The sequence below is a fragment of the Rothia santali genome, assembly GCF_024199905.1.
Classification (GTDB): domain Bacteria; phylum Actinomycetota; class Actinomycetes; order Actinomycetales; family Micrococcaceae; genus Rothia; species Rothia santali.
In genome coordinates this window covers 1-56,863 of sequence record NZ_JANAFB010000020.1, presented here as the reverse complement: position 1 = coordinate 56,863, position 56,863 = coordinate 1, and the positions used below count along the sequence as shown (strand labels likewise).

The following is a 56,863-nucleotide window of genomic DNA, read 5'->3' as shown; positions in this document are numbered from 1 at the left end:
CTGGTGCTCGGCGTCGAGGGCAAGAAGTGCGGGTGGATCAGCATGCTGGAGGCCTCCCGCGGCGACGACCGGCTGGACCGCGGGAAGCTCGAGTCGCTGATCGAGAGTGCCAACGACCAGCTGGAGCGACTCGAGTCGATGCGCCGCGCGACGGCCGCGCGGCTCTTCCGCGGCACCGGCGGCCCAGCCGCCTGACCGCGGGCCCGGCCACCCGACCGCAGATCCGGCCGCCCGGCCGCGGGGGTCGCCACGCTCAGAGCGCAACATTCTCCTTCCCCGAGCCCCCTCCCACGTCCTGAGATCTGGACCACACTGGAAGGAGGGGCGCAGCGCATCCATTCGCCCCGGCACCACACACACCACGCGAAAGGGCGCGCCATGTCACCCTCGGACCAGAACAGCTCACCGGACCGCACCGCCGACCAGAAGCTCACCCCTCCGCCGGGCCGGCCCGCCCCGGAGCCGCCGTCCACCGAGGAGCCGACGACGCCGCGCGAGCCCCTCCCCGCCCCGCCCGACCAGCACGAGGAGCCGCCGCGGACCCCCACCGGCGTCGTCGCCGACCCCGACCCGGACTCCGTGGGCCAGCAGGGCTCCTACCTGACCACCAAGCAGGGCGCCAGGCTCCGGGAGACCGACCACTCGCTCAAGGCCGGCCGACGCGGCCCGGTCCTGCTCCAGGACCACCACCTGCGGGAGAAGATCAGCCACTTCGACCACGAGCGCATCCCCGAGCGCGTGGTCCACGCCCGGGGTGCGGCCGCGCACGGGGTCTTCGTCGGCTACGGCACGGCCGACTCGGCGACCTCCGCCGGATTCCTCGCCGAGGGCAAGGAGACCCCGGTCTTCGTCCGGTTCTCCACCGTGCTCGGCTCCCGCGGCTCGGCCGACACCGTCCGGGACACCCGCGGATTCGCGACCAAGTTCTATACCGACGAGGGCACCTTCGACCTGGTCGGCAACAACATCCCCGTGTTCTTCATCCAGGACGCCATCAAGTTCCCGGACATCATCCACGCGGGCAAGCCGCACCCGGACCGGGAGATCCCCCAGGCCCAGAGCGCGCACGACACGTTCTGGGACTTCGTCTCCCTCCACACCGAGGCGCAGCACCACACGATCTGGAACATGTCCGACCGGGGCATCCCGCGCTCCTACCGGATGATGGAGGGCTTCGGCATCCACACCTTCCGGCTGGTCAACGCCGCGGGCGAGACCTCGCTGGCCAAGTTCCACTGGAAGCCCAAGCTGGGAGTCCACTCCCTGACGTGGGAGGAGGCGCAGCTGATCAACGGCAACGACCCTGACTTCCACCGCCGGGACCTCGCCGACGCGATCGAGAGCGGCGCCTATCCCGAGTGGGATCTGGGCATCCAGGTCTTCCCGGACAACGAGGAGCAGACCTTCGAGGGGATCGACCTGCTGGACCCCACCAAGATCGTCCCGGAGGAGCTCGCGCCGGTGCAGCCGATCGGGCGGCTCACGCTGAACCGCAACCCGCGGAACTACTTCGCGGAGACCGAGCAGGTGGCCTACAACCCCGCGCACCTGGTCCCCGGCATCGACGTCACGGACGACCCGCTGCTGCAGGGCCGCCTGTTCTCCTACGTGGACACCCAGATCACCCGGCTCGGCGGGCCCAACGACGGCCAGATCCCCATCAACCGGCCGCACGCCCCGGTCAACGACATGCTGCGGGACGGCTACGGCCAGCAGGCCGACCACCCCGGCGTCGCGCCCTACCACCCGAACTCCCTGGACGGCGGCAACCCGTTCCCCGCGGGCGAGGACGTCCGCGCCTTCACCGACCTGCCCGTGAAGGTCAGCGAGGGCACCAAGGAGCGGAAGGCCCCGGTCAGCTACGAGGACCACTACAGCCAGGTGCGCCTGTTCTGGGCGAGCATGACGCCGGTCGAGAAGGAGCACATCATCGGCGCCTACGCCTTCGAGCTGGCCAAGTGCTACGAGCCGACCATCCGGCGCCGGCAGCTGCAGAGCCTCGCGGAGATCGACGAGACGCTGTGCCGCGAGGTCGCGACCGCGCTCGGCGAGGAGGCGCCGGCACCTCGGGGGACCGTGGAGGGCGCCGTCGAGCTGGAGGCGAGCCCCGCGCTGTCCCAGATCGGCGGGACCTGGCCGCTGGACGGCCGGAAGATCGCGATCGTGGTCGACCCGGAGACTGCCGGGCCGGAGCTGGCGGAGCTGCACGAGGCCATCGCCTCGGCCTCCATGGTGCCGGTGATCGTCGCGCCCACCGGGGGCGAGGTCGCGGGGGTCCCGGTCAGCCACACCTTCGCCGCGGCCCGCTCGGTGGAGTTCGACGCCGTTCTCCTCGCGGGCGCCCCGGCCCCGGCGGCCGACGCGATCCCGGCCCGCGAGGCCAAGGCCGGCGCGCGCGGCGCGGGGACGCTGGACCCCCGCGTGCGCCTGCTCCTCGACGAGGCCTGGCGCCACGCCAAGGCCCTCGGCGCCTGGGGCCCGGGCCGCGAGGCCCTGGAGGCCGAGGGCTACGCCGCGGACGACGCCGGCGTGGTGGCGGCCGAGGGCTGGAGCGACGCGCTCGGCCAGCTGAAGGAGGCGATGGCCGCCCACCGCGTCTGGGAGCGCTTCCCGACCCGCGTGTGACGGGCGGCCCGGGCGACCCGAGCGAGGGGAGGCCGCGGGTCGGCGGCCCGGGCCCGGGCGGCCCGGCCTCGGCTCGGCCTCAGCCCCGGGGTGCTCCCGGCGCGGTGCGTTCCCCCGCGGGCAGGAGGCTGCCGTAGACCTCCTCGACGGCGTCCACGGCGGCCTCCATCGAGAAGTGCCGCACCGCGCGGTACCGGGCGCGGCGGCGCAGCCGCTCCCGCTCCTCGCCCTGGCGGTGCAGGGCCAGGGTCTTGCGGGTCTCCTTGACCAGGCGCGCGACCTGCAGCGCCTCGAAGCGGGAGGGCTCCACCAATCGGACGTCGTCCTCGTTGCCGAAGACCTGGCCCATGCCGCCGCGGCGGATCCCCACCACCGGGGTGCCGCAGGCCAGCGACTCCACCACGACCTGTCCAAACGGCTCATCCCAGACGGGCGTGACCAGCGTGCACAGGGAGGACCCCACGAGCTCAGAGAGCTCCTTCTGGCACAGCGGCCCGAGGTACTCCACCGCGGGCGCGCGGTGCTGGGCGCCTGCCGCGGGCGCGAAGACCCGCCGCTCGGCGTAGGCGGGGTCCCCCACGGGCCCGGCGAGCGTGAGCGGAACCCCCAGGTGCCGCGCGACCTCGATGGCCAGGTGCGGCGCCTTCTCCGGCACGATCCGCCCGAACCAGCAGAGGGAGGGCCCGCCCTCGGAGGGGGGCCACAGGGCGGTGTCGACCCCGTTCTCGACGACGTCGGCCAGCACCCCCTCCCGCGCCCACGAGTCCGCGGTGTACCGGGAGACCACGAGGAACCGGTGGCGGCGGGGAGAGGAGGAGTCCATGACCCGGCACAGCTCGGGAAGCGGCGGGGTGTGGAGGGTCGTGACCATGGGGATCGGCAGCCGGTCCACCCACAGGTGGGGTTCGGGGCTCAGGCTGTGGTTGTGGACGACGTCGAACGCCCCGGGGTGTTCCACGACGTAGCGCATGACCGATCGCAGCGCGTCGCTCTCCTGCAGGCGGACCTCGGGGGGCAACTCGGTGTCGGTGCGCTCGACGTCGGGGGGCCAGGAGAAGGCCGGGTACACCAGGGCCGGGGGCGTGTGCTCCAGGAAGTCGGAGCCCTCCGGGGCGGCGAGGACCACGTGGTGGCCCCGCTGCCGCAGCGACCGGACGAGCGTCCACACGTGGGACTCGAGCCCGCCCGCGTGCGGCTGGGTCAGGGGGTTGCGGAAGGCCGCGACCACCAGCACGCGCAGACGGCGCGGCCAGGGGGCGGCGTCGAGGCCGGCGGGGTCGGCCGCGGAGGGGGCCGGCCACCGGGTCTCGGGGGCAAAGAGAGGAGAGGAGTACGTTCTCGGAGGAACAGCTGACACGGATCACCCGATTTTCGGCACGACGAATCGAACCGACGCGCCCCGCTACGGCCCCACCAGAGGAAGTGAGTCGGTGGGGTGTGTTTCATCCCCCGCCCGACTCTATCATGGCCCTGCTATGCAACCGCGGGATTCCGGGGCGGAGAGGGGCCGGCCGAGGGGCCCGGGGGAATCTCCGGGCCCCTCGCACGCCCGGCGGTCAGCCGGCCTGCGGCTCCAGCACCACCTTGATGCAGCCGTCGGTCTTCTTCTGGAACATCTCGTACCCCCGCGGGGCCTCGGAGAGGGGCAGGCGGTGGGTCACCAGGTCGTCGATGCCCAGCGGGTCGCTCGCGTCCTCCACGATGGGCATCAGCTCGTCGATCCACCGCTTGACGTTGCACTGGCCCATGCGCAGCTGGATCTGCTTGTCGAAGAGGGTCAGCATCGGCATCGGGTCGGCCTGCCCGCCGTAGACGCCGCTCAGGCTGATGGTCCCGCCGCGGCGGACCAGGTCGATCGCCGAGTGCAGCGCCGAGAGCCGGTCCAGCCCGCCGACCTCCATGAGCTTCTGGCCCGCGGCGTCCGGCAGCAGCCCCACGGCCTGGTGGGCGAGCTTGCCCAGCGGGGACTGGTGCCCCTCCATGCCGACGGCGTCCACCACGGCGTCGGGCCCGCGCCCCTCGGTGGCGTCGCGGATGGCCTCGTGGCTCTCGTCCGAGATGTCGAAGACCTCGACGCCGTGGCGCTTGGCCATCTCCCGGCGCTCCTCCACCGGGTCCAGCGCGAAGACCCGGGCGCCCAGGTGCACGCCGATCCGGGCGGCGAACTGGCCCACCGGGCCCAGGCCGTAGACGGCCAGCGTGTCTCCCTCCCCGACGTCGGCGTACTTCACGCCCTGCCACGCGGTCGGCAGGATGTCGCTCAGAAAGAGGTAGCGGTGGTCGGGCCGCTCCTCGCCGACCTTGATGGGACCGAAGTCGGCGTGCGGGACCCGCAGGTACTCCGCCTGCCCGCCGGGCACCGAGCCGTAGAGCTTCGAGAAGCCGAACAGGGCCGCGCCCGAGCCGTACTCGGTGATCTGCGTCCGCTCGCACTGCGAGTACAGCCCGCGGGAGCACATCCAGCAGGAGCCGCAGGAGATGTTGAAGGGGACGACGACGCGGTCGCCCACCGAGAGGGTGGACTGGGACCCGGCCTCCACGACCCGGCCCATGGGCTCGTGCCCCAGGATGTCCCCCTGGTCCATGAACGGGCCGAGGACCTCATAGAGGTGCAGGTCGGAGCCGCAGATCGCGCTGGAGGTCACCTCGATGATCGCGTCGTTGGGCATGACCAGCCCCGGGTCCGGGACGGTCTCCACGCTGACGTTCCTCTTGCCCTGCCAGGTCAGTGCTTTCACGGCGTGTCCTCCTCGTGCGGTGGGGCGCCCAGACGGCGGCACGTTCCATCCTTCCCGGGCATGACGCGGCGCACAAGACGGCTCGGCATGGAAATCTTCTTCGGCTGACCTGCTGTTTCGGGTCGCAATCCTGCGGTAGGGGGCGGCGCGGTGCCAGAATGGACCGGAGACCGGGGTCACCTTCGGCCGGAGGGACGCGCCGCCGCACCGGCGGCGAGGGAACGGACGAAGGACGAAGGGGGAGGGGATCGCATGGCCGGGACGGGGAGGCGAGCGCGCGGCGTCGTGCGCCGGCTGCTCTCGGGCCGCGCCCCGTGGACGCCGGTGGCCTGCGCCGTCTACCTCGCCAACGTCCTGGTGGGCACGGCGAGCCTCCGGCGGCACCGGCTGCCCCGCCGTCCACGCCCGCCTGTTCATCCTGACGTGCGCGACGACGGCGCTCGCCGCCGCCTGCTCCTCCCGCGCCACCGCGCCCGCGGCGTCGCCCTGCTCGGGGCGCTGGCCCCGCTGGCGCTGTTGCCCCGCTTCGGCACCCACGCCCGACGCCGCCCCCGCCGGCACGTCCTGATCGCCTCCAGCGCCGCCCCGTTCTACCTCGCGGCGCTGGCCCTCTGGGTCCGCTCCGTCCGGTCCGACCCCACCCCCAGGAGATGAGCCGTGGAATTCCTCGACGCGCTGTTCAACCGCCGCACCACCAACGGGCCGTTCCTGCCGGACCCGGTCTCGGAGGAGCACCAGCGGCTGCTGATCAAGGCGGCGGCCTCGGCGCCCTCGCAGTTCAACAGCCAGCCGTGGCGGTTCCTGGTGATCGAGGAGCGGGAGACCATCGAGTCGATCGCCCGGATCAGCGGTGAGTCGATGACCGCGGTGCTCTCCGAGGGGTCCTTCTTCCAGCGGTACAAGCGCCACTTCCGCTTCAGCGCCCAGGAGATGGCCGAGCACCGCTCCGGCATGTACTTCGACAAGCTGCCCAAGCTGCTGCGCCCCTTCACCCGCACGGTGTTCACCTCCGCCGGGCAGCGGACCATGAACACGCTGCGGGTGCCGCAGACGCTGGGGGAGGAGAACCGGAAGCTGGTCGCGGGCTCGCCGCTGATCCTCGGCGTCATGCTGGACCGGCGGGAGCGCTACGCCCACCCGCTCGCCGACTTCTACTGCCAGTTCAGCATGGGCGCGAGCATGGAGAACGTCTGGCTGACCACGGTGGAGCTGGGGATGGGCATCCAGTTCATCTCCTTCCCCATGGAGGTGCCCGGGCAGTGGGAGCGCATCACGGGGATGCTGGAGATCCCCGAGGACCTGGAGCTCATGGCACTGTACCGGCTGGGCTACGTGCCGGAGCAGCCCGGGCGGCCGGTCATCGACTGGTCGAGCCGTGAGCGGCGCCCGCCCTCCCGCTTCGTCTTCCGGGAGACGTGCCGGACGCCGCAGGAGGGGTGGGACGAGGGGTGAGGCGTCGGACGACGTCCTTCCGGAACGGCGTCGTCCGCCCCGGCGCGCAACCGGGCGGCCCCGGCGGGGCCCGGCCGGGGCTCCGCCTCAGCGCGTCAGCGAGCGCATCATCCCGTTGACGGGCAGGTCGAACATCTCGGGCCACAGCCGGGTGACGATCTCGTCGCTCACGGCCCCGACCCGCCGCAGCGGCTCCTCGATGCCGAGCATGGCCGTGAGCGTGTGCCGGCTGTTGATCAGCACGTGCGTCTCGTGGGCGATCGAGCTCTCGCTGACCACCGGCACCATCCAGTACCCCACGCGGTGCTCCCAGTAGAAGAGGTCCAGCGGGTCCATCGCGTCGACGGCGCCGAACCCGGTCTCCTCGATGTACTCCTCGAAGGCGGCCACGGCGTCCCGGTCCGTGCTCTTGCGCTTGCTCACCATGGTGAGCAGGCCGGCGCCCGTGAGGGGAGTGTCCTCGAAGCCGCCGCGGCGGTACGAGGAGCGGGCGATCTCGTAGACGTGCGAGCGGATGTGCAGGCCGTCCTGGAGCTGCTCGTAGTAGGAGCTCGCCAGGGCCCGGGAGTGGCTCTTGGCCGAGATCCCGGCCAGGGCCTTCTTGACCGCCGGGTCGACGTCGGGGGAGTCGATGTCCAACACGCGGTGGTTCAGGCCGAACCGCTCCGCGAGTTCCTTCGAGGCCGTCAGGTCGTACCGGTCGGCGTTGGTGCGGGGGCGGTAGGACAGCTCGTAGGTGAAGAACTCGATGTCGTCGAGCAGGGGGCGCAGCAGGACCGCGGTCACGCGGCTGTCGAGCCCCGCCGAGAGGGAGAGCCGGAGGGGCGCCATCCGGCGCAGCGCCTCGTGCTGGGCGTGGGAGTCGTCGATGACGACGCCGGCGGCGTCGTACGGGCTGAGCGGCCGGATGCCGCCGCCGTCGAAGATGCGCGTGGTCGCGCGGCTCTGGAGGTTCAGCGAGGTGTTGGGGGTGAGGACCTTGACGCCGGCGTACCGCGTGGCCCGGCCCGGCATGACCGGCAGGTTGTTCTCGCGCAGGTAGCGGGGCGCGCCGAAGACGCTCGGGCCCGCGTCGATCTGCCGGGCCACCAGGGCCTCGTGGGAGGCGAGGTACGGCGGGTGCTCGGCGGTGGTGAAGAAGGTGCTGCGCAGCCCGACGGCGTCGGACTGCAGGTGGGTCCCCGCGGCGTCGGAGGACAGGATGACGAACCGCCCGCACAGGACGTCCGCGGCGGCCTGGAAGTCGCTCGCGCTCGCCCGCAGGCCGCGGGACAGGCCCTCCACGATCTCCCGGAGGTCCCGGCCGCCGTGCGTGACGTCGATGGCGTGGCCCAGCAGCGCCACGGTCCCGTCGGACGACGCCGTCCACTCGACGCGGGGGTCGGAGGCGACCACGACGTCGTCGAAGGCCTCCTCCCGCCACCAGGAGGGGAAGCTCGCGGTGCGCCCGGCGGGGCTGATCAGGAAGCCGCGGGCGAAGTCGATCTGATCGGTGCGGGGGAGCTCGACCGTGGCCGACCCCTCGGACGCCTGCGACATGGATGCATCAACCTTTCCCGGTTCTGGAACGGCTCCGTCGCGTGCGACGACGCCGCGATGAGCGTCCTACCAGGCTAATCGCAGTCCCCGGCGACTCCGAACATGACGGGCGGGCCGCTCCGGGCCGCGTGAGCCGACGCCGGCTTCCGCGCGGGCGCCCCTATTGGATGATGATCGGCGGCAGCACCAGCAGCATGCCGAGCGTCCAGACGAGGTGGAGGGTGATCGAGGAGGCCAGCGCCCCGCTGCGCTTCGCCTCGTACTGCGCGACGGCGCCGATGACCAGGGCCGCGAAGATCAGCAGCGGCACCCCCATGCTCGCGGTGACCAGCATGTACAGCCCCACCGACGCGATCCGGGAGACGTTCTCCGACCACGGCAGCCGGTGGACCGCGACGTTGCGGAAGAACAGCTCCTCGCCGACGCCGTTGACCGTCGTGGTCAGCACCGTCAGCCAGATGATGCCGAGGCGTGCGTTGTCCAGCAGGCCGTCCACGGGGCCCGAGAGCACCTCGACGTCGCGGACCATGAGCGCGCCCACCACGAAGACGGCGATGAGCGCCAGGCCGATCAGGGCGCCGCGCAGGATGTCCGTGATCGGCTCGGCGCGCTCGAAGCTCGTTCGCCGATCGCCGAAAAAGATCCAGGTCACGATGTACACGACGGCGGTGAAGAACGTGCCGGCGTAGAAGACCGTGCCGCCCCGCTCGCCGATCGAGGAGACGAAGAGCCCCGCCGCGCCCAGCACGGCGGGCAGGACGACGCCCAGCAGCACCGTCGATGAGGTGGTGAGGGTCGTCCGCGACGCATTCATGCCTCCCAGTGTGGCACGTAACCGGCCCGCCGGTCTGCGAGCGGGGTCTCCTTCCCGGGGCGTCCCGGACCATAGACTGGCATCACAGACCACGAGGAGGTTCGCCATGGCCCAGAACGCCACCGACACCCGGCGCGCAGCACCGGCCGAGAGCACGAACGAGGCGATCGCGGAGACCCGCAAAGCCATGGTCACCGGCGCCACCGGCTACGTGGGCAGCCAGGTCACCGCCGAGCTGCTCAAGCGCGGCTGGGCCGTGCGGACCCTGTCCCGGAGCCGGGACAAGGCCCTGGGGATGGCCTGGGGGGACAAGATCGTCCAGGAGGGCCGCGAGGCGGGCCCCGGCCAGGTCGAGGTCTTCGAGGGCGACGCGACCTCCGCCGACGACGTCGAGGCGGCCCTCGAGGGCGTCGACGTCACCTGGTACCTCATGCACTCGATGTCCGGCGGCAGCGACTTCGTCGAGGAGGAGGCCGCGATGGCCCGCACCTTCGGCGCCGCCGCGAAGCGCCAGGGCGTGGGCCGCATCGTCTACCTCGGCGGCCTGCACCCGCAGGACGAGGAGCTCTCCGAGCACCTGCGGTCGCGGGTGAAGGTGGGGGAGGAGCTCATGGACTCCGGGGTCCCGACCGCGGCGCTGCAGGCCGGCGTCGTGATCGGCGAGGGATCGTCCTCGTTCCACATGCTCCGCCACCTCTCCGAGCGGCTGCCCGGGGCGATCGGGCCGTTCTGGATCGTCAACCGCATCACGCCCATCGGGGTGCGGGACGCCATTCACTACCTCGTGGGCGCCGCGGACCTGCCCGGCAGCGTGAACCGGACCTTCGACGTCGGCGGGCCCGAGGCCATCCCGTACGCGGACATGATGAAGCGCTACGCGAAGGCGCTGGGGCTGATCCCGCGCGTCGTGCTGACGGCGCCGGTGACCACCAACTCGCTGGCCTCGCACTGGATCTCCCTGGTCACCCCGGTCAAGCGGAGCCTCGCGAAGCCGCTGATCGGCAGCCTGCTGCACGACACGGTGGTCCACGAGCGGGACATCGAGTCCTACGTGGGCAAGCCCGGTGGCGGCAACCAGACCTTCGAGCAGGCGGTCCGCGCGGCCGTGGAGAACGTCGACACGCGCCGCTGGACCCGGGTGTTCGCGGTCACGGCGGGGTCGGTGCTGGCGTGCGCCGCCGTCGGCTCCCTGCTGACAGACCCGAAGAACCGCTGGTACCGCTCGCTGCGCCTGCCCGCCTGGCAGCCGCCCACGGCCGTGTTCCCGGTGGTGTGGAGCGCGCTCTACGCCGACGTCGCGGCGATCTCCTCGCTGATGATCGCCGACGAGCTGGAGGCCGGGAACGTGCGCAAGGCGCGCAGCCACATGGTCGCGCTGGGCACCAACCTGGTGCTCAACGCCGGGTGGTGCGGGATGTTCTTCCGCAGCCGGCGGCCGGTGCTGTCCACGGTGTGGGCGGGCGCGCTCGCGGTGAGCTCGGCGGACCTGGTGCGCCGGGCCGCGGAGTCGGCGCCGCAGCGCGGGGCGCTGCTGGCGCCCTACGCGGTCTGGAACGGGTTCGCGACCGTGCTCAACGGGACGATCGCCGGGATGAACCGGAAGGGGCGGCTCCGGCGGGCGGTGGGGCGCCTGCGGTGACCTGAGGGGCGACGCCGCCCCCGAGACGTCACAAATGCCCTTCGTTCCGCGGCTTCGGTAGGCTCGGGAGGTCCCTCGGCAGGCCCTGCGGCCGGTCGGGGGACGTGACCGCGCACCGTCGAGCGGCCGCCGTGACGGTACGGCCGGTCCAACCGCCGTGCCCGGGGCAAGCGAACGTCGTCGAAAGGCCCGGCATGGCCGTCTACGAGCAGCACCACGTCAAGCGGTTCATCGAGGAGAAGGTCCTCGGCCGGCTGGCCTTCAACGCGCACCGGCGCTCCGGCGCGCACAACAAGCTGGTGGTGGGCGAGGCGGAGCGGGCCGGACTGACCGTCCGCGAGATCGAGAGCGGATACTACTTCTACGACGACGCCGGCGTCGTGGGCTCGATGCGCTCGATGGTCTCCTCCCTGGCGAGCCACGAGGCGGTCAGGGTCTGCGGCTCCAAGAGCCTCACCAAGCAGCTGCTGGCGGCGGCCGGGGTGCCCGTGCCGCGCGGGGTCTCGCTGCCGCAGGACGCTCCGGGCAAGGCGCTCTCCTTCTTCCGGTCGCTCGGCTCTCCCGCCGTCGTGAAGCCCGCCGACGGCCGGGGCGGCGAGGGTGTGACCTGCGGGATCCGCACGGAGGAGCACTTCCGGGCGGCGTGGCGGAAGGCCGTCGCGTCGGCGAGGAGAAACTCGCCCGTCGTCGTGGAGGAGCACGTGGCCGGGTTGGACGTCCGGGTCTACGTCGTCGGGACCTCGGTCGTGGCGGCCGGGACGCGGCTCCCGCCGTTCGTCGTGGGGGACGGGGAGCTGACGGTCGAGCAGCTGGTGGAGGCCAAGCAGGCCCTGCGGGAGACGAACCGGTACCTCGGGCGCATGCCGATCGTCGTCGACCGGGAGTGGCTCGAGAACGTCGGCCGGCCCCCGTCCGCCGTCCCCGGGCGGGATGAGATTGTGGTGCTGAACCCCACCGTCAACCTCCACCAGGGCGGCGAGAACGTCGACGTCACCGACCTCCTCGACCCGGAGCTGAAGAAGATCGCGGTCGACGCCGTGGGGGCGATCCCGGGCCTCGGGGCCGCCGGGGTCGACTTCCTGATCACCTCGCCGGACAGCGCCGAGAACGCCGTGGTCCTGGAGATGAACGTGGGCGGGAACATCTCGGTGCACCATCTGCCGGCCTACGGGGAGCCCGTCAACGTCGCGCGCGCGATGGTCGAGGAGATGGTGGCCCGTGCCTCGCGGGAGCGGGCCGGCGCCCGCGCCTAGGCCGGCGGGCGGGCCGGGTGGGTGGCCAGGCCGGACCGGGCGTGGCCGGCCGAGCTGAATCGGATGGCCCGTGCCACCGCCGCTTCTCCGGTGCGAGGTGCCCCCAGGCCCTCTTCCCATGCCCCCGCGGGCCTCAGCCGCGGGACCAGGCGTCGTACCCTCCCGCCAGGCTCAGCAGGCGCGCCTGCGGGTACCGCTCCCGCAGCACGTCCTGAGCGCGGCGGGAGCGGACCCCGGCCTTGCAGTAGACCACGACGACGTCGGCGTCCTCCCCCAGGCCCAGCGGCTCCAGCGCGGGCAGGTCCCCGCCCGACTCGACGATCCCGCCGAGCGGGACGTGCAGGGCGTCCGGGATCGCGCCCAGGCGGTGCTCCCAGCCCTCGCGCACGTCGAGGAGGCGCACCGCGGTGCCGCCGGGTGCGCCGGACAGGAGCTCGCGCAGGCGCGCGGGGGAGATCTCGGCGCCAGCGTCGGCGTCGGTGCCCGCGGTGGTGGTGCCGGTGCCCGCGTCGACGCCGGTGCCCGCCTCGGCGCCGTTACCGGCATCGCCGCCGGCTTCCCCATCACCGCCGGCCGCCGCGGACGAGCCGGCCGCCCCGGATTCGCCGCCGCCCACGGCGCACGCGGACGCGGTCTCCAGCAGCGGCCCCAGGTCCGCGCCGACCTCCTCCACCCGGGCCCGCCCGGGGTCCGGCGCCAGGGCCAGCTCCCGGAAGCTCGCCGCGAGGGCGTCGAAGAACAGGATCCGCCCGAGCAGCGGCTCGCCGATCCCGGTGAGCACCTTGATCGCCTCGGTCGCCATGAGGGTACCGACGACGCCCGGCAGCACGCCCAGCACCCCCGCCTCGGCGCAGGTCGGCACCTCGCGGGGGTCGGGCAGCTCGGGGTACAGGTCGCGGTAGGTGGGGCCCCGGCCCGCCCAGAAGACGCTGACCTGGCCGGAGAAGCGCAGGATCGCTCCGTAGACCACCGGCTTGCCGAGGATCTCCGCGGCGTCGGAGACGACGTAGCGCGTCAGGAAGTTGTCCGAGCCGTCGATCACCAGATCCACGTCCCGCACCAGGTCCAGGGCGTTGTCCGGGGTGATGCGGCAGCGGTGCTCGACGACGTCGACCTCCGGGTGCAGCCCGCGCATGACGCCGGCCGCGGACGCGGTCTTCGGCTCCCCGATCCGCTCCTCCGCGTGGATGACCTGCCGGTGCAGGTTGGACCGGTCGACGACGTCGTCGTCCACGATCTCCAGGCGCCCGACGCCGGCCGCCGCCAGGTAGGTCAGCACCGGCGCGCCGAGCCCGCCCGCGCCGATCACGAGCACCCGGGAGTCGAGGAGCCGCTGCTGGGGCTCGGGGCCGAAGCCGCTGAGGGAGAGGTGGCGCTGGAAGCGCTCGAGCTGCGAGTCGCTGAGCCCGCTCAGGTCGCTCATCGGGTGCCCTCCGCCCCGGGGCGGGCGGCGTCGTGCGGGGCGTTGCCCGCCGCGGCGTCGTCGGACGTCACCCGGCCCTCGTGGGGCGAGGAGGCGAGGGCCTCCGCGCGGCGCGGGATGCGGCCCGCCCCGCGCGCGAGCTAACCGGACTCGACGGCGAGGCTCATCGCCCGGCCCATCGCGCGCGGCTCGCGGGCCCGGGTCACGGCGCTGGCGACCAGCACGGCGTCGCACCCCAGCTCCATGGCCTGCGCGGCCTCCGAAGCGGTGCCGATCCCGGCGTCCACGACCACCGGCACCGAGGCGCGGCTCGCGATGAGCTCGATGTTGTAGGGGTTCAGAATGCCCAGCCCGGTCCCGATGGGCGAGCCCATGGGCATGACCGCGGCCGCGCCGGCCTGCTCGAGGCGCAGGGCCACGGCGGGGTCGTCGGTGGTGTAGACGAACGGGACGAAGCCCTCCGCGGCCAGCCGCTCGGTGACCTCCAGGGTCTCGACGACGTCGGGCAGCAGCGTCCGCTCGTCGGCGATGACCTCGACCTTGACGAGGTTCGTCTCGAGCGCCTCGCGGGCGAGGTGGGCGGTGAGGATCGCGTCCCGGGCGGTGTAGCAGCCGGCCGTGTTGGGCAGGATGTCGATGCCGAGCCGCTCGAGCATCGCGAAGACGCTGGTCTTGGCCTCGGGGCTGTAGCGGCGGACGGCCACCGTGGTCAGCGTGGTCCGAGAGGCGACGAGCGCGTCCTCCAGAGCGGCGAGGTCGGTGGCGCCGCCGGTGCCCATGATCAGGCGGTTCTGCAGCGTGTACCCGCCGATGGTCAGCGGGGGCGGGGCGGCGGCCTCCGACGGCGCCCGTCCGGCGTTCGGCAGGGTCGCGGTCCCCTGGGGGTCGGTCTGCGTGGTCATGGTCTCTCCTGAGTGAGGCGGTGAAGCGGTCGGTCTTGCGCGTCGGTGACGAGTCGTCGATCCCGGGCGCCGGCGTGGCGCTCGGATGCCGGCGTGGAGCTCGGGCGCCAGTCAGCCGCCCTGGACCGCCGTGACGAGCTCGATCTCCGCGTCGGGGGCGAGCGTCGTCGAGGCCCAGGCACTGCGCGGCACCACGGCGGCGTCGAGCGAGACGGCGACGCCGAGGCGGCCGCCGTCGGACGGGCGCCCGTCGGGGTCCAGCTCGCGGTCGAGCGTGGCGGCGACGGCGTCCACGACGGTCGAGTCGTCGGGCAGCTCCACGGCGTCGCCGTTGATGGTCACGGTGATCATGCGGGGGTCCTTTCGAGGGAGGGGCTGAAGCGAGCGGGGTCCATGCCGGCCAGCAGCGCGGCGTCGTGGTCCCCGAGGGGCCGGTCGGTGAGCAGGTCGGCCGCGAGCCGGGCGCCGAGCGGGGCGAGGAGGATGCCGTGGCGGGAGTACCCCGTGGAGACGACGACGCCCTCGGCCCCGGGGACGCGGCCGAGGTACGGGATGTCGTCGGGGGTGCCCGGGCGGGCGCGGGCCGTCATCTCCACCAGCTCCATGTCCTTCACGGCCGGCAGGACGGTCACGGCGTCGTCGAGCAGCTCCTGGACGCCGCCGGCGCTGACCCCCTCGAGGCGGTCCTCCCGCACGCTCGCGCCGATCACCAGGCCGCCGTCGCCGCGCGGGACCAGGTAGACCTGGCGGCCGCGGACGGTGGCGCGGATCGTGGCGCTGATCAGGTGGTCCTCGCCGGGCAGCAGCTGGCCGGGGACGAGCCTGAGCCGCAGGACGTCACCGTGGACCGGGCGGAGGTCCAGGGGCAGCCGCTCGGTGACGCCGGCGATCCGCCCGTACCCCATCCCGGCCGCGACCAGGACGCGGTCGGCCGAGAGGGTCCGCGAGGTGCCGGGTGACTTCTGGGCGGCAGCGGGTGACGAGTCGCCACCCGCCGCGAGGGTCAGCCTCCAGCCTTCCTCGCCCGCCGCATCGATGCGCTCGACTGCGCCGCGCACCCACTCCGCGGCCGGTCCGGCTCCGGGGAAGGCCGCGGGGTCGAGGTCCCGCCCGAGCGCGTCCGTGAGCGCCCCGATCAGCAGGCGGGGATCCACCTGCTGATCGCCGGGGGCGGCGTATCCGCTGGTCAGTTGGGGATTGAGGGCGGGCTCGGCGCGGCGCAGCGCACGGCCGGCCAGGTCGGCGACCGCCATGCCGTGCTCGCGCTGGACCTGGGCCCGGTCCGCGATGCTGCGCCGGTCGGCGGCGTCCCAGCCCAGCAGCACGGTCCCGTTCTCGAGGTAGCCGTGGGGGCGAGGCGTCGCGCGCTCGAGGTCCGCGATCAGCGGCGGGTACTCGTCGCGCGCCTGCATCATCAGCGGGTAGAGGCGCTCCTGCCCGTACTGGACCTCGCTGACCGGGGCCAGCATGCCGGCGGCGGCCCAGCTGGCGCCCTCCCCGACGTCCGGGCTGACGACGACGACCCGGTGGCCGCGGCGACGCAGCTGCCACGCGGTCTGCACGCCGACGATCCCGGCGCCCACCACGGCGATTCGCACTGGATTGATCTCCTCACGGCGGCATGACCCGCATCGAGTACTGATGGTCGGCGGCTTCGCCCTCTCAGCCCGGCCTGCCCGGACTCCCATGTGTCCCCACCAGTGTACGGAACTTCGCGCGTGGGGCGCATCACCCCGGGCGGGACCGGTGCTCTACTGTGGGCTCCATGAGTTCTTCCTCCGGCCACCGGCCCACCGGCGACCAGTCACCCGAGCCCTTCGACCGGGAGGCCCCGGCGCCCCGCCGCGAGCCGTCGCAGCCCGTTGGGGAGCCGTCGCGGCCCCTTGGCGAGTCGTCGCAGCCCGTTGGCGAGTCGTCACCCGCCGGTCGCGCAGCGGCCTCCTCCGACCGCGAGTCGTCGCGTCCCGGGCACGAGTCGTCGTCCCGCCCCCCGCACCCCGACCCGTACGACGACGACTTCGACGTCGACCCCTACGCCGTCCGCGGCACCGGTTTCCGTCCCATGGCCTCGCGCTCGACCCAGTTCCTCCCCGCCGACCCGTCGGAGGCCGGCGCGGAGTCCCCCGGGACGGCGGGGCGGCCCGAGCCCCAGCCCGACCGCGACGGCGCGTGGCGGCGCCGCCGGCTCGAGGGCGCCCGGCTGTACCTCTGCACCGACCTGCAGCGCTACCTCATCGAGCCCTCCGACGGTGAGACGGTCGAGGCGCTCGACGCCGGGGCTCTGGAGCGGTTCTTCGAGGCCTGCTTCCGCGGCGGCGTCGACATCATCCAGGTCAGGGACAAGAAGGTCTCCGTCCAAGCGGAGCTCGAGGCGCTGCGGCTGCTCGGGAAGGTGGCGAGTCGTCACGGCGGCCTCTCGGCGGCCAACGACCGGGCCGACGTCGCGCTCCTGGCCGGGGTCGACGTGTTCCACGTGGGGCAGACCGACCTGACCTCCGCCCAGGTCAGGACCCTGCTGGGCCCCGAGGTGGTGGTCGGCCGCTCGTGCCACGACCGCCACCAGGTCACCCGCGCGGCGCAGGACCCCGAGACCGACTACTTCTGCACCGGCCCCGTCTGGGAGACCCCCACCAAGCCGGGGCGCACGGCCGTCGGCCTGGGCCTGCCCGCCTTCGCGGCGCAGGTGACGGCCCGGGACGTGATGACCGGGGGCGAGGTGGCCGGCATGGGCCCCACCACGGACAAGGGGTCGACGACGACGGCCGGCAAGCCGTTCTTCGCGATCGGCGGCGTGGACGCCGTGACCGTGGGCGAGGTGGTCGAGGCGGGCGCGGGACGAGTCGTCGTGGTCCGCGCGATCACCGAGGCCGCCGACCCGGAGACCGCCGCGCGTAGCCTGCGCGAGGCGCTTCCCGCGCTGTAACGGGCGGTCTTCTCGCGGAGAGCCGAATCCATTCCCATCGGCCATCGCGTCGGGTTGACTGGCGTCACAGGCATTTTCGACCGAGGAGGAACCATGTCAGAGTCAGAGCTGAACCAGGACAAGGTCGTCGAGATCATGCGGGGCGAGCGGCTGGCCATGCTCACCTGCATCGCGCACGACGGCAAGCTGCACTCCCACCCGATGACGCCGCAGGAGGTCACCGACGACGCCGACGTCTGGTTCTTCATCGGGCTTCGGGGCGAGCAGGCCGACGAGCTGCGCACCAACCCCGAGGTCAACCTCGCCTTCGCCGAGACCGGATCCTGGCTCTCGGTGGCCGGGCGCGCGGTCTTCGAGGACGACCGGTCCAAGATCGAGGAGCTGTGGAACGACGACGTCTCCAAGTGGTTCGACGGCGGCAAGGACGACCCGAACCTGGGCCTGATCCGCGTGGTCGGCGACTCGGCGCAGTTCTGGGGCCAGCCGGGCGGCAAGGTCGCCTCGATCGCAGAGCTGGTCAAGGCCAAGGTCACCGGGCAGCGCCCCGCCGGGGGCAGCGGCACCACGGAGCTGTAGCAGGCCGAGGCGCCCGGCCCGTTGTGGGCCGGGGCTCGTCACGGGGCGGGGACGCGAGGCGTCCCCGCCCCGGTCGCGTCCGAGCCCCGGCGACGCCGCATCGGGGGGAGAGCTCGACCCTGGCCCCGCACCGCCCCCGGATCGGTAAGCCGCCCCGGACCGGGGCGGCACCCGGCCCCTAAGCCCGCGCCCGCTCCAGCACGGCCTCCAGGAACTTCTCGCACGCCTCAATCTGCGACAGCTCGATCCACTCGTTCGCGGTGTGCGCCTGCGCGATGTCGCCGGGGCCGCACACGATCGTGCGGATCTCGGCCGCCTGGAACTGACCGCCCTCGGTGCCGTAGGGCACGCGGGAGGGCAGCGGGGTGCCGTCGGGCCCGGGGCCGCCGCGCACGCCGCCGAGCTCCTCGCCCAGCGCGATCGCGGGGTCGTCGTCGGCGGTGTTCAGGCCGGGGACGTCGGCGAGGATCTCCAGCGAGATCCCGACGGCGTCGAGCGCGGCCTCGTCCGCCCCGCCGAGCCCCCGGACGCGCTCGACCTCGCGCCGCATGGCCGGCTCGAGCTCCTCGAAGAGGAACGCCTCGATGCGGGCCCGGATCTCGTCCGGCGGGGTCGCGGGGATCGCGCGAAAGTCGTACTCGAGCACGCACTCCTCGGCCACGATGTTGTAGGCGATCCCGCCGCGCGCGAAGTTCACCCCGCCGGTGGTGTGCGTGATGCCGAAGCCCTCGTCGAAGGGGCCGGACTCGCGCCACGCGTCCGCGATCCCCTTGTAGAAGTGGATGAACTCGCCGGCGTAGTGCACCGCGTTGACGCCGTAGGGCGCCATCGAGGAGTGCTTGGGCACGCCGCGGAAGGTGATGCGCCCGCGCTGGGGCGACTTGTGGGCCTGGATGACGTTCATGAGCGTCGGCTCGCCGACCACGCAGTACTCCGGGCGGATCCCGCGCGCGCCGAACTCCTCGATCATGCGCGGCGCGCCCAGGCAGCCGGGCTCCTCGTCGTAGGAGAAGGCGAAGTGGATCGGCTCGGCCAGCTCGGCCTCCGCGATCCGGGGCAGCAGCCACATCGCCGCGCCGATGTAGGACTTCATGTCCGAGGACCCGCGGCCGTAGAGGCGCCCGTCCCGGAGGACCGGCTCGAAGGGGTCGGTGTCCCACGGCTGGCCCTCCACGGGCACGACGTCGGTGTGCCCGGAGATCACGACGCCTCCGCTGGTGCCCCCGTCGGCGGCCGGGACGGTCGCGAAGAGGTTGGCGCGGGTGCGGTCCTCGGAGTAGCTGCGGTGGCTCTCGATCCCGTGCCGGGAGAACTCCGCCTCGAGGACCTCGATCAGCTCGAGGTTGGACTCGTAGCTGACGGTCGGGATGCGGATCAGCTTCTCGGTCCAGGGGAGGGAAGCGGGCGTGTGCTGGGGTGCGTTCGCGTTCTGAGCCATACGGATCAGCCTAACCCCGGCGGCCGGGCGCCCGACGTCGCGGGCCCGGCGGGCGTGGGGGAGGGCGGGTTCCGGGCGCGGAGAAGCGGGTTGCCGTGCGGCCTATGCCTACTTGGGGGAAAGGTCAACGGGAGAGTCGGAAAAATGCAGTCACTATGGGGGGATCGACCAACATTTGCATCGAGCAGTCCCGCAGGCCCTCACGACAACCCGCCAACTTCACGCTACTTCATCGCCCACGTCACCGATCTTTGTGAAGATTTATGAAGGGGTCGGGGAGTGGGGTGTTCGTCTCAGTTCCGTGGACCTGGGGCGTTCGCGGAGCATCCGGCGCGGAAATGTGCAAACGGCCTGGTCGGCATCTCACCCGGGTGAGATCCCCGGGCGACCGGCCGGCGTCGGGCGCCTCAGATGACGTAGGTGCCCTCGCCGAGCGAGTGGAACGTGCGCCGGTGGTAGACCAGCGGGGTCCCGGAGAGGTCGTGGCGGGTGGCCTCGAGGACCTCGGCCGTGAAGACCAGGGCGGGGCCCGCCTGGGCCTTGGTGAGCGGGCGGCAGCGCAGGACGCGGCGGACGTCGGTCAGGAGGGGCTCGCCGGTGGGCAGCGTCTCCCAGTTCATCGACTCGTCGAAGCGGGGCGCGCCGTGGGTCGCGAAGGTCCTGGCCAGCTGGACGTTCTCGGCGTCGAGCAGGTGGACCAGGAAGGTCTCGGCCTCCGCGACGTGGACGGCCGAGCCCCGCTGCGCCGCGAGGGAGAAGCCCAGGATCGCGGGCGAGGCGGAGATCGAGGTGACCGAGGAGGCGGTCAGGCCCACCGGCCCCTCCTCGCTGTCCGCGGTGATGATGGCGACCCCGGCCGGGTGGTGGCCGAAGGCCTCCTTGAAGAGCTCGCTGATCGGCGATCCGGGCTCGGGAGTGACGCTCATGCTGGTCCTTTGCGTCCGCGACGAATACGTGAGGCGGCCACCGGGCGGCCCGGTGGCTCACAGCCAGGATAGGGCGGTCCCGGTGGGCGAGGAAGGCGGGGCGTCATCGTGACGCCGGAGGACATGCCGGCGTCATCTTTTCGTCGCACGCTCCCGCGGATGATAAGCGCTCTGACCGGGGATTCTGAGAAAGACCTGCACGTGAGGCGTTTTTTTGCCTAGACTGCGGATGGATGCCTACCGACCGGTAGGGATCGGCATCTCGCACGCGTCACGAGGGCGCCGCACCCGGCGGCCCGAGGACGGCACCCCATCGCATGAGGAACTTTCGCAGTGGCACACATCCTGGAGGCACCGGCCGCGGGCCGGCGGCGGATCGCGTGAGGATCCTCCTCCTCTCCCACTACTACGCTCCCGAGATCGGCGCCCCTCAGCGCCGGTGGTCGGCGCTGGTCAGGGAGTGGCGGGCGCTCGGGCACGAGGTCACCGTCCTCACCTCCATGCCGCACTACCCGCACCCGGACCTCACGGAGGCCATGCGGGCGGGCCGGCGCCCCTACCGGCGCGAGACCGGCGAGCACGGCGAGACCGTGATCCGCATGCCCTACCTCCCGCACGGCAAGGACGTCCTGACCCGGACCCTCGATCACTTCTACGTCAGCCTCCAGAGCCTCACGATGGGCCTGCTCCGCGCCGGGGGCGGGCACGACGTCGTCATCACCACCGTCCCCGCCCTGACCTCCCTGTTCGCGGGTCACGTCGCCGCGCGCCTGCTGCGGGCGCCGCTGGTGGTCGAGATGCGGGACGCCTGGCCCGACCTGGTCACCTTCACCCCCGGGATCTCCCAGGGCAGGGGCATCACGGGGGCCCTGCGGAGCCTCACGCACCGCTGGGTGACCCGCCTGCAGCTGGGGTCCCACCAGGTGGTGACCACCAGCTCGCGCTTCGCGGGGATCCTGGCGGCCCGCGGCGTCGAGTCCGTCACGGTCATCCGCAACGGCGCCGACCTCAGCACCACGCCGGACCTGGCCCCCGCCGCGCGCCGGCTGGCGTCCGTCGCGGAACCTGGCCCCTCGGACGCGGAATCCGGGCCTTCCGCGGCGGGGACCGCCCCCTCGGCTGCAGGGCTCACCCCTTCGACCGCGGAGCCCGATCTCTCCGCCGCGAAGTCTGCATCCTCCGCCACAGAGCCCGGCACGGACCCGGACGGCGCGACCGCCCCCGCCCGCCGCACCCTCAAGGTCCTCTACCTCGGCACCCTGGGCCGCAGCCAGGGGCTCTCCGCAATCATCGACGCCGCGGGGATGGCCAGCGCGGGCGGTGTCGACCTCCGGCTGCGCTTCGTCGGCGCCGGCGCCGAGCGGGAGGCCCTCGAAGAGCGCGCCCGCGAGTCCCTGGCGGACATCACCTTCCTGGACCCCGTGCCGCACCGGGAGGTCGCGGAGCACTACGGCTGGGCCGACACCGTGGCCGTCTCCCTCCGCGACTGGGCACCCTTCCGCTGGACCGTTCCCTCCAAGCTGTACGAGCTGCTGGCCACCAACGTGCACGTCTCGGCGCTGGTCTCGGGGGAGTCGGCGGAGATCGTCCGGGCCGCCGACGCCGGCTTCGTCGCCGCCCCCGGGGACGCCAAGGCCCTGGCCCGCCACTGGATGGAGGCCGCCGCGGACCGCTCCGTGCTGGACCACGGCGGCGCGGGCCGCCGCTGGGTGGCCGAGCACACCGACAACAAGGACCTCAGTGCCCGCTACCTCCGCCTGCTGGAGGCCGCGCACCGCGGGCACCGCGCGGCCCGGGCGATCCCCGCCTCGCTGCGCGGGAGCACCGAGGGGCCCCGCGCCTCGGACGCGGGATCCGTGGACGACGCCGCCGGCCGCACTGGTACCGCGGCCGGCGCCCCCGTCTCCCGCGCGCCGGAGGGTGCGGCCTCCCGAGCCCCGGAGGGCGCGGGCCGCGCCGAGCCCACCGGCGCTCCTCGGCGGCCGGAGTCGACCTCCCTCGCCCGGCACCGCGGGACCCTCGACCCCGCCCGGTCCGACGAGGTCGAGTACCGCAATGCCTCGTAGCCTCCTCCGCAACCTCGTGCTGATGGGGCGGACCCTGGCCCAGCACGCCGTCGACGACCCCGTGCACCTCGTGGTGCAGGGGTCCCGCAGGGTGCCGCGCCGCGCCGCGCGGGCGCTCGGCGTCGGCATCGGCGCGATTCCGGTCACCGGCGCGCGCGCCCTGGCCGCCTACCTGGAAGGCGGGGAGGCCCGGGCCCGCGAGCTGTGCCGCCGCGCCCTGAGCGCCCCGCCGGGACCCCGGGGCGCCGCCTGGCCGCCGAGGTGGCCCTGGTGGTGGGCGGCGTGGACCGGACCTCGGGGACCTGCCCGCGGCCACGCGCGCCCGCGCCCTGTGGAAGGCGGGGCGGACCGCCGAGACGCTGAAGACCCTGGACGCGCCCGCGACGTCGGGGACGTCCGCGCCGGACCGCGGTCTCCGGCGCCGCCTCCGCGGCGAGGCGGCCACGATGCGCACCGACTTCCGGCTCGCCGCCCCGCGCCCCCGCCGCACCGACCGCCGTCGCCGGCCCCTCGGGCGGGGCCCTCGCCCACCCCGGCCCCCTGCGCGTCCTCCACGTCCTGACCAACTCGTTGCCGCACACCCAGTCCGGGTACACCCTGCGGACCCACCGCCTGCTGAGCGCGCTCGCGGGGCGGGGCGTCGTCGTCGACGCCGTGACCCGCCTGGGCTACCCGGTCCTGGTCGGCATCCCGTGGGGCGCCGACGTCCAGGAGCTCGACGGCGTCCGCTACCGCCGCTCCCTGACCGCGCGCCCCGGCCCGGACCTCCCCGCACGCCTGCAGCAGCAGACCGACATGATGGCCGAGTCCGCCCGGGCCCTGCGCCCCCGCGTGCTGCACTGCACCACCAACTACACCAACGCGCTCATGACCGAGGCCCTGGCCCGCGGCCTGGGCCTGCCCTGGGTCTACGAGGTCCGCGGCCTCCTGGAGGAGACCTGGGCCGCGGGCCGCCCGGACCACGACGCCGCCCGCGCCAGTGAGCGCTTCCTCGCCCTCCGCGCGCAGGAGACCCGCATGATGGGCCTCGCCGACCACGTGGTCACGCTCTCCGGCGTCATGCGGGACGCGCTCGTGGGCCGCGGCATCCCCGCCGAGCGCATCACCGTGCTGCCCAACGCCGTCGCCGAGCGGTTCTTCGAGCGGGAGCCGGACCCGGCGGCCGCCCGGGGCGAGCTGGGCCTGCCCGCCGAGGGCTTCTGGGTCGGCTCGGTCTCCTCGCTGGTGGACTACGAGGGCTTCGACACGCTGCTGCGCGCCGTCGCGCGGCTCCGGGCCGAGGGCGAAGACGTCCGCGCGCTCCTGGTGGGCTCCGGCGCGGCCGAGCCGGGCCTGCGGGCGCTGGCGGCCGAGCTGGGAATCTCCTCGGCGGTCGTCTTCACGGGTCGGGTATCCGCGTACCAGGCGGTAAGCTATCACCGCGCCCTCGACGTCTTCTGCGTTCCCCGCAGGGACACCGAGGTGTGCCGTTCCGTCACCCCGCTCAAGCCCATCGAGGCGATGGCGGCGGGGACGCCGGTTCTGCTCAGCGACCTGCCGCCGCTGCGCGAGCTGGCGGACGCCGGTCCGGGAGGCGCCCCGAGGGGCGAGCTCTTCCGGCCCGAGGACGCCGAGGACCTGGCCCGCGGGCTGGGGAGGCTGAGGGCGGCAGAGGATCGCGCCCGGCTGAGCCGTGCCGCGCGGGAGTTCGCGCGGACCAGGACCTGGTCCGCCAACGCCGAGGTCCTCGAGAACCTCTACGCCCGCTTGGCGTCGGAGGCCGCGAAATCGGTGAGGAATGATGTCAGTGAGCACTGAGACCGAACGCCGGGGAGCCCCGGCCGGTCCGTGGGACGACAGCGCCCTCGCGGAGCGGGAGCCCTTCCGGGAGCTCATCGCCGAGGGGGAGCTGCGTGCGGTGGGGGTCCGGCCGTCCATCGGGGCCTACCTGCGGGACATCTGGGCGCGCCGGCACTTCCTGGTCTACGACGCGCGCTCACGGGTGCTGACCAAGAACAGCAAGCACCGGCTGGGCTCCGTGTGGCTCGTGGGCAAGCCGGTCCTGGACGCTGCCTTCTTCTTCGTCATCTTCGGCCTGGTGCTCCAGATCGACCGCGGCATCGAGAACTACCCCGGGTTCATCATCATCGGTGTGCTGCTGTTCCGGTACACCGCGAACTCGATGACGCAGTCGGCGAGCCTGATGCACTCCAACCGCGCCATGATCCACGCCTTCAGCTTCCCCCGGGCCAGCCTGGTGATCTCGCTGGCGCTGCGGGAGCTGTTCGCCGTGGTGCCGCTCCTCGCGGCGGTGTTCGTGATGCTGATGATCATCCCGCCTCACGAGTTCCCCAGCCTCTCCTGGCTGATGGTCCTTCCCCTCGTACCGCTGCAGGCGCTGATGAACCTGGGGGTCTCCTTCATCGTGGCGCGCATCGGCGTGAGCCTGCCGGACATCTCCTTCGGGTTCAACTTCCTCAGCCGCGTGCTGATGTACGGCTCCGGGGTGATCTTCCCGATCGAGCGGTTCATCAGCCACCCGGCGATCTACGAGGTCATGACCAACAACCCCCTCTTCATCCTGCTGAACATGTACCGGACGATGCTGCTCGACCACACCGTCCCGCCGCTCGGCGACTGGCTGACCATCGCCGCGTGGGGCGCGGGGCTGACCGTCGTCGGGTTCCTGATGTTCTGGAAGGCCGAGGAGCGCTATGGCCGGCACTGAGGACCACCGCGGCGAGACGAGCATCCTGGTGGACTCGGTCTCGCTCACCTACACGTCGACCTCCGGGTCCTCGCCCCTCAGCCGGTTCCGGCCGGGGCAGGGCCGGGCGCGGCGGACCCAGGTGCACGCTGTGCGGGACGTGAGCTTCAGCGTGACTCGTGGTGAGTTCGTGGGGCTGGTCGGGCGGAACGGGTCCGGCAAGAGCTCTCTGCTGCGGGTGATCGCCGGGGTCGAGCCCGCGACGTCGGGGACCGTCTACGCGCGCTCGACCCCCACCCTGATCGGCGTCAGCGCCGCCCTGATCGGCGAGATGACGGGGTCCGAGAACATCACGCTCGGCTGTCTCGCGATGGGCCTCAGCCCCGCCGAGGTCGAGCGGGCCCGCCCGGCCGTGGAGGAGCTCGCGGGTCTCGGCGCGGCCATCGAACGGCCCATGAAGACCTACTCCTCGGGCATGGGCGCGCGGCTGCGCTTCGCGATCTCGCGTGCTTCCCACCCGGAGATCCTCCTCATCGACGAGGCCCTCTCAACCGGTGACGCCTCCTTCGCCGACCGCTCCCGCCGAGCGATGGACGAGGCCCTCGAGGACGCCGGCACGATCTTCCTGGTCAGCCACGCGGCCCAGACCATCGAGGAGCTGTGCACCCGCGCCATCTGGCTCGAGCAGGGCCGGCTGGTCATGGACGGCCCGGCCGAGGAGGTCGCCCGGCAGTACCGGTGGTTCGCCCACGTCCTCGCGGAGGGCGACGAGGAGAAGGCCCTCGGCCTGCTCAACGACGCCCACGCGGAGAACCGACGCCAGTACGGCTGAGTTTCCCGCCCTTCCTTTCGCTGTGTTACGCCCCGTCAGTTGCGAACGCTGATAGCGTCCGATACCGCAGAGTATTCCCGTCAGTACCATCCCAAGGAGCAGTCGATGGCCCAGAAGCGCATCATGACGATCTACGGCACCCGCCCCGAGGCGATCAAGGTGGCCCCCATCATCAAGGCGCTGGAGGAGTCCGACTCCTTCGAGAGCCTGCCGGTGGTGACCGGTCAGCACAAGGAGATGCTGGCCCAGGTGAACGATCTGTTCGGCATCGAGCCGGTGCGCGACCTGCAGGTCATGACCGCCAACCAGACCCTCAACGGGATCGTCTCCAAGGTGGTGCAGGGCGTGGACGGCGTCCTGGAGGAGTTCGCCCCCGACGCCGTGATCGTCCAGGGCGACACCTCCACGGTCATGGGCGCCGCGATCGCCGCCTTCAACCGCGAGATCCCGGTGATCCACCTCGAGGCCGGACTGCGGTCGGGCGACATCAACTCGCCCTTCCCCGAGGAGGCCAACCGCAAGCTCACCACGCAGATCACCAAGCTCCACCTGGCGCCCACGGAGGAGTCCAAGGGCAACCTCCTGCGGGAGAACGTCCCGGCCGAGGACATCGTGGTCACCGGCAACTCCGTGATCGACGCCCTCTTCGCGACCGTGGAGAAGCAGGTCTCCTTCTCGGACCAGCAGCTCGAGGAGTTCGTGGGCACCGAGCACCCGGTCGTCCTGGTCACGACCCACCGCCGGGAGAACCTCGGCGAGAAGATGGTCGGCATCTCCCGGGCGATCCGCCGCCTGGCACTTGAGCACCCCGAGTACCGCTTCGTCTTCCCGATGCACAAGAACCCGAAGGTCCGCTCCGCGGTGCTGCCGCAGCTGGAGGACCTCGAGAACGTCCTGACCATCGAGCCCCTGGACTACGGCGAGTTCACCCGCCTCATCGGCGCCTCGCGCTTCGTGCTCACCGACTCCGGTGGGGTCCAGGAGGAGGCGCCCAGCCTGGGCAAGCCGGTCCTGGTGCTGCGCGAGAACACCGAGCGCCCCGAGGCCGTCACCGCCGGCACCGTGCGCCTGATCGGCACCGACGTCGAGCGCATCGTCGAGGAGGCCACCGCGCTCATCGAGGACGAGGCGCACTTCGCCTCCATGGCCAACGCCGTGAACCCCTACGGCGACGGCCGCGCCTCGAGCCGCACCGAGGCCGCGCTGCGGAGCCTGTTCGGCGAGGGCGAGAGGCTGCCCGATTTCACGGCCTGAGACCACGGGCCTCCCGCCCCGACGACGCACGACACCGAAGGACGGACCGACCGATGCCTGACGCCACCCCAGAAGCGCCGCCCCAGCCGCGGGCGCCTCGTGTCGAGGACCAGGAGAGCCATTCGTACTACAAGGTTCCCGTGAGGGCCTGCGCGACGATCGAAGGGGCGTTCGCCGACACGGCCCCGTCGATCCGCGCCTTCGACATCCCGGGGGGACCGCACCTGCAGGTCTACGCCCGCGTCGTGCCCTCCCGGCGCCTGCGCGTGGTCTTCCACGGCGCCATCCGCCCCGGCGTCGACTCCTACCCCCGGTTCGACCGCGTCTCGACCATGCGGCGCACCGAGGACTCGTTCCTCAGCATCGCCGACCCCACCCTGGTCGTGGATCCGGAGATGAGGCTGGGCTGGTACGCCGGCACCTCCACGTGGAGCCCGGACGAGACCATCGTCGAGGCCGTCCGCGAGGCGATGAAGGTGAGCGGAGCCGAGGAGCTGATCTTCATCGGCGGCTCCGGGGGAGGCTTCGCGGCCCTGAAGTACTCGCGCCGCTTCCCGGGCTCGAAGGCCTTCGTCTTCTCGCCCCAGACCTCGACGCCGCGCTACGAGGGGAGGGCCTTCCCCCGGCTCATGGAGGTCGGCTTCGACGGCATGAGCACGGAGGCCGCCTTGGAGCGGTACCCGGGACGCTTCGAGGTGGTCTCCGAATACGCCGCGGGCCACCGGAACACCGTCTACTACCTGCAGAACCTGATGGACCACGGTCATCTCAAGGACCACTACCTGCCGATGACGCGGGCCGTGGGGATGATGGAGGCCTCCGGTGACACCGCCGACGGAGGCATCCGCTTCGCCCTCATCCCGCAGGCCAGGGAAGGTCACGGACCGCCCAACGCCGAGGAGTTCGAGGACCACCTGGGTCGCGCATTCGCGTTCTTCTCCGATCCCACGGCCTCGGACGTCGCGGGAGTGACCGGTGACGTCCTCGAGCGCCTTGAAGGCATCGCCCAGAAGCTTGACCACAACGCCGAGAAGCTGGACCACAGCGCCGAGGCCAGCGGCCGCATGTACCGCTCCCTGGCGCGCGAGCTGGGCCAGCTGCCCTGGCAGACGGAGACCTACCGACGCGTCGCCGAGCGCTTCGTGCCGCGCGACGGGCCGCTCCCGCCCGCGGGGTCCTTCGCGCTCCGCGCCCAGGGGATCGCCGACCTGGTCGACCTCGTCCGGGGGCGCCGGCCGAGCCGGATCGTCGAATGCGGTTCGGGCTCGTCCTCCGCGTGGCTCGGGCTCGCCCTCGAGGAGCTGGGTGAGGGCCACCTGTTCAGCCTCGAGCACGACCCGAAGTACGCCGAGACCACGCGGCAGCTGCTGGCCTCGCTCGGCGTCGAGCACCGGGTGACGGTCCTCGAGGCGCCGCTCGAGGAGAGCGAGGGCCCGGAGGGCGAGGCGCGGCTCTGGTACGGGGCCGAGGCCCTGGAGCAGCTGCCGGCGGAGATCGACCTCCTGTTCATCGACGGTCCGCCGGGCGGCCGCGCCCCGAGGATCCGCGAGAGCGCCCTCGCCTGCCTGCGCGATCGGCTGCGGCCCGGATCCGTGATCGCGGTCGACGACGCCACGCGTCCCGACGAGCGGGCCATGGTCGCAGCCTGGCTGCGGACCTCCGCCTTCCACGAACTGACCGGATTCCGAGAACTGGCGGTTCTCGAGACACTCCCCGACAAGAACTGAGTCTGATGACCGAACACCAGTACGACGCCGACATCGCCGTCTACGCACCGCTGCGCGGCAGGGGCGCGGAACAGCTGAGCGTCTACGCCGCGCTCAAGACGCTGGCCCGCGCCGGGTTCCTGATCACGCTGATCGACACCTCCCGACGCGGTGAGACGCCGGCCTTCGCGGCCGTCCCGTCCCGCGTCACGGAGCTGCTGTCCGTGGACAGGATCTTCCTCGCCGGCCCCGGGTCGGCCTTCCGGGTGCAGACGGCCATCGTCTTCCGCCCGTCCATCTCGACCGGTCCCCGGGACACCGGGGTCACGGTCGTCGCCGACTCCGCCGTCGCGGTGCTGGACGGCGCGATGGCCAAGCGAGCGGCGAAGGCCGACGACGAGGCCCTCGAGCAGCTGCGCGAGGAGCTCTCCGGGACCGGGGCCGCGCTGCGCGCCGCTCTCAGCGTCGCGGCGTCGGCGGTGGACGACCTGCCCGCCCTCGCCCGGCTGGTCGAGGACACGGAGCTGACGGCGCTCGAGGACGTGTGGGATTTCCAGTTCCCCTCCGCCGCCCTCGCCGCGCAGCCTCGGACCGCTCCGCTCGACGAGCAGGTCCCCCGGATCGGCCGTCACGTCGTGGGCGCGGAACCGCTGTGGCCCGAGCAGGAGATCGACGTCCGGCGCGTCCTGCCGACCACCGCCGACTGGGACGTCCGGTTCTATGGACCGCACACACGACTGATCAAGCTCCTGGGGCGCACACCACCTAACTGGCGGATGCACTCGGTGGTCGGCCCCCGAGACCTCGAGACGCTGGACTTCTGGGTGCCCATTGTCGACGACCCTCAGGCGATCGTCGAAGACCCAGCCGTCCGAGAGGCCATTGCGGCGGGCCTTCTGGTGATCCTTCCTTTCGAAATGCGGAGACATTTTGGGGAAGGCGCGATCTACGCGAGTGCCGCCGGGGTCAGGAAGTTGGCGCGTCAGCGTCACACGGAGGGCACCTTGTTCGCGGATCAGTCGCGGCGTGCAGTCAACTATGCCCGTGAGCGGAGTTCGGACCGGATCCTTGACGTCCTTGCCCCGCTCGGCACGACGGAGTCTCTCGCGGTCCGTGAGTCCGCTCCCCCCGCCTACGCTCCGCGAGAGGGCCGCGACCGGTTCCGCGTCGCCTTCGTGACCAGCAACGGGGCGGGCATGGGGCACTTGACCCGTCTGCTGGCCATGGCTCGCCGCATGCCGGAGGAGATCGAACCCGTCTTCATATCGCTCTCGCAGGCGGTGCCCGTGGTGGCCAAGTTCGGCTTCCCCTATGTCTACATCGCCTCGAAGAACGAGACGGGAATGAAGCCGTCGGTCTGGAACGCCTATAGCGAATCTCGGTTCCGGGAGGAATTCGCCCTCCTCAAGCCCGACGTGCTGATCTTCGACGGCACATGGCCGTACCGCGGTCTCCTCAACGCCGCGGCGGCCGAAGGCGTACGCATGGTGTGGTCCCGCCGCGGGATGTGGCGCGAGGGCGTCGCAGACCGTGCGTTGAGCGCTGCCGTCAACTTCGACGGCATCATTCAGCCTGGCGAGTTCGCAGCGGAATTGGACTGCGGTGCCACGACCCGTATGGACGATGCCCATGAGGTCGCGCCGCTGACGATCCTCGACCGCTCAGAGCTTCTGAGCCGTGAGGAGGCCCGGGAACACCTCGGACTCCGACCCGGTGAACGCGGCGTCCTCGTGACGCTGGGTGCTGGGAACCTCAACAACATCAGCGACACGACGTCGGTGGTGGTCGAGGCTCTGCAGAAACTTGGCGCCCCATGGCGCATCTTCCTCACCAACAACCCCATCGCGGCCGGTGTGACGGCGTTCGAGGGTGTGGACTCTCTGGACATATACCCGATTGTCGAATATGCCAATGCCTTCGACTTCACCGTCTCCGCCACCGGGTACAACTCATTCCACGAGTGGGTCATGGCCTGCGTTCCGACGCTCTGGATCCCGAACCTCGAGACCCAGACGGACGATCAGGGTGCTCGCTCCCGCTACGCGGAATTGGCAGGGGTTGGCGTGAACGTCGAAGATCCCAGCTACGAGAGTATTTCCCGAGCCCTCACCGGTCTTACAGAGCCGGGGGTCCTCGAGAAAATGCGAAGCCGCCTAGAGGAACTCTGGGTGGACAACGGTGCGTCCGCCGCCGCCGCTCGTCTATCAACACTGGTCAAGGAAGGGGTGGTTCGATCATGAGTCTCCTGTCACCTGCATTGGACATGGAGGGCGCTCTGAACGTCCCCAACGGTGCGGAAATCGCTCGAGCGGCCGTGCCCGCCCACCGCTCGAAGAGCACATCGAGTGTTGCATTCGCTCCCGGCGCTGCATCGGACCGGAACGATACGCGCCTGAGCACGATCGCCCTCGTCCTCCTCGAGGTCTCCCCGGCGGTGCGGCAGGCGGTATACGAGTATGCCTACGCCCTGCAGCGGCTGACACAGAAAATCCGTATCGTCGTCGTCTCGGACGGCGCGGACTTGAAGGAGGTGCGTCGCTACGGCTGGATGGTCGAGCACGTCCTTTCTCGGTCCGATCTGGCCGCGCTCGAACCGTCGAAGGACTGGGCGGAGACGACCACGGATCGACTGAAGCGGCTGGTCGAACGGCTCGACGTCGCCCACGTCCTGGTGGCCGACGGCCGCGGGATCGCCCGCACTGACCACGAGCGTCTCTGCCGCGACATCAAGTCCAAGCTCCCCTTCGAGGCGGTCGCGCGCACGCCTGCTGCCTGACCGCCTCCCCATCATCTGAGCATTCCTACGGAGTAGAGACACATGACTGACACGACATCCAATACCGCCCTGCCGACCGTCGACCTCGTGGTCGTCGGCCAGGGCTACGTCGGCCTGCCGCTCGCTCAGGAGGCCGTCAAGGCCGGCCTGCGCACCGCCGGCTTCGACCTGAGCCCCCGCGTGGTGGACGGGCTCAACAACGGCGTCTCGCACATCGACGACCTCGGCGATGAGGACGTGCGATGGATGAACGACTCGGGGTACTTCGCCACGAGCGACCCGGACGTCATGGCGAACGCGACCGCCGTCGTCATCTGCGTGCCCACGCCGCTGTCCAAGGACGGCGCGCCGGAGATGAGCTACGTGATCTCGGCGGCGTCGACCGTGGCGGACAAGGTGGCCCCGGGCACCCTGGTGAGCCTCGAGTCCACCACCTACCCCGGCACGACCGACGACCTGCTGCGGCCCCTGCTGGAGAAGCGCGGCCTCACGGTCGGCGTCGACGTCTTCCTCGCCTTCTCGCCGGAGCGGATCAACCCGGGCGATCCGGTCTACGGCTTCCGCAACACCCCCAAGGTGGTCGGTGGCGCGACCGAGGCGTGCACCGAGCGCGCTCGGCACTTCTACGAGCGGATCGTGGACACCGTGGTGCCCGTCTCCGGGACCCGCTCCGCCGAGATGGCCAAGCTGCTGGAGAACACCTACCGGCACGTGAACATCGCGCTGGTCAACGAGCTCGCCCGCTGCAGCCGCGGCCTGGGCGTGGACATCTTCGAGGTCATCGACGCCGCGAAGACCAAGCCCTTCGGCTTCCAGGCCTTCTACCCCGGCCCCGGCGTCGGCGGGCACTGCATCCCGATCGACCCGAACTACCTCTCCTACACCATTCGCACCGAGCTGGGGCAGCCTTTCCGCTTCGTCGAGCTGGCCCAGGAGATCAACAACTCCATGCCGGGTTACGTGCGGACGCGCATCGCGGAGACCCTGAACGACGAGTCGAAGTCCATCCGCGGCTCGAAGATCCTGCTGCTGGGCGTGACCTACAAGGCGAACATCGCGGATCAGCGCGAGTCGCCGGCCCTCCCGCTGGGTCAGCTGCTCCACGATGCCGGTGCGGACCTGCGCTTCCACGACCCGAAGGTCGACGAGTGGAGCCTGGGCTCCGACGTCGCCCTGCAGTGCGAGGACGACCTCCAGACCGCGCTGGACGAGGCGGACATCGCCGTGCTCCTCCAACCGCACGAGGCCTACTCGACCCTGGTCGAGACCGAGAGTCCCTGCACGATCCTGGACACCCGCGGGTACCTGCGCGGCCGCGACCAGGTGGTGACCCTTTAGGACCCGAGGCGCAGCCCCCGCGGGTGGCCGCGCCTCACGAGAACCGTCCATCGGATGAATGACCCCGGCCCTGGCGGCCTCGGTCGGGTAAGAGGCTGAATCTATATGCGGTGTGAAATCATGCTGACTGGCGAGCGGGCGACGTTCGCGTATGAGCTGCAGGGCGGCGACCGGGAGGTCGCGGGGCGAGCCACGTTCCTGAACCGGGACTTCCGGATCGAGGAGGACCTGGGGGCGACCCACCCGGATCTTCTGGTGCTGATCGCCTACCTCGGGGCGGCGCCCTGGATCGGCGGTGTGCTCGAGTGCAATGTGGCGGCGTCGCCCTCGTTCGCTCGAGCCGTCGAGGAAGCGCTCTCGACGCACATCGTCACCGTAGACCCGGACCAGGCTCCGCGCGAGGCGCCCGAGAACGCCAGGCCCGGCCTCGCGTACAGCGGGGGCGCCGACTGCTCCGCCGCGCTCGCGGTCCTTCCCGCGGAGACGGGGGCCTACTTCCTCGACCGGATCCCGCGGGAGGACGGGGAGTGGAAGGGGCTCTACTCCAAGGCAGCGGCGCACCACGCGTGCGAGGAGTTGACCCGGCGCGGTTACCTCGTGCGCCGCGTCAGCACGGACCTCGAGTTCATGCGTCAGCCGGTGGGCTTTCCCGACGACCTCTCGAACGTCATCCCGGCGCTGTGCTGCGCGGACCGTGACGGTCTGGACGCCGTCGGGTGGGGCGCCATCCTCGAGTCGACCTACCGCATCGGCTCCAAGAAGTTCCGCGACTATGACGCCAGCCCCTTCGTTCGTACGTACGGACCGGTCTTCGAGGCGGTCGGGCTGGGCGTCGTGAACGCCGTCGCCGGCGTGAGCGAGGTGGGGACCGCGGTCATCTCCCACGGCAGCGGCTTCGGCGACGTCGTTCAATCTTGTATGAGGGGCGACGTCGGCAAGCCCTGCCTCAAGTGCTGGAAGTGCACCCGGAAGGTGATGCTGGACAGCTCTCTCAACGGGGTATGGCCGGCGCCCGACATGCTCGACGAGCTCTGCGGCAACCGCGAGGCGAAGATGAGGTTGACCGAGGACCCGATCAAGCACGAGGGCGTCGTCGCCTTCTCTGTCAATCGATACGATCAGTCTTCCGGTGGCAGCGAGATCATGGGTGCTCTGCAGGACAAGCTCGCCACGTACGACGTCGAGTTCCTTCAGCGGCACTACTCGCCCGCGCTGGACTTCATGCCGCCGCGATACCGCGATGGAGTGATGGAGCAGCTGAACGACCTTCTCGGGCCCATGACGGACGAGGAGGAGGAAGTCATACGGAACTGGAACGTGGCCGACCACCAAAGTGCCCGAAGAGAGCGGGGGCAGGAAAGGCTGCGTCAGATCCTCTCCTCGGAGGAACAGCATTGATCCCCCGGTACATCGATGATCGGGGCAGCCATCCAGCCCTCGTCCCCGTTCGTCAGTAAAATACTCACGAGTCATTGCGCTGAGGCTCTGGTCCTCGGCGGCACCACGCTACGGCGTGCGTCATTCTCATCTCGCATCAAGGAGATTCCCATGAACAAAACCATGATCCTCATCGGCGCCGGGGCGGCGCTGATCTTCGTCTCGCTGCTCCTCATCGGGCTGCAGGTGGGGCCGGCGGCCAGCCTGCCGTTCCTCGTCGTCGGTGCGCTGCTGGCGGCCGTGGGCGGCGTCTTGGTTTCCCGCGGTCAGAGAAAGTTCATGTGGTCGCTCCAGACGCGGGTGGGCAACCTGGAGGCCCGCGCGCAGAAGGCCCATGAACAGCTCGAGGATATCCGAAAGACCGTCGACGAGACCCGGCAGCTCGCAGCCCGTCGATCGCAGGAGGAACTCTCCCTCGTCGAGGGGCAGGTCCGGCAGCACGAGGCGCAGCTGCGCGAGGTCGGGCGTCTGATGGCGACGGGGAACACTGCAGAGGTCATCCGCCAGGGATGACCTCTGATTCTCGTTCCCGCCAGAAGCATAGACTGCGGTGGTCCCTCCTCATCATCGTCGCAACGGCCCTGTGCCTGTCAGTCGTCCTGGTGCTCGCATGGTTGCGGCCGTGGGCGAATGACACCGAGGCCCCGCCCGAATCGGAGGGCGACGCCAGCATCGAGGCCAGCGATTCCGGGTCCTTCGTCATCCCCGACAGCTTCGTGTCGGAGCCCTTCGAGGAGACATTCAAGAGCGGCGAGCGTCGGTGGCTCGACCTGACCCTGGATACCTATCTAGAGCCGGGGTCGGCGGCCGCCGCATACCTCGCCGTCTATCTGGGGTGCAAGGACTCGACCGGTGCTCGAGCACTAGGGATGACCGGGACGCAAAACATCCGCCAGGACGAGCCAACGACCATCAAGATGACAGGCCTCGTTGAGGCGACCCACGCCGGAGAGGCATCATGCCGGGTCAGAGTCAGCGCTCCGAACGGGGAGGCCGTGGCAGCGGGCATGACGGTAGACATCGACACCAGCTTCACGTTGGGTGCTCGGCCTGTTCAGGGGGAGGAAGCGAAACCGCGGACCAGCTTGCCTGCTGTCATCGACCCGGGCAAGAAGGTGGTGCTGTTCGATGACACGCTCTCTGCCGCGGAAGGTGAACGGCGGTTCCGTTCCTCGGCATCGATGCACCTGACGACCTGCACGATTCAGAACGGGTCGAAAGACTCCCAAGGCGGCGACTTCCTCTGTGACGAGTCGACCCTGGATCGACAGGGTAGCCAGGTCAGCGCGGTGCTTTCGCAGGAGGTGGAGGCGTCCGACGGGAACGAGTGCGGCAATCCGCGTGAGCAGCAGGTGGATCACCTCATCGACCACGACCAGCATCACTACATCTTCACCATCGGTGGTGAGTACGAGGAACCCGAAGGCTGCCGCGGAACGCCTAAGTTTACGCTCACCTTGGAGAACGACGGGCCCGCCCCCGTCGTGGTCCACTCCGATTCCACCCGGGCCTACGCGGGCGTCGACGAGTAGAAAACCAGGCGGGCCCGGAGAGACGTAATCGTCTCTCCGGGCCCGCCGGAATGAGGAAGCCGGATGACACCCCCGGTGGGGGCCCGCCCGCCTCAGAGGGCAGCGTGCGCCGGCTCCTGAACCCTCAGCGTCTGGTAGAGGTCGCTGATCCTTCCCGCCAGACTCTTCCAATCACGGTTCTCGACCACCCAGCGGCGTGCCTGATCACCCAGACGGCCCACCAGCTCAGGGTTGTCCAGAAGGCGCTCCAGCTCGGCGCGGAGAGCCTCGGCGTCACCCTTCTCGTGGAGGAGGCCGTTCAGCCCCGGCGTCACGATCTCGGCCAGCGCCGCCACGTTGGAGGCGACTACGGCCTTGCCCATCGCCATCGCCTCGAAGGGCTTGAGCGGGGAGACCATCTCGCACACCGGGAGGGCCAGCCGGGGGAACGGTGTGATGTCGATGAGGGAGTAGTAGCGCTCGACATCCTCGTGAGGGACACGGCCGGTGAAGGTGACGAAATTGTCCAGCGCGTTGTCGCGGACGAAGTCCTGGAACCGCTGGAGTTCGGTGCCGTCGCCCACGATGAGCACGTGGAAGTCGTTCCGAAGATTGCTCATCACGGCGGTGGCCTCGAGCATCAGGTCGATGCCCTCATAGTCCAAGACGGATCCGACGTAGCCGATGACCTTCTTGCCCTGCACACCGAGTTCGGTGGCCAGCGCCTCATCGCGAGGGATGGGGTTGAACCGGCCGGTGTCGACTCCGTTGGGAACCACCATAATCTTGCTTGCATCGACGCCGCGGTCGATCATCTCATCCCGCAACGCGTTGGTGATGGTGATGACGGCCGTGGCGCCGTCGGCGGCGTCGGCCTCCATGCGCGCCATGTACCTGAACATATCGCTTCGTGCCCATTCGGGGTCCCGGGACCCCCGGGTGACCTCCCACAGACCGCGTACCTCGTACACGGAGGGCAGGCCGAGCCGGCGGGCCGTCTGGACTGCGGTCAAACCGTTCCAGTGGTTGGAGGCCCCGTGGATGATGCTAGGACGTTCTGTCCGTGCGAGACCTTCCAATGCCTTGGAGTAGCGCTGCGTGTAGTGGTAGAGGGGGTTTTTCTTCTCGATCTCTCGACCGTGAAGCAGACGGATGTAGTCGACGCCGTCGACGACGTCGTGCGGAGCCACGTCTGGCAGGTCGGCCTTGCCCGGCATGTCGTAGGGGTAACCCAGGCGGGTGACGCCGTCGACATCCCAACCGCTGCGGTTCAGCTGGTGGAGCAGCCCGTGGGTGCGGGTGGCGTAGCCTGCCGAGTGGTGCGGCAGCGAGTTGTGCAAGAGGTAGAAGACCTTCTTGTCCACAGGCTGGTACGCGGCGCTCGAGGCAGCCGGCGGCAGCGGGAAGCCCTCCTGGCCCAGGCGGTAGTTGGAGAATGCCCCGCCGGGGAGCTTCTCCAGCTGCTGTTTGGCCCAGCGATCCTGGGGCTTTCGGCGCAGATAGGCGCGGAGGAGGGTCTCGACCATCTTGGGCTTGTTCTGCCGCTGGGCGCGTCGAATGGCACGCCGTGTCGAGTCTTCGGGGATGGACTCGTCGGCGCAAACGTGGAGCGTCTGTTCCAGGAGGGTGCCATTGCCCCGGGCCATGGATACCGTGAGCAGCACTCGGTTTCGGTCGGTGTCCTTGAGCTCGTCCAGGATGGCATCGGCCTCGGCGGAGTCCCGTTGCCGGTCGGCGAAGATGGCGTTGACCGCCACCACGGCCCGCACAATGAGGTCGGGGGACCTCCCTAGGACCTCCAGCGCGGCGACGCGCCGATACGGGATCAGGTAGTCCAGGGCGGCTCGATGCGCACCGGGCGTCAGGACCACCGACTCCTCGAGGCGCTTGAGAGCCCAGGCCAGGCGCCCAGAGGGTGCACCGATCTTCTCGAGGACCGTGAGGTACAGCTCCAAGGCGGGGACGTTAGCCCCGTCCCGCTCGAGGGCCAGCGCCAGGATCTCCTCGGCGGCGCGGGCCTCCGACTGGGCGATAAGAAAACGGCCATAGGCGACAAGCGAGCGTCCGTCGAGGCCGCTTCGAAGCGCCAGCTCACGATGGGCGATGCGTGCCTTCTCCACGGACAGACCCGAGATGCTCTTCAGTTCCTGGGCGATGTCGAGGCGGGATTCGGTCGTCATATGTTCCTTAAGATTCCTTTCGCCCGGCTCAGCGCCAGATGCCCTTGGTGTCGACGACGGTCTTGCCCTCCAGCGCGGCGGCCGGGAGCGCCTTGAACTCCTGGTGGTCGACCAGGAGCAGTACGACGTCGGCCCGCTCGATCGCGTCCGCGTACTCGGCCAGCGAGAGGTTCTCGGCGCCGTCGAGCGCGGTGGGGAGCGTCTCGACGTTCGGCTCCGCGGCCAGCACGGTGGCGTGGGGCAGGTCCGAGGCCAGCTTCTTGGTGATGTTCAGGGCGGGGGACTCGCGCAGGTCGTCGATGTCCGCCTTGAAGGCCAGGCCCAGGGTGGCGACGGTCGGCTTCGAGATGCCGCGCAGGGCCTTCTCGACCTTGCTGATGACCCACTCGGGCTTGCCGTCGTTGACCTCGCGGGCCGTGCGGATCAGGCGGGAGTTCTCGGGGTCGGCCGAGACGATGAACCACGGGTCCACCGCGATGCAGTGGCCGCCCACGCCCGGGCCGGGCTGCAGGATGTTCACGCGCGGGTGGTGGTTGGCCAGCTCGATGAGCTCCCAGACGTTGACGCCCAGGCGGTCGGCGATCAGCGAGAGCTCGTTGGCGAAGGCGATGTTGACGTCGCGGAAGGAGTTCTCGGTCAGCTTGGCCATCTCGGCGGTCACCGCGTTGGTGGGCAGCAGCTCGCCCTCGCAGAAGCTCGCGTAGATCTCGGTCGCGCGGCGCGTGGCCTCGGGGGTCTCGCCGCCGATGATGCGATCGTTGGTGATGAGCTCCTCCATGGCCTTGCCGGGGAGGATGCGCTCGGGGCAGTGCGCGAAGTGCAGGACCGGCTTGTCCTCGGGGTTCTCGGCGCCGTCGGCCACCAGGTCGGGGCGCAGGGAGAGGATCCTCTCGGCCATCTTGGCGGTCGCCAGCGGCGGGGAGGTGGACTCGAGGATGATGAGCTCGTCGCCCAGCAGCTGCGGCGCGAGGGACTCGGCGGCGGCCATGACGTAGGAGAGGTCGCCCTCGTAGTTGTCCTTGAAGGGGGTGGGGACGGCCAGGATGTAGGCGTCCGCGTGCGGCATCTCGGTGGTGGCGGTGAGGTTGCCGGACTCGACGGCGAGCTGGAGCGCCTCCTCGAGGCCGGGCTCGACGATGGTCACCTCGCCGCGGTTGATCCGCTCGACGTTGGCGGCATTGATGTCCACGCCGGTCACCTTGACCCCGTGGTTGGCCATGACGACGGCGGTGGGCAGGCCGATGTAGCCCAGCCCGACGAAGCACACTGACTGAGAGGTCATAAGAAGGGAGTCCTCAAGCGGTTGGAGTGACGCGGTCCGCGAACGCAGGCGGGACACGCTCGTCACAGGCAGGTAATTGATGCGAGATTAAACCGTGACGGACTATAGCGTATACCCGCTGGTCACGCCGATCTACGCGATGACGTGAGCCATGTTGAGGCCGTAATATTTCACGTCCCCCGTAGCCAGGATCTCCCGATCCTCCACCGCCCACGCGTGCCCCCCGCCGGCGGCGTGCCGCATCTGGCAGAAGTTGAACCGGTCGGCCGAATATATGCGCCCGCCGGCATCCAGCACGCTGGCTAGGAAGTTCGAGTCCTCCCCGCGGGACACCTCGGCGAAGGGCGTGTCGCGGAAGGCCGCGGCCGTCCCCGTGATCGTCGGCCCCATGACGAAGTCGGTCCACCGGTGCTCCCGCTCGGCGAAGCGCAACAAAGTAGCGTCCGTCTCCTTCAGGTACATGTAGTGCGCCTGCTTGCCCACGACGTCGGCCCCGGAGAACCGCATGGCCCGGAGCAGGTCTGCGAGGTACTGCGGGCCGTAGAGGTCGTCGTCGTCGACCTTGGTCAGGACCTCGCCGCCCGCCGCGGCCACCAGGCGGTTCAGGCACGCGCCCAGGGGCACCTCGGCCTCGGCGCGCAGCAGGCGGACGTCGGCCAGCCCGGCCTCGCGGGCCAGGCGCGCCACGTGCCCCTCTTCCGGCGTGAAGCCGTGGGTCAGCAGGACCAGCTCGGTCTCCACGTCCTGGAACGCCCCGACCGTGCGGATCACGTGCTCCAGCTGGTGCGGCCGGTTGGTGGAGACCAGCGCGCTCACGCTGGGCAGCCGCAGCCGCTCGGCGAAGGGGACGCCGCCGGCGTCGTGCTCCAGGCCCGCCGCGCGCAGCACGTCCACCGCGCGGTGCGAGTAGGTGTGGTGGCGCCAGATGGTCCGCTGGGCCAGGTGGACCGTGCGGTCGTTGAGCTCGGGGGAGCGGACCAGGGCGCGCAGGACGTCGCGGGCCTGCTCGGGCGTGTCCACCACCGGGACCTGGTTCTCGGTGAAGAAGCGCGGGATCGCCTCGGAGCGGGTGGTGACCACCGGGGTCCCGGAGGCGGTGATCTCGAAGACGCGGCGGGCGCACATCGAGGGCGACTCGGTCACCGAGTTCACGTTGAGGAACGCCTTGTAGCCCTTGTAGGCCGTGAGCATCTTGGCGTACGGCAGGCCGCCGACGACGCGGCGGTCGTAGGGCTCGGGGAACTGGTACCGCTCGTCGTCGCCCAGGAAGCGGGAGAAGATCTCCAGGCCCGTGGGCATCCGGCGGGAGGCCTCCTCGGCCGCGCCGAGCAGCAGGTGCATCTGCTCGCGGCGCTCCGGGAACTTGTGGGCGAAGTACATGCCGGCGAAGGCGACGTCGCGCTCGTGGAAGCCCCACTGCGGCCGGATGGGGTTGTGCATCGCGTCCTGCGCGGCGAAGGGGAGGGGCGCCACGCGGTCGTGGCCCAGGGCCTCGCGGTAGGTCTCGAGCAGGCGCGAGTCGGAGGTGAAGACGGCGTCGAAGAGGCGGGCCGTGTCCAGGAAGTCCTCGAAGTGGGGCGGGTCCTCCTTGTTCCAGAAGACCGCGGGGATCCCGAGCTCGCGGCAGCGGGCCACCAGGGCGCGCAGCTCCTCGGAGGGCGCCTTGGAGCCGGTGAGCTGGTACTGCCACGCCTTGCCGCTGCCGGCCCACGCGGACTCGACCAGCAGCAGGTCGACCTCGTGCCGCTCCAGGTCCCGGCGCCAGCCCTCCGGGGTCATCGCGACCGTGGTGAACTCGTAGCCCCAGGCCAGCTCGGAGAAGTCGTCCAGGATGGTGGCCACGGTGAGGTCGGCGAAGCGCCGGGGGCGGTCGGTCGGCTCGGCGGGGAGGAAGTCCAGCGTGTAGCCCGCCGGGGCGCCGCCGGGGGAGATGCCCGCCCGGGCGCCGAAGGGGCGGGACTGGCGGGAGGTGGGCGTGGCGGTGGTGACCGGGGCTCCCGGGGCGGCGGCCACGGCGCCCGGGGCCACCGCGGAGGGCCCCGGGCCGACGTCGAGCCCCAGCTTCACGCGGCGCAGGTGCTTCCTCGCCTGCTGCAGGCCCCCGTGGCGCAGGTGCCACAGGGTCCGGCGGAGGGAGAGGACGGTGCCGACTCGGGGTGAACGCATGGGGCCTTCCGGGTGAGAAGATGGGGCGGGGACCAGTCTATATAGACTGGTCCGCTATGAAGACCGACGGGAGTATGGTTCTGGGACCTGAAGCAACGGGCGCGCCGCGGCGCGTGTTCATCTACGGCTCGTGCGTGTCCCGGGACGCCTACGAGGTGCTGCCCGGCCGGGACGAGCGCCACGAGCTGACGGCCTACGTCGCGCGCCAGTCGCTGCTCTCGGCCGGCCACGACGCCACCGGCCTGCTGCCCGAGGACTTCCGCATGGAGCACGCCTTCCAGGAGCGCATGGTCCGCAGCGACTGGGCGGGCGACGTCATGGAGCAGCTCGACGACGCCGGCCCGCTCGACCTGCTCGTGTGGGACCTCGTGGACGAGCGGCACGGCGCCTACTGGTTCCTCGAGGGCGGCGTGGTCACCCGCTCCGTGGACATCATGGGCACGGGCCTGATGGAGCTGCTGCCCGAGGACCAGCTCATCGGGTTCGGCTCCGGGGACCACCTCGCGGCCTGGAGCGACGCCGCCGCGGAGTTCGCCGAGCGGCTGCGGGCCGCGGGCCTGTTCGAGCGGACCGTGGTCCTGGAGGTGCCCTGGGCCGAGGCCGCGCTGGGCGGGGAGCCCGTGCCGCCGAGCATGGGGCTGACCTCCGCCGAGGCCAACCGGCTCTACCGGCCGTACTACGCGCGGCTGCGCGAGCTGGGCTTCGACGTCCTGAGCGTGGAGGGCCCCGTCCACGCGGACCCCGAGCACAAGTGGGGGCTCGCGCCCTTCCACTACGCGCCGGAGGTCTACGAGCGGATCGACGCCGGGATCGCGGCGCGGCTGGGGCTGCCCGCCGGCGGCTGACCGGCCCCCTCCTCCGCCGGAAGGCCCGCGGTCCGGCGGCCCACGGAAGCGTAGGCGAAGCCGGCCGCGGCCACGCGCGCCGGGTCGTAGAGGTTGCGGCCGTCCACGATCAGCCGGCCGGCCATGCGCTCGGCGAGGCCCTCGGCGTCGAACGCGCGGAACTCCTCCCACTCGGTGCAGATGGCGAGGGCGTCGGCGCCCCGTGCCGCGTCGAGCGCCGAGTCGGTGAACTCCACGCGCGCCGCCTCCTCGCCCAGGGCGGCGGCGAAGGTGCCCGCAGCCACCGGGTCGTAGGCCCGCACCGTGCAGCCCGCCGCGAGCAGCCCGCGGACCAGGTGCAGGGCCGGGGCCTCGCGGACGTCGTCGGTCCGGGGCTTGAAGGCCAGGCCCCAGACCGCCACGGTCCGGCCCGCCAGGCCGGGGAGCAGCTCGTCCAGGCGGCGCAGCAGCGTGCCCTTCTGGTGGGCGTTGACGGCCTCGACGGCGTCGAGGATCCGCGGCTCGCAGCCGGCCTGCCGGGCCGTGTGGGCCAGGGCCGCGACGTCCTTGGGGAAGCACGAGCCGCCGTAGCCGGCGCCGGCGTAGAGGAACTGGTAGCCGATCCGCGGGTCGGAGCCGATGCCCTGGCGCACCCGCTCGATGTCCGCGCCGGCCGCCTCGGAGATCGCGGCGATCTCGTTCATGAAGCTGATCTTGGCGGCCAGCATCGCGTTGGCGGCGTACTTGGTCAGCTCCGCCGAGGGGATGTCCATCGCGATGATCTTCTCGCGCTGGCGGTTGAAGGGCTCGTAGACCAGGCGCAGCAGCTCCTCGTCCTCGGCCGCCTCGGTGCCGACGACGATCCGGTCGCCGTGCTTGAAGTCCGCGATCGCCGCGCCCTCCTTGAGGAACTCCGGATTGGAGGCGACCCCGACCCGGTGGCCGGCCCCGCGCGCCGCCAGCCCCTCCTCGATCAGCGCCCGCACGCGCGCGGCCGTGCCCACCGGCACGGTCGACTTGTTGACCACCAGCAGGTCCCGCCGGGCGAGCTCGCCGATCCGGCGGGCGACGTCGTCCACGTAGCTCAGGTCCGCGGAGCCGTCGGGCGCCTGCGGAGTGCCGACCGCGACGAAGGCCACGCGCGCGTCCTCGAGCGCCTCCGCGGGGTCGTCGGTGAACTCCAGCCGGCCCTGCGCGAGGTTGCCGCGCAGCAGCTCCTCGAGGCCGGGCTCCCAGATCGGCGACTCGCCGGCGCGGAGCCGGGCGACGCGCTCGGAGTCGACGTCGACGCAGGTGACGTGGTGGCCGCCGTCGGCCAGGCAGGCCCCGGTGACCAGGCCGACGTAGCCGGAGCCGAAGATGGCGATGCGCATGGGGCGACCTCTGAATCTGCTGGGGGTGGCGGCGGGCCGGAGGGTGCGCCGTGGTGCGGGCGGGGCCCGGGACGGGCGGGCTCCCCGGGGCGGGTGCGGCCTCGCGGGGGAGGGGCCCGACGCCGTGCGGTGGGCGGCCCGCCCGGCGGGAGGGACGTTCGCCAGCCTAGTGGAGGATCAGGTTCCCGGCGATGAAGAGCATGAGCACGGCGATCCCGGCGTCCAGCAGCCGCCACGTGAGCGGGCGGGCGAAGAGCGGCCGCAGCAGCCGGGCGCCGTACCCGAGGGCCACGAACCACACCGCGGAGCCGAGGCAGGAGCCGACGAAGAACCACCAGCGGCCGTCCTCCCCGTGCTGGTTGGCCACCGAGCCGACGAGCACCACGGTGTCGAGGTAGGTGTGCGGGTTCAGGAAGGTGATGGCGGCGCAGGTCAGCAGGGCGGCGGTCAGCTCGCGGCGGCGGGGGCCGCGGCGGGGGCCCGGGCCGGCGCCCCCGGGGGTCGCCTCGCCGGCGGGCACGGGTGCTGCGCCCGCCGACGCCGCGGGCGCCTCGACGCGGTCCAGGACGCCGGTGGCCGTTCCGCGCCCGCCATCCGCGCTCGCTCCGCGCGCACCGTCGGCGGTCGTTCCGCGCGTGCCGCCCGCCGGCGCATCCGCCACTGCGCCGCCGACGCCGTCCGCCACGGCCCCGGCGCCCCGGCCCGCCGCCTCGCGCGGCACCACCAGCGCCTCCCCGGAGGGCCGGATCGCCCGCCGCGCGGCCATCGCGCCGTACCCGAGCAGGAAGGCGACGCCGCCCCACTTCAGCACCGTCAGCACCCACGGGGTCCGCTCCACCAGGAACCCCATCCCGGAGACGCCCACGGCGTAGAGCAGCACGTCGGCCAGCGCGCAGAAGACGATGACGGGCAGGATGGTGCGGCCCATGATGCCCTGCTTGAGGATGAAGGCGTTCTGCGCACCGATGGCGACGATGAGGGCGAGCGTGGTGCCCGCGCCCATGAGGATGAGGGGGAGTTCAGCGACCATGCCCCCTACGCTAGGGAGCCCGCTCGGATCAGTACAGCTAAGCTTTTTTAGGAGACCTGAGGAGATCTTATGATGGGGGGTCATGAAGAGGTTCACCACCGAGCAGCTGCACACGTTCGCCACCGTCGTCGAGGAGCAGACCTTCGAGGAGGCCGCGCTGGTCCTGCGGGTCACGGCGTCGGCGATCTCCCAACGCATCAAGGCCATGGAGCAGGCCAGCGGGCAGGTCCTGCTCCGGCGCAGCAACCCCGTGGAGCCCACCGACGCCGGCCGCACGGTGCTGCGCCTGGCCCAGCAGATCGAGCAGCTCACCCTCGAGGCCCAGCGCGAGCTCACCGGCGAGCCCGGCGATCGCCGCCTCGCGGTCGCGGCGAACTCCGACTCCCTCGCGACCTGGTTCCTCGACGCCGTCGCCGCCGTGCCCCGCGCCGAGCGCATCTTCTGCGAGGTCCGCCGCGAGGACGAGATGCACTCCTCGGCCCTGCTGCGCTCCGGCGCGGTGATGGCCGCGCTGACCGCCGACCCGCAGCCGGTGCAGGGCTGCTCGGTGGAGCGGCTGGGGACCATGCGCTACTGGATCGCGGCCTCGGCCGAGTTCGTGGACGCGTATTTCCCCGGATTCGCGACGCCGCCCGCCCCGCCCCGCGGCGGGATCACCGAGGAGCAGCTCGCCGCGGCCCCCTCGGTGCGCTTCGACCGCAAGGACATCGGCCTGGACGCGATGGCGGAGCTGCTCGCCGCGGAGCACGGACTGCGCCCCCAGCACCACGCGCCCCGCGTGTTCATCCCCTCCTCCACGGAGTACCACCGCGCGGTCGAGCTCGGCCTGGGGTGGGGCGGGATCCCCGAGCAGCAGTGCGCGGGCGAGCTGGAGTCGGGGCGGCTGGTCCGCCTGGTCGAGCGGCCCATCGACGTCGCCATCTTCTGGCAACGCTGGACCATCGCCTCGCCCGCGCTGGAGAGCCTCACCGACGCCGTCCGGGCCACCGCGGCACGGGCACTGCGGGGATGACCCCGGTTTCCCGCCCCGGAGCTGGCAGAATCGGCCCATGAGCTCCTCATCACCGCAGCCGGCCCACGTCATCGTCATGGGGGTGTCCGGCACCGGCAAGAGCTCGGTGGCCGAGGCGCTCGCCCGCGAGCTGGGCACCCGATTCGTGGAGGGCGACGCCCTGCACCCCGAGGCCAACGTCCGGAAGATGGCGGCGGGCACGCCGCTCACCGACGCGGACCGCTGGCCGTGGCTCGACCTCATCGTGGCCGCCATGCGCCGGGAGGCGCAAGAGGGCAACGCCCTGGTGGTCACCTGCTCCGCGCTCAAGCGCTCCTACCGGGACGTGCTGGCGGACAGCGGCGCCGTGACCGTCTTCGTCCACCTCTCGGGGTCGCGGGAGCTGATCTCCTCGCGGCTCGGCGGCCGGGAGGGGCACTTCTTCCCGCAGGCCCTGCTGGACTCGCAGCTGGACACGCTCGAGCCGCTGGGGCCGGACGAGAACGGGTTCGCCGTCGACGTCGCCGCGCCCCTCGACGAGGAGCTGCGGGAGATCATGCGGCGGCTTCCGGACCACGTCGGCGCCCGCCCCGATGCGGGCCCGGACGCCGCCCGCCCTCACCGCGAGGCTGCCGCCCGCTCCGAGGCCGCCGCCCGCCCGGAGGGCGCCGCCGACCGCGCCGCCGACCGTTAGGAGCCCCGCATGGAGATCGACGGCTGGACCCCCACCCTCGGAGCGGTGCCGCTGCTCCTGATCGCCGCCGCGGCCATCGCGCTGCTGCTGGTGCTGATCATGAAGCTCAAGCTGCACGCCTTCCCCGCGCTGATCCTCGTCAGCCTCCTCACCGCGGTCGCGACGATCCCCCTGGGGTCAATCGTGGACGTGATGCTGGACGGCTTCGGCGGGACCCTCGCCGACGTCGCGCTGCTGGTCGGCCTGGGGGCCATGCTCGGCGCCCTGCTGGAGGTCTCCGGGGGAGCGCGGGCGCTCGCGCACCAGCTGATCTCCGTCTTCGGGGAGCGGCGCGCGCCGCTCGCGCTGGGCGTGGCCTCGCTGCTGTTCGGCTTCCCCATCTTCTTCGACGCCGGCCTGGTGGTCATGCTGCCGGTGGTCTTCTCCGTGGCCCGCTGGGTCGGCGGCTCGATGCTCCTGTACGGGATCCCCGCCGTCGGCGCGTTCTCCGTGATGCACGTTTTCGTCCCGCCGCACCCGGGTCCCGTCACGGCCGCGTCGTTCTTCGGCGCCAGCGTCGGCATGGTGCTGCTGGTGGGCCTGGTCGTCGTGATCCCCACCTGGCTGGTCGCGGTGTACGCCTTCAGCAAGTACATCGGCCGCCGCATCAAGCTGCCCGTGCCCACGATCTTCAGCGACCAGGAGGCCGAGGACCACGCGGACCCGCCGCACTGGGGCACCGTGGTGGGCATCCTGCTGCTGCCCATGCTCCTGATCTTCGCCAACACCGGCCTGACCACCCTGGAGAGCGCCGGCACGCTCGGCGGGGACGTCTCGGACCAGGCGTGGTTCCAGGGGCTGGTGCTGCTGGGGCAGACGCCCGTGGCGCTGCTGCTCACGCTGCTGGTCGCGGCGCTGGTGCTCGGCCGCGCCCGGGGGCGGGACAAGAGCGCGGTGCAGTCGACGCTGGAGGGTGCGCTGCCGGCCGTCTGCTCGGTCATCCTGATCACCGGCGCCGGCGGCATGTTCGGCGGGGTGCTGCGGACCTCCGGCATCGGCGACGCCCTGACGGACTCGCTCGAGGGCCTCGGCATCCCGCTGATCTTCGCCGGATTCCTGATCGCGGGCATCCTCCGGGTCGCACAGGGCTCCGCCACGGTCGCGCTGACGACGGCGGCCGGGCTGATCTCCGCGGGCGTCCAGGCCGGCGGGTACAACGAGGTCCAGGTCGCCGCGATGGTCGTCGCGGTGGCCGCCGGATCGGTGATCCTCTCCCACTTCAACGACTCCGGCTTCTGGCTGGTGGGCCGCTTCTTCCAGATGGACGAGAAGACGACGCTGAAGACCTGGACCGTGATGGAGACCCTGATCGGCGTGGTCGGCTTCGCGGTCGCGGTCGCCATCTTCTACGCCGCGGCCGCTTTCGGCTGAGCCGGCCCGGTTCGCCCCGCCCCGCTCAGGGGCCGTCGATCATCCCCAGGGCGGCGTCGACGCTGAGCAGCGCCTGATCCAGGTCCACGCGGGTGAGGGTCAGGGCGGCGCTCGCCGAGGAGGCGAGCAGCACGGCGCGGCGCCCGGCGTCGGCGTCGTCCAGGTGCGGCCAGCGCGCCGCGACCCCCGCCCGGAGGGACCGGCAGAGCCGGCGGTGGTAGGCGGCGACGAGGTCCCGGACCGCGCCCTCGCGCACGATCGCCGAGCCCGCCGAGTTCAGCAGCAGGCAGCCGTCCCGCCCGGCGCCCTCCCGGTGCTCCGCCACCGCCCTCCGCAGGGCGGTGAAGTAGTCGCGCAGCGCGCCCTCGCCCACGGCGTCGTGCTCGAAGCGGCGCAGCCCGGGGGCCACGACCTCGCGGAGGTAGTCGTGCAGGACCGCCTCGTAGAGCCCCTGCTTGGAGCCGAACACGTTGTAGAGGCTCGAGCGGTTCAGGCCCGTCCCGCGCTCCAGGTCGGGCAGGGAGGTGTCCGAGAAGCCGTTGCGCCAGAAGACGTCCCGGGCGCGCCGGACGGCCTCGTCGGTGTCGAAGCTCTGGGTGCGGGGCATGGCGGACCTCCCGGATCGTGTGGTGCCTCCTTCTAATTGTACCAATCGGTTCAGAATGGTGATAGATTCTGAATCGTTCAGTTCAAAATGGGAGCACACCATGATCATCGCCGGCCTCGTCCTCGGCCTCCTGGCCGCCGCGCTGCACGCGTACATCTTCGTCCTCGAGTCCTTCGCCTGGACGACGCCGCGGGCCCGCGCGATCTTCGGCACCACCGAGGAGGAGGCCCGGGCCACCCGCCAGCTGGCGTTCAACCAGGGCTTCTACAACCTGTTCCTGGGCCTGATCGCCGCGGCGGGCGCCGTCATGACGCTCGCGGGCGCGACGGCGGCCGGTGCGGCGCTGCTGGTCGCGGGCCTCGGGGCGATGCTCCTGGCGGCGTCGGTCCTGTTCGCGACCGCACCCGCCCAGCGCGCCGCCGCTGCCAAGCAGGGCGCGCTGCCGCTGCTCGCGCTGATCCTGCTCCTGCTGGGTGTGATCGGCTGATCAGTCGGCGACCGACCGATCCGTCCGCGGTCGGCCGAGCCGCCCGTGCTTGGCCGTTCCGCCCGCGATCGACCGATCCGCACCCTCCCGCTCCCTCGTCCCCTACCGAAAGGACCCTTCCGATGACCTCAGACGTCAGCACCCAGATCCACCTCGCCTCCCGCCCTCAGGGGTGGCCTGTCGAGGACGACTTCTCCCTGGTCCGCGTCGAGCTGCCCGCCCTCCGCGAGGGCGAGGTGCGCGTGCGCAACGAGTTCGTCTCCGTGGACCCGTACATGCGCGGCCGCATGTCGGACGCCCCGAGCTACATCCCGCCCTTCGAGGTCGGGGAGGCCATGACCGGCGGGGCCGTGGGGCGGGTTGTCGCCTCGGAGGACCCCCGGCTCCCGGCGGGCACCCTCGTGCTGCACGACCAGGGGTGGCGCGACCTGGCGCAGGGGCCGGGCGAAGCATTCCGCCCGGTCCCCGAGGTCGAGGGCGTCCCGGTCTCGCTGCACCTGGGTATGCTGGGCCTGACCGGCATGACGGCCTACGTCGGCCTCACGCAGGTGGCGCGCCTGCGCGAGGGGGACTCGGTGTTCGTCTCCGGCGCCGCGGGCGCGGTGGGCACCGCCGTCGGGCAGATCGCGCGCCTGCTGGGCGCCTCGCGGGTCATCGGCTCCGCGGGCGGCCCGGAGAAGGCGGCGCTGCTGCGGGAGAGGTACGGGTACGACGTCGCACTGGACTACCGCGCCGCGCCCATCCGCGAACAGCTGGCCGAGGCCGCCGGGGAGGACGGCGTCGACGTCTACTTCGACAACGTGGGCGGGGACCACCTCGAGGCCGCGCTCGACGTGCTCAACCGCGGCGGCCGCGTGGCCGTGTGCGGGGCCATCAGCGGGTACAACGCCGGCGCCCGGGCCGCGGGACCGGACAACCTGACCAACGTCATCAAGAACTCGCTCATGCTCCAGGGGTTCACGCTGGGCGAGTACGCCGGGTTCGCGCGGGAGTTCCAGGAGCGCATGGGCGCGTGGCTCGCCGCGGGGGAGATCGCCTACGACGAGACGGTCGTGGAGGGGGTCGAGAACGCGGTCGCGGCGTTCCTCGGCATGATGCGCGGGGAGAACGTCGGGAAGATGGTCGTCAGGATCTGAGGCCTCCCGCGCGGGCGTGGCGGTGCGGGGCGCCGGCCGCGCGGGGCGTTCCCCGCGCCCACGTGGGGGACGTCATGTCGGGAAGGCCGCGTTCCGGGTAGAATCGGGGGTCGAATCAGAAAAACCGGCCGCCGGGCCCCTCGACGCCCGCGGCTCTCTCGAAGGGTGAACGTTTGGCACAGTTTCCGAAGCGCTCCAGGAACCAGATCACCTTGGCCTTCCTGGTCACTCTGATCCTCGGCACCGTGGTGACGGTGTGGTTCACCGTGCAGTCGGGCACGCCGCACATGGCCGCGGTCATGGGCATCCTCGCCGTCTTCGTGGTGATCGTGGTCGCCTCCACCGTGTGGCTGGCCAAGGAGAAGCCGCGGCACGCCGTCGCGGAGACGGCCGAGCACTAGCCTCCACCCCGGACCCCGGACCCCGGACCCCGGACCCCGGACCCCGGACCCCGGACCCCGGACCCCGGACCCCGGACCCCGACGCCGCCCGCCCCGCTCGCACCGAGCGGGGCGGGCGGCGTCGTTCGGTGGGTGTAGTGAGTGCGGGGTATCGCGCGAGAGGCCGGTGGGGGCCGCGGTGCCGCTCGAGTGGCCGGAGACGCAGGAAGCCCCCGCCGCACGGCGGGGGCTTCCCAGCATCACACACACAGGAAACTTATCAGCAACCAGTAAGGTGAGCCTATCCTTAACAGGTTCTCGCTGGCAAGCCCCTTCTCACGTCCGTCACACGGCGTCATCCCGGAGTGCGTTCGCGGCGCGCGGGGTCGGCCCGAGCGCGACGCCGCCCGCCCTGCTCAGTCCGAGCGGGGCGGGCGGCGTCGTCATCGTGCGCCGATGCAGCGGTGGGGGGTCGATGGGTCAGTGGGTCACGCGGCGGCTCCGGCGCTCCTTGACCGCGTAGATGGCGCCGGTGCTGACGTCCTCCTCGAGGGCCTCCAGCGTCCGCCCGCGGGTCTCCGGGACCTGGGTGATCACGAAGATCAGGGCCAGGACCCCGACGCCGGCGAAGAGGAAGAACGTCCCCGTGATCCCGACGCCGGCGACCAGCGACGGGAAGTACAGCGAGAGGAACCCGTTGGTCACCCAGAGCATGAAGATCGAGACGCCGGTGCCGATCCCGCGCATGTGCAGCGGGAACACCTCGGAGAGGTAGACCCAGACCGCCACGTTCAGGAAGGTCTGCATCGACCCGACGAAGGCGACCACCAGCGCGAGGATCACGTAGGGCCGGGCCGGGTTGCCGACCTCCAGCATCATCGAGGCCAGCCCGATGAGCAGGTGGCAGCTCGTGGTCAGCGTCAGGCCGATGGTGAAGGTCTTGCGCCGGTCGATCCGGTCCATCATCGTCAGGGCGATGAACCCACCGACGACGGCGATGATGCCCGGGGCGATGTTGGCGATCAGGGCCGCGTGCTCGTCGAACCCGGACTCCACCAGCACCGTCTGGCCGTAGTACATGATCGAGTTGATGCCCGTCAGCTGCTGGGCGATGCCCAGGCCGACGCCGACCAGCAGGATCCTGAACAGCCACTTGTTCGACAGCACCGCGCGCAGGCCGACCTGGCGCTCCGTCTGCTCCTCCTCGGCGACCTGCTCGACCTCGCCCAGCTCGGCGATGGCACGGTCCTCCGGGCGGACGGTCTTGAGCACCGCGAGGGCCTCCTCGTGCCGGCCCTTCTCCACGAGCCAGCGCGGGGACTCGGGCATCCGCAGCATGCCCACGAACAGGCAGATCGCGGGGATCGCGCAGATCGCGAACATCACGCGCCAGACGCCGGTGAACTCGCTGAAGACGTTGCCGATCACGGCGTTGATCACGAAGGCCGAGAGCTGGCCGATGACGATGGCGACCTCGTTGCGCCCCGCGATGGACCCGCGGATCTCGTAGGGGGCGAGCTCGGAGAGGAACACCGGGACCACGGTCGAGGCGCCGCCCACGGCCAGGCCCAGCAGGACGCGCCCGACCACGAGGACCTCGTAGTTGGGCGTGAAGACGACGAACAGGGTGCCGGCGAAGAACAGCACGGCGAGCATGATGATGGTCTTGCGGCGGCCCCAGCCGTCCGAGAGGCGCCCGCAGCACAGGGCGCCGATCGCCGCGGCGAACACCAGCGAGCTGGTGACGACGCCCTCGGTGAAGGGGGTCAGGCCAAGCTCGGCGGTCATGGGGCGCAGGGCGCCGTTGATGACGCCGGTGTCGTATCCGAAGAGCAGCCCGCCGAAGCAGGCGATGATGGAGATGAGCCCGAGGCGGTTGCGGTATCTGCCGGGGGTGAGCGGCGGCAGCCCGGCTGCCGATTCTCGAGGTGTTGACGTGGTGGCCACGGCATTGTCCTTTGTCCATGCGCAACGTTGCGCTGATGACTCGCGATGTGTCATTTGTCAGTTTGACGTGACAATCGAGGGGAGTGATGTGGATCACCCTAGACGGTCTCCGGCGGCTCGTCCAGAGTTTTCTCCCGAGAATTTATTATCCTCCTCGCGAGGGCGGCTCGTCACGCCCCTCTTTCCGGCTCCAGGCCCGCCTCGCGGCGGCCCGTGGGCGCGGCGTTTTGCCCCTCCCAGCGGCGCCCCATGGGCGGGGGCGGTTCACCCGCGGCATCCCGACGGCGGGGCGGTTCACCCCGCGGCATCCCGCCGGCGCGTCGGCGCGGCCCCGGTGCTCCGGCGGGCGATCAGGCCGGGCCTCAGCAGCGTGGTCTCGACCGGGCTCCCCTCGGCCCCACCCCGGATCATCCGCAGCAGCAGCTCGGCGGCCGCGCGCCCGACGTCGTCGTTGCGGGGGTCCACCGTGGTGAGGCGCAGGAGGGGCGAGGCCGCCAGGGGGGACGCGTCGTGGCCCATGACCGAGAGGTCCTCGGGCACCCGCAGGCCGAGCTCGCGGGCCGCGGCCAGGGCCCCCATCGCCATGACGTCGTTGGCGGCGAGGATCGCGGTCACTCCGGGGCGGTCCCGCAGCGCCCGCAGGGTCGCGGCGTAGCCGGCCTCCTCGGTGGTCGCGTCCTCGCCCTCCATGGTCAGGCGCACGTCCGGGCGCTCGGCGGCGGCGGCCTCCGCGGCCTCCCTGCGCGCCGTCGCGCTGCCGCCCGGGCCCGTCAGGTGCGCGACCTCGCGGTGCCCGAGCCCCCACAGGTGGTCCAGCGCCAGCCGGATGCCCGCGCCCTCGTCGGCCGCGACGACGGCGGCCCCCTCCGGCCGCTGCGCCCGCGTGCCCGCGACGACGACCGGCAGCCCCTCGGGCACGGCGCGGTGGTCGAGGGCCTCGGCCGCCATGATCAGGCCGTCGACGCGGAGGGAGACGGCGTCGTCGAGCGGGTCGGCGCCCAGGTGGCGGTTCATGGCGGCGTCCGTCAGCGTCAGCCGCAGCCCGTGCGGGACCAGGGCGCCGCGGATGCCCGCCAGGAGGGGCAGGTACCAGGGGTTGCGCAGGTCGTCGACGACGACGCCGACGGTGTCGCTGCGGGTGCCCGCCAGGAGGGAGGCTGCGCGGTTCGGCCGGTAGCCCAGCTGGTCCGCGGCGCGGAGCACCGCCTCGCGCCGGGCGGGGGAGACGCCGGGGTCCCCGCGCAGGGCCATCGAGACCAGCGACTTCGAGACGCCCGCCCGCTGGGCGACGTCGATGATGGTGGGCCGGCGCGTCGGCATGGTGACCTCCTTGACAGGACATATAGACATAAATCACACTGTGGAGACGAACGCAATTTGGAACGTTCCATCATCATCCCACCACTGCTCAAGGGAGAGTACCCATGGTCGAGACCCTCGGCGTCGCCGTCATCGGCGCCGGCATGGCCGGCAAGGCGCACATGGCGGCGTGGAAGGCCGCCCCCTCGGTGTTCAGCTCCGACGTCCCGGCCCTGCGCCTGGTCGCCGTCGCGGACCTCTACGAGCCGCTGGCGCGCGAGTGCGCGCGCCGCTTCGGCTTCGAGCGCCACTGCACCGACTGGCGCGAGATCCTGGAGGACGACGAGATCCAGGTGGTCAGCGTCGTCGTCGCCAACCGGCTGCACCGCGAGATCGTGGAGGCCCTCCTCGAGGCCGGCAAGCACGTCCTGTGCGAGAAGCCCCTCTCCGACTCCCTCGAGGACGCCGAGGCGATGGCCGAGGCCGCCCGCCACGCCGAGGAGCGCGGCGTCCTGGCCCGGATCGGCTTCACCTTCCTGCGCGCCCCCGGCGTCGCGACCCTCCGGGAGCTGATCGACGACGGCACGCTCGGCCGGGTCCGGCACATCTCCGGGCGCTACTGGACCGACTACGGCGCCTCGCCGCAGGCGCCCGTGTCCTGGCGCTACCGCGGCGGGCCGGGCTCCGGGGCGCTGGCCGACGTCGGCAGCCACCTGACCTATCTGCTCGAGTTCCTGGCCGGCCCGGTCCGGGAGGTCTCCGGCGGGCGGCTGACCACCGAGATCGCCGAGCGTCCGCTGCCGCTGGGCAACGTCGTCGGGCACCAGCACGTTGAGGTCTCCGCCGAGACCGCGCCGGTGGAGAACGACGACTACGCGACCTTCAACGCCCGCTTCGAGCACGGCGCCGGGTCCCTGGAGGTCTCCCGCGTCGCGACCGGCCACCCCAACGGGCTCGTGCTGGAGGTCTTCTGCGAGAACGGCTCGGCCCGGTGGGACCAGGAGCGCCCCTCGGAGATCGGCCTCGCGCTGCGCGGGGACGGCCCGCGGGTGGGCGGCTTCCGCCAGGTGATCCTCGGCCCCGCGCACCCCTACGTGGCCGGCGGCATGGCCATGGACGCACCCGGCGTCGGCTGGGGCCAGAACCAGATGTTCGAGTACCAGGCGCGCGCGTTCCTCGAGGAGATCGCCGGGGTCCCGCGGGATCAGGCCCTCCCGCGCTGCGCCGCCTTCGACGCCGGGCTGCACAACATGAGGATCCTCGCCGCGGCCGCCGACTCCGCCCTCGCCGGCGGCGCGACGGTCGCCCTCGACGACGCATCCGACGAACTCCCCCTGGAAGGAGCCACCCCGTGAAGCTGGGACTCTACAACGCCATCCTGCACGACCGCCCGCTGCCCGAGGCCCTGAGGGTCATCGCGGACCAGGGCCTGACCGGCCTCGAGCTGAACACCGGCGGGTTCCTGCCGCCGAGCCACGTGCCGAACATCGACGAGATCCTCGCCAGCGACGCCGCCCGCGACGACTTCCTCGCGCAGTTCGAGGGCACGGGGGTGAGCCTCGCCGGCCTCAACTGCAACGGCAACCCGCTGCACCCCGACCCCGCGATCGGCCCCCGGCACGCCGAGGACGTCCGCCGCTCGATCCGGCTGGCCGCGCGCCTCGGCCAGGACCGCGTGGTGACCATGTCCGGCCTTCCCGCCGGGGAGGAGGGCGGCACCCGCCCCAACTGGGTCGTCAACGCGTGGAACTCGGCCGCCCTGGACGTGCTGGAGCACCAGTGGCAGGTCGCGACGCCGTTCTGGCGGGAGATCGACGAGCTGGCCGGGGAGCACGGCGTCAAGGTCGCGCTGGAGCTGCACCCGCAGAACCTCGTCTTCAACCCGGCGGGCATCCGCGAGCTGGTGGAGCGCACGGGGGCCTCCCACGTCGGCGTCGAGCTCGACGCCTCCCACCTGTTCTGGCAGCAGATGGACCCGATCGCAGTGGCCCGCGACCTCGGCCCGCTGGTCTTCCACGCCGCCGCCAAGGACGTGCGGATCAACCCGCACGCGGCGATCAACGGGGTGCTGGACAACTCCTTCCGCAGGCTCGGGCCGGACGAGGAGCGCACCAACCTCGGGGGCGACGAGTGGGCCAACGAGTGGCCGAAGCCCTCCGCGTGGGACTTCGTGGCGATCGGCAAGGGGCACCCGGTCGAGTACTGGACCCGGTTCCTGGAGGCGCTGCGGGAGATCGACCCGCAGATGTGGGTCAACATCGAGCACGAGGACACCGAGCTGGGTCGCGAGGAGGGCATCGCGCTCGCCGCCGAGGCGCTGCGCGAGGCCGAGGCGGCGATGGGCGCGCCTACGCGGGCCGTCTGATGCCCGCGCTCGGCCGGGTCCGCGCCCGGCCGGGCCGCGCGGCGCCCAGGGTTCCGTACCATGGAGACCATGTCTGTCACCCAGCTGAGCAGCTCCGCCCAGAACTACCTCAAGACCATCTGGACCCTGTCCGAGTGGTCGGACGAGAAGGTCACGGCGTCGGGCATCGCCGCCGCGACCGGGCTGCGACTCTCCTCGGTCTCGGACGCGATCCGGCGGCTGACGGCCCAGGGCTTCCTGGAGCACGCCCCGTACGGCGCGGTCGCGCTCACCGAGGCCGGGCGGCTGCACGCCGTCGCCATGGTGCGCCGGCACCGGCTGCTGGAGACCTTCCTGGTCGAGGTGCTGGGCTACACGTGGGACCAGGTCCACGACGAGGCGGAGGTCCTGGAGCACTCGGTCTCGGACTTCATGATCGAGCGGATCGACGAGCGCCTGGGCCGCCCCGTCCGGGACCCCCACGGCGACCCCATCCCGTCCGCTGACGGCACGACGACGCTGCCCGCCGCGATCCCCCTGACCCAGGCGGGCGCGGACCAGCCCCTGAGCGTGGAGCGGATCTCCGACGCCGACCCCGAGCTGCTGCAGTTCTTCGCCGGCCACGGCGTCCGGGTGGGCACCCGCCTGCTCAAGCGGGCGCGGGACCCGTACCTGGGCGGGACCGAGGTCGAGATCGGGGAGGGCGGCCCCGCCCTGCCGCTGGGCCCCGAGGCCACCGACGCGCTCTACGTCTCACGACTGCAGGACTGACCCGGCCGGCCGCCGGTGTGCCGGCCGCCGCGGCGCGCCTACTGGCCGGCCACCGTCTCGGGCGTGCCGTCGCGCACCGCGCCAGGCC

Annotated in this window: 46 protein-coding genes and 2 pseudogenes (1 of these 48 cut by a window edge); 30 read left to right on the top strand and 18 right to left on the bottom strand. The window is 71.7% G+C overall.

Annotated elements, in window-relative coordinates:
• Both NBM05_RS09395 and NBM05_RS09390 read left to right on the top strand, forming a co-directional pair.
• A protein-coding gene (locus tag NBM05_RS09395) for a hypothetical protein (RefSeq protein WP_254166769.1) crosses the window boundary here: on the top strand, positions 1-195 show its 3' portion. The gene continues 315 nt to the left of window position 1, outside the view; the window shows 195 of its 510 coding nt (coding positions 316-510); its start codon lies off the left edge, out of view; the stop codon is at positions 193-195.
• A gap of 183 nt (positions 196-378) precedes the next feature.
• Entirely contained in the window at positions 379-2,625 is a 2,247-nt protein-coding gene (locus NBM05_RS09390; protein ID WP_254166768.1) for a catalase, read from the top strand.
• Positions 2,626-2,704: 79 nt separating this feature from the next.
• Here NBM05_RS09390 and NBM05_RS09385 read toward each other — a convergent pair whose 3' ends face one another.
• A complete protein-coding gene (locus NBM05_RS09385) occupies positions 2,705-3,982 on the bottom strand; it encodes a glycosyltransferase (protein WP_254166767.1) in 1,278 nt (425 codons plus the stop codon).
• A gap of 199 nt (positions 3,983-4,181) precedes the next feature.
• On the bottom strand, positions 4,182-5,363 hold the full coding sequence (locus NBM05_RS09380; RefSeq protein ID WP_254166766.1) for a zinc-dependent alcohol dehydrogenase: 1,182 nt from the start codon (positions 5,361-5,363) through the stop codon (positions 4,182-4,184).
• A gap of 252 nt (positions 5,364-5,615) precedes the next feature.
• On the opposite strand from NBM05_RS09380, the gene NBM05_RS09375 reads away from it, so the two are divergent.
• Both NBM05_RS09375 and NBM05_RS09370 read left to right on the top strand, forming a co-directional pair.
• The gene (locus NBM05_RS09375; RefSeq protein ID WP_254166764.1) at positions 5,616-6,017 is read left to right on the top strand and encodes a hypothetical protein; all 402 of its coding nucleotides are present in this window, start codon (positions 5,616-5,618) and stop codon (positions 6,015-6,017) included.
• A 3-nt stretch (positions 6,018-6,020) separates the two neighbouring features.
• Positions 6,021-6,815 (top strand): nitroreductase family protein, encoded by a 795-nt coding sequence (locus NBM05_RS09370; protein ID WP_254166762.1) that lies wholly within the window; start codon positions 6,021-6,023, stop codon positions 6,813-6,815.
• Positions 6,816-6,902: 87 nt separating this feature from the next.
• Here the strand turns inward: NBM05_RS09370 and NBM05_RS09365 are convergent, their stop codons facing one another.
• Together NBM05_RS09365 and NBM05_RS09360 are read right to left on the bottom strand one after the other, a co-directional pair.
• Entirely contained in the window at positions 6,903-8,354 is a 1,452-nt protein-coding gene (locus NBM05_RS09365; RefSeq protein WP_254166761.1) for an asparagine synthase-related protein, read from the bottom strand.
• 160 nt (positions 8,355-8,514) lie between these two features.
• On the bottom strand, positions 8,515-9,168 hold the full coding sequence (locus tag NBM05_RS09360; protein WP_254166760.1) for a CPBP family glutamic-type intramembrane protease: 654 nt from the start codon (positions 9,166-9,168) through the stop codon (positions 8,515-8,517).
• A 106-nt stretch (positions 9,169-9,274) separates the two neighbouring features.
• Between NBM05_RS09360 and NBM05_RS09355 the strand changes: the two genes are divergently transcribed.
• Positions 9,275-10,807 carry a tryptophan-rich sensory protein gene (locus NBM05_RS09355; protein ID WP_254166759.1) on the top strand — a complete coding sequence of 511 codons (1,533 nt, stop codon included), beginning with the start codon at positions 9,275-9,277 and terminating at the stop codon, positions 10,805-10,807.
• 194 nt (positions 10,808-11,001) lie between these two features.
• Positions 11,002-12,060, top strand: coding sequence for an ATP-binding protein (locus NBM05_RS09350; protein ID WP_254166758.1), 1,059 nt, complete (start codon positions 11,002-11,004; stop codon positions 12,058-12,060).
• 133 nt (positions 12,061-12,193) lie between these two features.
• On the opposite strand, the gene moeB is transcribed toward NBM05_RS09350, so the two are convergent.
• The 4 genes and pseudogenes from moeB to NBM05_RS09330 form a co-directional block, all read right to left on the bottom strand.
• Positions 12,194-13,483 carry a molybdopterin-synthase adenylyltransferase MoeB gene (gene moeB / locus NBM05_RS09345; protein WP_254166756.1) on the bottom strand — a complete coding sequence of 430 codons (1,290 nt, stop codon included), beginning with the start codon at positions 13,481-13,483 and terminating at the stop codon, positions 12,194-12,196.
• Positions 13,480-14,385, bottom strand: a pseudogene (locus NBM05_RS09340) (thiazole synthase). Before NBM05_RS09340 ends, moeB begins: the two are co-directional and overlap by 4 nt.
• Before the next feature lie 111 nt (positions 14,386-14,496).
• Positions 14,497-14,736, bottom strand: coding sequence for a sulfur carrier protein ThiS (gene thiS, locus NBM05_RS09335; protein ID WP_254166755.1), 240 nt, complete (start codon positions 14,734-14,736; stop codon positions 14,497-14,499).
• Positions 14,733-15,983 carry an FAD-dependent oxidoreductase gene (locus NBM05_RS09330; RefSeq protein WP_254166754.1) on the bottom strand — a complete coding sequence of 417 codons (1,251 nt, stop codon included), beginning with the start codon at positions 15,981-15,983 and terminating at the stop codon, positions 14,733-14,735. Before NBM05_RS09330 ends, thiS begins: the two co-directional genes overlap by 4 nt.
• Before the next feature lie 167 nt (positions 15,984-16,150).
• Here NBM05_RS09330 and NBM05_RS09325 point away from each other — a divergent pair, with 167 nt between their 5' ends.
• The gene (locus NBM05_RS09325; protein ID WP_309248149.1) at positions 16,151-17,308 is read left to right on the top strand and encodes a thiamine phosphate synthase; all 1,158 of its coding nucleotides are present in this window, start codon (positions 16,151-16,153) and stop codon (positions 17,306-17,308) included.
• A 93-nt stretch (positions 17,309-17,401) separates the two neighbouring features.
• On the top strand, positions 17,402-17,884 hold the full coding sequence (locus tag NBM05_RS09320; protein WP_254166753.1) for a pyridoxamine 5'-phosphate oxidase family protein: 483 nt from the start codon (positions 17,402-17,404) through the stop codon (positions 17,882-17,884).
• A gap of 178 nt (positions 17,885-18,062) precedes the next feature.
• Here NBM05_RS09320 and NBM05_RS09315 read toward each other — a convergent pair whose 3' ends face one another.
• Entirely contained in the window at positions 18,063-19,322 is a 1,260-nt protein-coding gene (locus tag NBM05_RS09315; protein ID WP_254166752.1) for an acetylornithine deacetylase, read from the bottom strand.
• 407 nt (positions 19,323-19,729) lie between these two features.
• Positions 19,730-20,248: a flavin reductase family protein gene (locus tag NBM05_RS09310; protein ID WP_254166751.1), complete on the bottom strand. Its 519-nt coding sequence runs from the start codon at positions 20,246-20,248 to the stop codon at positions 19,730-19,732.
• Between the two features lie 380 nt (positions 20,249-20,628).
• On the opposite strand from NBM05_RS09310, the gene NBM05_RS09305 reads away from it, so the two are divergent.
• From NBM05_RS09305 to NBM05_RS09250, 12 genes and pseudogenes are all read left to right on the top strand, one after another.
• Complete coding sequence (locus NBM05_RS09305; RefSeq protein WP_254166750.1) at positions 20,629-22,314, top strand: glycosyltransferase family 4 protein; 1,686 nt, start codon at positions 20,629-20,631, stop codon at positions 22,312-22,314.
• Positions 22,315-22,884: 570 nt separating this feature from the next.
• Positions 22,885-24,111 (top strand): glycosyltransferase family 4 protein, encoded by a 1,227-nt coding sequence (locus tag NBM05_RS09300; protein ID WP_254166749.1) that lies wholly within the window; start codon positions 22,885-22,887, stop codon positions 24,109-24,111.
• The gene (locus NBM05_RS09295) at positions 24,101-25,021 is read left to right on the top strand and encodes an ABC transporter permease (RefSeq protein WP_254166747.1); all 921 of its coding nucleotides are present in this window, start codon (positions 24,101-24,103) and stop codon (positions 25,019-25,021) included. The genes NBM05_RS09300 and NBM05_RS09295 overlap by 11 nt, the downstream gene beginning before the upstream one ends.
• Positions 25,022-25,160: 139 nt before the next feature.
• Positions 25,161-25,832, top strand: a pseudogene (locus tag NBM05_RS09290) (ABC transporter ATP-binding protein); the annotation flags it as partial.
• A 105-nt stretch (positions 25,833-25,937) separates the two neighbouring features.
• Positions 25,938-27,086 carry a non-hydrolyzing UDP-N-acetylglucosamine 2-epimerase gene (wecB, locus tag NBM05_RS09285; protein ID WP_254166744.1) on the top strand — a complete coding sequence of 383 codons (1,149 nt, stop codon included), beginning with the start codon at positions 25,938-25,940 and terminating at the stop codon, positions 27,084-27,086.
• Positions 27,087-27,139: 53 nt separating this feature from the next.
• On the top strand, positions 27,140-28,813 hold the full coding sequence (locus NBM05_RS09280; protein ID WP_254166743.1) for an O-methyltransferase: 1,674 nt from the start codon (positions 27,140-27,142) through the stop codon (positions 28,811-28,813).
• Positions 28,814-28,818: 5 nt separating this feature from the next.
• On the top strand, positions 28,819-31,032 hold the full coding sequence (locus NBM05_RS09275; protein ID WP_254166742.1) for a glycosyltransferase family 28 protein: 2,214 nt from the start codon (positions 28,819-28,821) through the stop codon (positions 31,030-31,032).
• The gene (locus tag NBM05_RS09270; protein WP_254166741.1) at positions 31,029-31,568 is read left to right on the top strand and encodes a hypothetical protein; all 540 of its coding nucleotides are present in this window, start codon (positions 31,029-31,031) and stop codon (positions 31,566-31,568) included. Before NBM05_RS09275 ends, NBM05_RS09270 begins: the two co-directional genes overlap by 4 nt.
• A gap of 42 nt (positions 31,569-31,610) precedes the next feature.
• On the top strand, positions 31,611-32,906 hold the full coding sequence (locus tag NBM05_RS09265) for a nucleotide sugar dehydrogenase (protein WP_254166740.1): 1,296 nt from the start codon (positions 31,611-31,613) through the stop codon (positions 32,904-32,906).
• Between the two features lie 120 nt (positions 32,907-33,026).
• Positions 33,027-34,304, top strand: a complete 1,278-nt coding sequence (locus NBM05_RS09260) for a DUF6395 domain-containing protein (RefSeq protein WP_254166739.1) — start codon at positions 33,027-33,029, stop codon at positions 34,302-34,304.
• Between the two features lie 150 nt (positions 34,305-34,454).
• A complete protein-coding gene (locus NBM05_RS09255; protein ID WP_254166738.1) occupies positions 34,455-34,856 on the top strand; it encodes a hypothetical protein in 402 nt (133 codons plus the stop codon).
• Positions 34,853-35,875 (top strand): hypothetical protein, encoded by a 1,023-nt coding sequence (locus NBM05_RS09250; RefSeq protein WP_254166737.1) that lies wholly within the window; start codon positions 34,853-34,855, stop codon positions 35,873-35,875. Before NBM05_RS09255 ends, NBM05_RS09250 begins: the two co-directional genes overlap by 4 nt.
• A 92-nt stretch (positions 35,876-35,967) precedes the next feature.
• Here the strand turns inward: NBM05_RS09250 and NBM05_RS09245 are convergent, their stop codons facing one another.
• The 3 genes from NBM05_RS09245 to NBM05_RS09235 form a co-directional block, all read right to left on the bottom strand.
• Entirely contained in the window at positions 35,968-38,034 is a 2,067-nt protein-coding gene (locus NBM05_RS09245) for a glycosyltransferase (RefSeq protein ID WP_254166736.1), read from the bottom strand.
• Positions 38,035-38,062: 28 nt separating this feature from the next.
• On the bottom strand, positions 38,063-39,316 hold the full coding sequence (gene wecC, locus NBM05_RS09240) for a UDP-N-acetyl-D-mannosamine dehydrogenase (protein ID WP_254166735.1): 1,254 nt from the start codon (positions 39,314-39,316) through the stop codon (positions 38,063-38,065).
• Between the two features lie 132 nt (positions 39,317-39,448).
• The gene (locus NBM05_RS09235; protein WP_254166734.1) at positions 39,449-41,482 is read right to left on the bottom strand and encodes a glycosyltransferase family protein; all 2,034 of its coding nucleotides are present in this window, start codon (positions 41,480-41,482) and stop codon (positions 39,449-39,451) included.
• 74 nt (positions 41,483-41,556) lie between these two features.
• On the opposite strand from NBM05_RS09235, the gene NBM05_RS09230 reads away from it, so the two are divergent.
• Positions 41,557-42,327, top strand: a complete 771-nt coding sequence (locus NBM05_RS09230; protein WP_254166733.1) for a DUF6270 domain-containing protein — start codon at positions 41,557-41,559, stop codon at positions 42,325-42,327.
• Here the strand turns inward: NBM05_RS09230 and NBM05_RS09225 are convergent.
• Positions 42,270-43,679, bottom strand: coding sequence for a UDP-glucose dehydrogenase family protein (locus NBM05_RS09225; protein ID WP_254166732.1), 1,410 nt, complete (start codon positions 43,677-43,679; stop codon positions 42,270-42,272). The genes NBM05_RS09230 and NBM05_RS09225 overlap by 58 nt on opposite strands.
• A gap of 166 nt (positions 43,680-43,845) precedes the next feature.
• Complete coding sequence (locus NBM05_RS09220) at positions 43,846-44,709, bottom strand: LysE/ArgO family amino acid transporter (protein ID WP_254166731.1); 864 nt, start codon at positions 44,707-44,709, stop codon at positions 43,846-43,848.
• Positions 44,710-44,791: 82 nt separating this feature from the next.
• Here NBM05_RS09220 and NBM05_RS09215 point away from each other — a divergent pair, with 82 nt between their 5' ends.
• From NBM05_RS09215 to NBM05_RS09205, 3 genes are read left to right on the top strand one after another with little or no spacing between them, the layout of a single operon-like run.
• Positions 44,792-45,721 (top strand): LysR family transcriptional regulator ArgP, encoded by a 930-nt coding sequence (locus NBM05_RS09215; RefSeq protein WP_254166729.1) that lies wholly within the window; start codon positions 44,792-44,794, stop codon positions 45,719-45,721.
• Positions 45,722-45,758: 37 nt separating this feature from the next.
• Entirely contained in the window at positions 45,759-46,394 is a 636-nt protein-coding gene (locus NBM05_RS09210) for a gluconokinase (protein WP_254166727.1), read from the top strand.
• Positions 46,395-46,403: 9 nt separating this feature from the next.
• Positions 46,404-47,804 (top strand): GntP family permease, encoded by a 1,401-nt coding sequence (locus NBM05_RS09205; protein WP_254166725.1) that lies wholly within the window; start codon positions 46,404-46,406, stop codon positions 47,802-47,804.
• Positions 47,805-47,829: 25 nt separating this feature from the next.
• Here the strand turns inward: NBM05_RS09205 and NBM05_RS09200 are convergent, their stop codons facing one another.
• Positions 47,830-48,411 carry a TetR/AcrR family transcriptional regulator gene (locus NBM05_RS09200; RefSeq protein ID WP_254166724.1) on the bottom strand — a complete coding sequence of 194 codons (582 nt, stop codon included), beginning with the start codon at positions 48,409-48,411 and terminating at the stop codon, positions 47,830-47,832.
• A 55-nt stretch (positions 48,412-48,466) separates the two neighbouring features.
• Between NBM05_RS09200 and NBM05_RS09195 the strand changes: the two genes are divergently transcribed.
• The 3 genes from NBM05_RS09195 to NBM05_RS09185 all read left to right on the top strand — a co-directional run bounded on the left by NBM05_RS09195 (position 48,467) and on the right by NBM05_RS09185 (position 50,435).
• The gene (locus NBM05_RS09195; protein WP_309248148.1) at positions 48,467-48,898 is read left to right on the top strand and encodes a DUF1304 domain-containing protein; all 432 of its coding nucleotides are present in this window, start codon (positions 48,467-48,469) and stop codon (positions 48,896-48,898) included.
• 122 nt (positions 48,899-49,020) lie between these two features.
• Complete coding sequence (locus NBM05_RS09190; RefSeq protein WP_254166722.1) at positions 49,021-50,034, top strand: NADP-dependent oxidoreductase; 1,014 nt, start codon at positions 49,021-49,023, stop codon at positions 50,032-50,034.
• Positions 50,035-50,207: 173 nt separating this feature from the next.
• Positions 50,208-50,435: a hypothetical protein gene (locus NBM05_RS09185; RefSeq protein ID WP_254166720.1), complete on the top strand. Its 228-nt coding sequence runs from the start codon at positions 50,208-50,210 to the stop codon at positions 50,433-50,435.
• Positions 50,436-50,894: 459 nt separating this feature from the next.
• Here NBM05_RS09185 and NBM05_RS09180 read toward each other — a convergent pair whose 3' ends face one another.
• Entirely contained in the window at positions 50,895-52,361 is a 1,467-nt protein-coding gene (locus NBM05_RS09180; protein WP_373689316.1) for a sugar porter family MFS transporter, read from the bottom strand.
• A gap of 294 nt (positions 52,362-52,655) precedes the next feature.
• Positions 52,656-53,681 (bottom strand): LacI family DNA-binding transcriptional regulator, encoded by a 1,026-nt coding sequence (locus tag NBM05_RS09175; protein WP_254166716.1) that lies wholly within the window; start codon positions 53,679-53,681, stop codon positions 52,656-52,658.
• Positions 53,682-53,785: 104 nt separating this feature from the next.
• Here NBM05_RS09175 and NBM05_RS09170 point away from each other — a divergent pair, with 104 nt between their 5' ends.
• The 3 genes from NBM05_RS09170 (at position 53,786) to NBM05_RS09160 (ending at position 56,775) form a co-directional block, all read left to right on the top strand.
• Complete coding sequence (locus NBM05_RS09170; protein ID WP_254166714.1) at positions 53,786-55,015, top strand: Gfo/Idh/MocA family protein; 1,230 nt, start codon at positions 53,786-53,788, stop codon at positions 55,013-55,015.
• Positions 55,012-56,025 carry a sugar phosphate isomerase/epimerase family protein gene (locus NBM05_RS09165; protein WP_254166713.1) on the top strand — a complete coding sequence of 338 codons (1,014 nt, stop codon included), beginning with the start codon at positions 55,012-55,014 and terminating at the stop codon, positions 56,023-56,025. Before NBM05_RS09170 ends, NBM05_RS09165 begins: the two co-directional genes overlap by 4 nt.
• A 69-nt stretch (positions 56,026-56,094) precedes the next feature.
• On the top strand, positions 56,095-56,775 hold the full coding sequence (locus NBM05_RS09160; RefSeq protein ID WP_254166711.1) for a metal-dependent transcriptional regulator: 681 nt from the start codon (positions 56,095-56,097) through the stop codon (positions 56,773-56,775).
• The last annotated feature ends 88 nt before the right edge of the window (positions 56,776-56,863 follow it).

What these genes read in the sequence shown, in the direction of transcription:
- NBM05_RS09390 (WP_254166768.1), top strand. Translation starts at nt 379, where the DNA reads ATGTCACCCTCGGACCAGAACAGCTCACCGGACCGCACCGCCGACCAG.
- NBM05_RS09375 (WP_254166764.1), top strand. Translation starts at nt 5,616, where the DNA reads ATGGCCGGGACGGGGAGGCGAGCGCGCGGCGTCGTGCGCCGGCTGCTC.
- NBM05_RS09365 (WP_254166761.1), bottom strand. Translation starts at nt 8,354, where the DNA reads ATGTCGCAGGCGTCCGAGGGGTCGGCCACGGTCGAGCTCCCCCGCACC.
- NBM05_RS09360 (WP_254166760.1), bottom strand. Translation starts at nt 9,168, where the DNA reads ATGAATGCGTCGCGGACGACCCTCACCACCTCATCGACGGTGCTGCTG.
- NBM05_RS09355 (WP_254166759.1), top strand. Translation starts at nt 9,275, where the DNA reads ATGGCCCAGAACGCCACCGACACCCGGCGCGCAGCACCGGCCGAGAGC.
- NBM05_RS09350 (WP_254166758.1), top strand. Translation starts at nt 11,002, where the DNA reads ATGGCCGTCTACGAGCAGCACCACGTCAAGCGGTTCATCGAGGAGAAG.
- moeB (WP_254166756.1), bottom strand. Translation starts at nt 13,483, where the DNA reads ATGAGCGACCTGAGCGGGCTCAGCGACTCGCAGCTCGAGCGCTTCCAG.
- thiS (WP_254166755.1), bottom strand. Translation starts at nt 14,736, where the DNA reads ATGATCACCGTGACCATCAACGGCGACGCCGTGGAGCTGCCCGACGAC.
- NBM05_RS09325 (WP_309248149.1), top strand. Translation starts at nt 16,151, where the DNA reads ATGAGTTCTTCCTCCGGCCACCGGCCCACCGGCGACCAGTCACCCGAG.
- NBM05_RS09320 (WP_254166753.1), top strand. Translation starts at nt 17,402, where the DNA reads ATGTCAGAGTCAGAGCTGAACCAGGACAAGGTCGTCGAGATCATGCGG.
- NBM05_RS09315 (WP_254166752.1), bottom strand. Translation starts at nt 19,322, where the DNA reads ATGGCTCAGAACGCGAACGCACCCCAGCACACGCCCGCTTCCCTCCCC.
- NBM05_RS09310 (WP_254166751.1), bottom strand. Translation starts at nt 20,248, where the DNA reads ATGAGCGTCACTCCCGAGCCCGGATCGCCGATCAGCGAGCTCTTCAAG.
- wecB (WP_254166744.1), top strand. Translation starts at nt 25,938, where the DNA reads ATGGCCCAGAAGCGCATCATGACGATCTACGGCACCCGCCCCGAGGCG.
- NBM05_RS09280 (WP_254166743.1), top strand. Translation starts at nt 27,140, where the DNA reads ATGCCTGACGCCACCCCAGAAGCGCCGCCCCAGCCGCGGGCGCCTCGT.
- NBM05_RS09275 (WP_254166742.1), top strand. Translation starts at nt 28,819, where the DNA reads ATGACCGAACACCAGTACGACGCCGACATCGCCGTCTACGCACCGCTG.
- NBM05_RS09270 (WP_254166741.1), top strand. Translation starts at nt 31,029, where the DNA reads ATGAGTCTCCTGTCACCTGCATTGGACATGGAGGGCGCTCTGAACGTC.
- NBM05_RS09265 (WP_254166740.1), top strand. Translation starts at nt 31,611, where the DNA reads ATGACTGACACGACATCCAATACCGCCCTGCCGACCGTCGACCTCGTG.
- NBM05_RS09260 (WP_254166739.1), top strand. Translation starts at nt 33,027, where the DNA reads ATGCTGACTGGCGAGCGGGCGACGTTCGCGTATGAGCTGCAGGGCGGC.
- NBM05_RS09255 (WP_254166738.1), top strand. Translation starts at nt 34,455, where the DNA reads ATGAACAAAACCATGATCCTCATCGGCGCCGGGGCGGCGCTGATCTTC.
- NBM05_RS09250 (WP_254166737.1), top strand. Translation starts at nt 34,853, where the DNA reads ATGACCTCTGATTCTCGTTCCCGCCAGAAGCATAGACTGCGGTGGTCC.
- NBM05_RS09245 (WP_254166736.1), bottom strand. Translation starts at nt 38,034, where the DNA reads ATGACGACCGAATCCCGCCTCGACATCGCCCAGGAACTGAAGAGCATC.
- wecC (WP_254166735.1), bottom strand. Translation starts at nt 39,316, where the DNA reads ATGACCTCTCAGTCAGTGTGCTTCGTCGGGCTGGGCTACATCGGCCTG.
- NBM05_RS09235 (WP_254166734.1), bottom strand. Translation starts at nt 41,482, where the DNA reads ATGCGTTCACCCCGAGTCGGCACCGTCCTCTCCCTCCGCCGGACCCTG.
- NBM05_RS09230 (WP_254166733.1), top strand. Translation starts at nt 41,557, where the DNA reads ATGGTTCTGGGACCTGAAGCAACGGGCGCGCCGCGGCGCGTGTTCATC.
- NBM05_RS09225 (WP_254166732.1), bottom strand. Translation starts at nt 43,679, where the DNA reads ATGCGCATCGCCATCTTCGGCTCCGGCTACGTCGGCCTGGTCACCGGG.
- NBM05_RS09220 (WP_254166731.1), bottom strand. Translation starts at nt 44,709, where the DNA reads ATGGTCGCTGAACTCCCCCTCATCCTCATGGGCGCGGGCACCACGCTC.
- NBM05_RS09215 (WP_254166729.1), top strand. Translation starts at nt 44,792, where the DNA reads ATGAAGAGGTTCACCACCGAGCAGCTGCACACGTTCGCCACCGTCGTC.
- NBM05_RS09210 (WP_254166727.1), top strand. Translation starts at nt 45,759, where the DNA reads ATGAGCTCCTCATCACCGCAGCCGGCCCACGTCATCGTCATGGGGGTG.
- NBM05_RS09205 (WP_254166725.1), top strand. Translation starts at nt 46,404, where the DNA reads ATGGAGATCGACGGCTGGACCCCCACCCTCGGAGCGGTGCCGCTGCTC.
- NBM05_RS09200 (WP_254166724.1), bottom strand. Translation starts at nt 48,411, where the DNA reads ATGCCCCGCACCCAGAGCTTCGACACCGACGAGGCCGTCCGGCGCGCC.
- NBM05_RS09195 (WP_309248148.1), top strand. Translation starts at nt 48,467, where the DNA reads ATGGTGATAGATTCTGAATCGTTCAGTTCAAAATGGGAGCACACCATG.
- NBM05_RS09190 (WP_254166722.1), top strand. Translation starts at nt 49,021, where the DNA reads ATGACCTCAGACGTCAGCACCCAGATCCACCTCGCCTCCCGCCCTCAG.
- NBM05_RS09175 (WP_254166716.1), bottom strand. Translation starts at nt 53,681, where the DNA reads ATGCCGACGCGCCGGCCCACCATCATCGACGTCGCCCAGCGGGCGGGC.
- NBM05_RS09170 (WP_254166714.1), top strand. Translation starts at nt 53,786, where the DNA reads ATGGTCGAGACCCTCGGCGTCGCCGTCATCGGCGCCGGCATGGCCGGC.
- NBM05_RS09160 (WP_254166711.1), top strand. Translation starts at nt 56,095, where the DNA reads ATGTCTGTCACCCAGCTGAGCAGCTCCGCCCAGAACTACCTCAAGACC.